Annotated in this window: 39 protein-coding genes and 1 tRNA gene; 27 read left to right on the top strand and 13 right to left on the bottom strand. The window is 61.0% G+C overall.

Translation table 11 applies throughout. The annotated features are described in order from the left end of the window. The first annotated feature begins 701 nt into the window (after positions 1 to 701). The 7 genes from ACZ3GY_RS22015 to modC all read left to right on the top strand — a co-directional run bounded on the left by ACZ3GY_RS22015 (position 702) and on the right by modC (position 7,835). Positions 702 to 1,898, top strand: coding sequence for a quaternary amine ABC transporter ATP-binding protein (locus ACZ3GY_RS22015; protein WP_463563216.1), 1,197 nt, complete (start codon positions 702 to 704; stop codon positions 1,896 to 1,898). Position 1,899: 1 nt separating this feature from the next. Further along, entirely contained in the window at positions 1,900 to 2,781 is an 882-nt protein-coding gene (locus ACZ3GY_RS22020) for an ABC transporter permease (RefSeq protein ID WP_225836256.1), read from the top strand. A gap of 45 nt (positions 2,782 to 2,826) precedes the next feature. Next, positions 2,827 to 3,771, top strand: a complete 945-nt coding sequence (locus ACZ3GY_RS22025) for a choline ABC transporter substrate-binding protein (RefSeq protein ID WP_463563215.1) — start codon at positions 2,827 to 2,829, stop codon at positions 3,769 to 3,771. Between the two features lie 213 nt (positions 3,772 to 3,984). After that, positions 3,985 to 4,845: a glycine betaine ABC transporter substrate-binding protein gene (locus ACZ3GY_RS22030; RefSeq protein ID WP_225836258.1), complete on the top strand. Its 861-nt coding sequence runs from the start codon at positions 3,985 to 3,987 to the stop codon at positions 4,843 to 4,845. Between the two features lie 197 nt (positions 4,846 to 5,042). After that, a complete protein-coding gene (gene modA / locus ACZ3GY_RS22035; protein ID WP_465911981.1) occupies positions 5,043 to 5,801 on the top strand; it encodes a molybdate ABC transporter substrate-binding protein in 759 nt (252 codons plus the stop codon). Positions 5,802 to 6,060: 259 nt separating this feature from the next. Continuing rightward, positions 6,061 to 6,744 (top strand): molybdate ABC transporter permease subunit, encoded by a 684-nt coding sequence (modB, locus tag ACZ3GY_RS22040; protein ID WP_465911982.1) that lies wholly within the window; start codon positions 6,061 to 6,063, stop codon positions 6,742 to 6,744. Next, entirely contained in the window at positions 6,741 to 7,835 is a 1,095-nt protein-coding gene (gene modC, locus ACZ3GY_RS22045; protein ID WP_465911983.1) for a molybdenum ABC transporter ATP-binding protein, read from the top strand. The genes modB and modC overlap by 4 nt, the downstream gene beginning before the upstream one ends. Positions 7,836 to 8,188: 353 nt before the next feature. On the opposite strand, the gene ACZ3GY_RS22050 is transcribed toward modC, so the two are convergent. Further along, positions 8,189 to 9,139 carry a sigma 54-interacting transcriptional regulator gene (locus ACZ3GY_RS22050; RefSeq protein WP_465911984.1) on the bottom strand — a complete coding sequence of 317 codons (951 nt, stop codon included), beginning with the start codon at positions 9,137 to 9,139 and terminating at the stop codon, positions 8,189 to 8,191. Positions 9,140 to 9,240: 101 nt separating this feature from the next. Further along, on the bottom strand, positions 9,241 to 9,822 hold the full coding sequence (locus tag ACZ3GY_RS22055; protein WP_225836264.1) for an alpha/beta hydrolase: 582 nt from the start codon (positions 9,820 to 9,822) through the stop codon (positions 9,241 to 9,243). Between the two features lie 317 nt (positions 9,823 to 10,139). Here ACZ3GY_RS22055 and oscA point away from each other — a divergent pair, with 317 nt between their 5' ends. From oscA to ACZ3GY_RS22085, 6 genes are all read left to right on the top strand, one after another. After that, positions 10,140 to 10,322: a sulfur starvation response protein OscA gene (gene oscA / locus ACZ3GY_RS22060; protein WP_225836266.1), complete on the top strand. Its 183-nt coding sequence runs from the start codon at positions 10,140 to 10,142 to the stop codon at positions 10,320 to 10,322. 157 nt (positions 10,323 to 10,479) lie between these two features. Further along, complete coding sequence (locus ACZ3GY_RS22065; RefSeq protein WP_465911985.1) at positions 10,480 to 11,481, top strand: sulfate ABC transporter substrate-binding protein; 1,002 nt, start codon at positions 10,480 to 10,482, stop codon at positions 11,479 to 11,481. 81 nt (positions 11,482 to 11,562) lie between these two features. Further along, positions 11,563 to 12,375, top strand: a complete 813-nt coding sequence (gene cysT / locus ACZ3GY_RS22070) for a sulfate ABC transporter permease subunit CysT (protein WP_225836269.1) — start codon at positions 11,563 to 11,565, stop codon at positions 12,373 to 12,375. A 10-nt stretch (positions 12,376 to 12,385) separates the two neighbouring features. After that, the gene (gene cysW / locus ACZ3GY_RS22075; protein ID WP_463563206.1) at positions 12,386 to 13,252 is read left to right on the top strand and encodes a sulfate ABC transporter permease subunit CysW; all 867 of its coding nucleotides are present in this window, start codon (positions 12,386 to 12,388) and stop codon (positions 13,250 to 13,252) included. A gap of 61 nt (positions 13,253 to 13,313) precedes the next feature. Then, the gene (locus ACZ3GY_RS22080) at positions 13,314 to 14,312 is read left to right on the top strand and encodes a sulfate/molybdate ABC transporter ATP-binding protein (protein WP_463563205.1); all 999 of its coding nucleotides are present in this window, start codon (positions 13,314 to 13,316) and stop codon (positions 14,310 to 14,312) included. A gap of 107 nt (positions 14,313 to 14,419) precedes the next feature. Then, positions 14,420 to 15,178, top strand: a complete 759-nt coding sequence (locus ACZ3GY_RS22085) for a sulfite exporter TauE/SafE family protein (protein WP_465911986.1) — start codon at positions 14,420 to 14,422, stop codon at positions 15,176 to 15,178. Between the two features lie 158 nt (positions 15,179 to 15,336). On the opposite strand, the gene ACZ3GY_RS22090 is transcribed toward ACZ3GY_RS22085, so the two are convergent. Further along, on the bottom strand, positions 15,337 to 15,858 hold the full coding sequence (locus ACZ3GY_RS22090) for an Mpo1 family 2-hydroxy fatty acid dioxygenase (protein ID WP_465911987.1): 522 nt from the start codon (positions 15,856 to 15,858) through the stop codon (positions 15,337 to 15,339). Positions 15,859 to 15,945: 87 nt separating this feature from the next. On the opposite strand from ACZ3GY_RS22090, the gene ACZ3GY_RS22095 reads away from it, so the two are divergent. Together ACZ3GY_RS22095 and ACZ3GY_RS22100 are read left to right on the top strand one after the other, a co-directional pair. Further along, positions 15,946 to 16,623, top strand: a complete 678-nt coding sequence (locus ACZ3GY_RS22095) for a Crp/Fnr family transcriptional regulator (RefSeq protein ID WP_465911988.1) — start codon at positions 15,946 to 15,948, stop codon at positions 16,621 to 16,623. A 111-nt stretch (positions 16,624 to 16,734) separates the two neighbouring features. Then, positions 16,735 to 18,690 carry a metallophosphoesterase family protein gene (locus ACZ3GY_RS22100; RefSeq protein ID WP_465911989.1) on the top strand — a complete coding sequence of 652 codons (1,956 nt, stop codon included), beginning with the start codon at positions 16,735 to 16,737 and terminating at the stop codon, positions 18,688 to 18,690. A 226-nt stretch (positions 18,691 to 18,916) separates the two neighbouring features. Here ACZ3GY_RS22100 and ACZ3GY_RS22105 read toward each other — a convergent pair whose 3' ends face one another. From ACZ3GY_RS22105 to gabD, 7 genes are all read right to left on the bottom strand, one after another. Further along, positions 18,917 to 20,218 (bottom strand): NAD(P)/FAD-dependent oxidoreductase, encoded by a 1,302-nt coding sequence (locus ACZ3GY_RS22105; RefSeq protein ID WP_465911990.1) that lies wholly within the window; start codon positions 20,216 to 20,218, stop codon positions 18,917 to 18,919. 54 nt (positions 20,219 to 20,272) lie between these two features. Next, positions 20,273 to 21,637 carry a glutamine synthetase family protein gene (locus tag ACZ3GY_RS22110; RefSeq protein ID WP_465911991.1) on the bottom strand — a complete coding sequence of 455 codons (1,365 nt, stop codon included), beginning with the start codon at positions 21,635 to 21,637 and terminating at the stop codon, positions 20,273 to 20,275. A gap of 326 nt (positions 21,638 to 21,963) precedes the next feature. Then, a complete protein-coding gene (locus ACZ3GY_RS22115) occupies positions 21,964 to 23,541 on the bottom strand; it encodes a methyl-accepting chemotaxis protein (protein WP_465911992.1) in 1,578 nt (525 codons plus the stop codon). Between the two features lie 189 nt (positions 23,542 to 23,730). Continuing rightward, positions 23,731 to 24,807: an FAD-dependent oxidoreductase gene (locus ACZ3GY_RS22120; RefSeq protein ID WP_465911993.1), complete on the bottom strand. Its 1,077-nt coding sequence runs from the start codon at positions 24,805 to 24,807 to the stop codon at positions 23,731 to 23,733. Positions 24,808 to 25,000: 193 nt separating this feature from the next. Then, positions 25,001 to 26,215: an HDOD domain-containing protein gene (locus tag ACZ3GY_RS22125; protein WP_225836292.1), complete on the bottom strand. Its 1,215-nt coding sequence runs from the start codon at positions 26,213 to 26,215 to the stop codon at positions 25,001 to 25,003. A 129-nt stretch (positions 26,216 to 26,344) separates the two neighbouring features. Then, positions 26,345 to 27,625, bottom strand: a complete 1,281-nt coding sequence (gabT, locus tag ACZ3GY_RS22130; RefSeq protein WP_225836294.1) for a 4-aminobutyrate--2-oxoglutarate transaminase — start codon at positions 27,623 to 27,625, stop codon at positions 26,345 to 26,347. A gap of 257 nt (positions 27,626 to 27,882) precedes the next feature. Further along, positions 27,883 to 29,331, bottom strand: a complete 1,449-nt coding sequence (gabD, locus tag ACZ3GY_RS22135) for an NADP-dependent succinate-semialdehyde dehydrogenase (RefSeq protein ID WP_465911994.1) — start codon at positions 29,329 to 29,331, stop codon at positions 27,883 to 27,885. 348 nt (positions 29,332 to 29,679) lie between these two features. Between gabD and ACZ3GY_RS22140 the strand changes: the two genes are divergently transcribed. Together ACZ3GY_RS22140 and ACZ3GY_RS22145 are read left to right on the top strand one after the other, a co-directional pair. Next, a tRNA-Arg gene (locus ACZ3GY_RS22140) sits at positions 29,680 to 29,756 on the top strand. Positions 29,757 to 30,711: 955 nt separating this feature from the next. After that, positions 30,712 to 31,839: a DNA cytosine methyltransferase gene (locus tag ACZ3GY_RS22145; RefSeq protein ID WP_465911995.1), complete on the top strand. Its 1,128-nt coding sequence runs from the start codon at positions 30,712 to 30,714 to the stop codon at positions 31,837 to 31,839. 48 nt (positions 31,840 to 31,887) lie between these two features. Here ACZ3GY_RS22145 and ACZ3GY_RS22150 read toward each other — a convergent pair whose 3' ends face one another. The 3 genes from ACZ3GY_RS22150 to ACZ3GY_RS22160 form a co-directional block, all read right to left on the bottom strand. Beyond that, positions 31,888 to 32,847, bottom strand: coding sequence for an O-methyltransferase (locus ACZ3GY_RS22150; protein ID WP_465911996.1), 960 nt, complete (start codon positions 32,845 to 32,847; stop codon positions 31,888 to 31,890). Between the two features lies 1 nt (position 32,848). Beyond that, positions 32,849 to 34,171, bottom strand: coding sequence for an ATP-binding protein (locus tag ACZ3GY_RS22155; protein ID WP_465911997.1), 1,323 nt, complete (start codon positions 34,169 to 34,171; stop codon positions 32,849 to 32,851). A gap of 345 nt (positions 34,172 to 34,516) precedes the next feature. Further along, the gene (locus ACZ3GY_RS22160) at positions 34,517 to 35,452 is read right to left on the bottom strand and encodes a LysR family transcriptional regulator (RefSeq protein ID WP_465911998.1); all 936 of its coding nucleotides are present in this window, start codon (positions 35,450 to 35,452) and stop codon (positions 34,517 to 34,519) included. 108 nt (positions 35,453 to 35,560) lie between these two features. On the opposite strand from ACZ3GY_RS22160, the gene ACZ3GY_RS22165 reads away from it, so the two are divergent. The 10 genes from ACZ3GY_RS22165 to ACZ3GY_RS22210 form a co-directional block, all read left to right on the top strand. Next, a complete protein-coding gene (locus ACZ3GY_RS22165; protein WP_463563192.1) occupies positions 35,561 to 36,232 on the top strand; it encodes an RraA family protein in 672 nt (223 codons plus the stop codon). Positions 36,233 to 36,364: 132 nt separating this feature from the next. Then, positions 36,365 to 37,420 (top strand): TRAP transporter substrate-binding protein, encoded by a 1,056-nt coding sequence (locus ACZ3GY_RS22170; protein WP_465911999.1) that lies wholly within the window; start codon positions 36,365 to 36,367, stop codon positions 37,418 to 37,420. Positions 37,421 to 37,490: 70 nt separating this feature from the next. Then, entirely contained in the window at positions 37,491 to 38,099 is a 609-nt protein-coding gene (locus ACZ3GY_RS22175) for a TRAP transporter small permease subunit (protein ID WP_465912000.1), read from the top strand. Then, entirely contained in the window at positions 38,100 to 39,380 is a 1,281-nt protein-coding gene (locus ACZ3GY_RS22180) for a TRAP transporter large permease (protein WP_465912001.1), read from the top strand. Between the two features lie 536 nt (positions 39,381 to 39,916). Then, positions 39,917 to 40,456: a TRAP transporter small permease gene (locus ACZ3GY_RS22185; RefSeq protein ID WP_465912002.1), complete on the top strand. Its 540-nt coding sequence runs from the start codon at positions 39,917 to 39,919 to the stop codon at positions 40,454 to 40,456. Continuing rightward, positions 40,456 to 41,739, top strand: coding sequence for a TRAP transporter large permease (locus ACZ3GY_RS22190; RefSeq protein WP_463570061.1), 1,284 nt, complete (start codon positions 40,456 to 40,458; stop codon positions 41,737 to 41,739). The genes ACZ3GY_RS22185 and ACZ3GY_RS22190 overlap by 1 nt, the downstream gene beginning before the upstream one ends. Before the next feature lie 26 nt (positions 41,740 to 41,765). Then, complete coding sequence (locus tag ACZ3GY_RS22195) at positions 41,766 to 42,764, top strand: TRAP transporter substrate-binding protein (protein WP_463563187.1); 999 nt, start codon at positions 41,766 to 41,768, stop codon at positions 42,762 to 42,764. 73 nt (positions 42,765 to 42,837) lie between these two features. Further along, positions 42,838 to 43,641, top strand: coding sequence for a carbon-nitrogen hydrolase family protein (locus ACZ3GY_RS22200; protein WP_463563186.1), 804 nt, complete (start codon positions 42,838 to 42,840; stop codon positions 43,639 to 43,641). Positions 43,642 to 43,650: 9 nt separating this feature from the next. Beyond that, on the top strand, positions 43,651 to 44,436 hold the full coding sequence (locus ACZ3GY_RS22205; RefSeq protein ID WP_465912003.1) for an HpcH/HpaI aldolase family protein: 786 nt from the start codon (positions 43,651 to 43,653) through the stop codon (positions 44,434 to 44,436). A 246-nt stretch (positions 44,437 to 44,682) separates the two neighbouring features. Then, positions 44,683 to 44,896: hypothetical protein (locus tag ACZ3GY_RS22210; protein ID WP_465912004.1), on the top strand; the 214-nt coding region annotated here is incomplete at its 3' end.

Raw genomic sequence — 44,896 nt, forward strand, 5'->3', positions numbered from 1 at the left:
CTTTCAACGTCCGTTTTGCAGCTACCGACAGGCTTACATACGTTTTTTTTCGAATTCGCTGCAGCCCCCGGCTCACCTAGCCTAAGGCCGACTGAAAAGCTGAGAACCGCGCCACACGTGGGCTCCAGCCTTGGCCAAGGGTAGAAAAAATCTGTTATGGTTTTTTAGGTGACACACCTTGGTGTCGTCGCCCAACACGTCAGGGTCGCAATTCGATAATTGCCGCGACCGCAAGACTATATCGTTGAGTCAGCCGATTTCGTCGCTGTCGCTCTTGACCAGAGTGGCAGACCGGAGCCCTCCGCTCCGGACCGAAGAACAGATAAGTGCTGGCTACCGCAACAGGGCGCCAGTCCAACAAGAAATTTCGGATGTACGCACACCTCGGATGAGGTGTGAATTCCCAAAGGACTGGGCTTCGTAACACTGCCAGAGGGTTTGGAAAGCAGTTTGCAGCACGGCAACGCATCATTCATTCGACAGGTAACCCAGGAATGCCGGGGGCTGCAAGCCGCCTGGGCAGGTCTTCGGGAGCGTGCGCGAGTGCCAGCAGAACGCCATGTAGCAGAACGCTGTCCAAACCTCGGAACCGTGTCCATACCCACAAGCGAGAACAGTCGACATTGCCTGACGTATGCCCGGTGGGCGTGCGGCAGGCTGCGTGTAGCTGCTCTGGATGTCTACTGAAGGGGAACCATCCCATGCAGTCTGGAAAAATCGTTGTCGAGAACCTCTACAAGGTATTCGGCGACAAACCGCAAGAAGCCATCGACCTGCTAAAGCAAGGTTGGAGCAAGGATAGAATTCTCGCCGAGAAAGGCGCCGTCATTGGCGTCAGCGACGTATCGTTCAGCGTCGAGGAAGGTGAAATTTTCGTCCTGATGGGCCTTTCCGGCTCCGGTAAATCCACCCTGATCCGCCTGATCAACCGGTTGGTCGAACCGACTGCCGGAGACGTCTTCATCGACGGGCAGAACGTCGCCAAGCTGCCCAAGGATCAACTGATCGAACTGCGCCGCCGCGACATGAGCATGGTCTTTCAGTCCTTTGCACTGATGCCCTCGCGCACCGTTCTGGACAACGCCGCCTTCGGTCTCGAAGTGGCCGGCAAGGGCCGCAAGGAGCGCGAAGAGCGCGCCATGCAGGTTCTGACCCAGGTTGGCCTGGACACCTTCGCCAGTAAATTCCCCCACGAGCTCTCGGGCGGCATGCAGCAGCGTGTCGGTCTGGCTCGCGCCCTGGCCGTCGACCCGTCGATGATCATCATGGATGAAGCCTTCTCAGCCCTCGACCCGCTCAAGCGCCGCGAGATGCAGGACATCCTCCTCGAGCTGCAGAAGACCGATCGCCGCACCATCATCTTCGTGTCTCACGATATCGAAGAGGCCATGCGTATCGGTAATCGCATCGGCATCATGGAAGGCGGCAAGCTGATTCAGGTCGGCACGCCGCAGGAACTTATCGACAGCCCTGCCAACGAATATGTGCGCAACTTCTTCGATACGGTCGACACCAGCCGTTATCTGACCGCTGGCCAGCTCAAGTCGGACAGCGTGCCGATCTACGTGCACAACGGTAAGGCGCCCGACGCGCAGACCGTTTGCCGTGAGTTGCAGGAACAGGACAAGCACTACGCCTTCATCGTCGACGAAGACAACAAGTTCCAGGGCTCCATCAGCCTGGAGAAGATCGCCCTGCTTGTCGAGGGCGGCGAATCCTGTTCGTTGAATCAGGCTGTTCTCAAGGAAATCAATCCGGTTCCCGAGGACATGCCACTGGATCAGGTGATCGGTCGCCTGGTGGACAACGAGGGGCCGATCCCGGTGGTCGACCAGGACGGCAATTACAGTGGCGCCATCAGCAAAGGCCGCCTTCTGACTCGTCTGCAGGGAGAATGACATGAGCGAGAAACTGGATCTGGGCAGCTGGGTCAACGACTCGGTACAACACCTGCTGGATAACTACAGCGGTGCCTTCGACAGTATCGGCAGCGTGGTCAGCGGCTTTTCCGAGGGCATCGAGGCAGTACTCATGCTGCCCCCGGCCTGGCTGCTGATCGCCATCTTCGTGGCCCTCGGCCTGTGGCGCATCGGCTTTCGCTTCGCCGTATTCACCGCCATCGCCTTCGTGCTGATCGTCATGACCGGCTTCTGGGAACAGACCGTCGTGACCCTCGGTCTGACCTTCTCGGCGACCCTGATCAGCTTGCTGATGGGTATTCCGCTGGGCATCTGGGCGGCCAAGAGCGAGCGCGTGTCGACCATCATCCGGCCGATTCTGGACTTCATGCAGACCATGCCGGCGTTCGTCTACCTGATCCCGGCAGCCATGCTGTTCGGCCTCGGCCGCGTGCCCGGCATCATCGCCACGGTGATCTTCGCCATGCCTCCAGCGGTACGCCTGACCAGCCTGGGCATTCGCCAGGTCAACAAGGAAATCGTCGAGGCCGGCCAGTCGTTCGGCTGCAACGGTCGCCAACTGCTGTTCAAGGTGCAACTGCCTAACGCGATGCCGTCGATCATGGCGGGCGTCAACCAGACCATCATGATGGCCCTGTCGATGGTGATCATTGCCTCGATGGTCGGCGCTGGCGGCCTGGGTAACGACGTACTGGCCAGTATCCAGCGTCTGGACATCGGCCTGGGATTCGAAAGCGGCATGGCCGTGGTTCTACTGGCGATCATCCTCGACCGTATCACCGAGAGCTTCGGCACCCCGCAAACTGCGGCGAACCGTGCCGGTTGGTTCAACTGGCTGAGCGCGCGTCTGCAGCGCCAGTAAAGCCGACCATACTCAGCGTTCTTTCAACTCTACAAGGATTCGCGGATGAACAACTTTTACAAGGCGGCGGGCGTAGGTGTGCTGTCCTGCATGTTGATGCAGGGCGCCTGGGCTCAAGAGCCGGCCAGCTGCAAACAGGTGCGTTTCGCCGAAATCGGCTGGGCCGATATCGCCGCCACCACCGGCGTGGCCATGACCCTGACCGAAGGCCTCGGCTACACGCCACGCAAGACCATGGCCTCGGTACCGATCGCCTTCACCGGCGTGAAGAACAAGCAGATCGACGTGTTCCTCGGTTATTGGGCGCCGTCGATGGACTCGGTGATCGAGCCGTTCACCAAGGACAACAGCGTCAAGGTACTGCCCAAGGCCAACCTCGAAGGCGCCAAGTACACCCTGGCCGTGCCGACCTATGCAGCCGAAGCGGGCCTGAAGAGCTTTCAGGACATCGCCAAGTTCAAGGATCAGCTGGGCGGCAAGATCTACGGCATCGAGCCGGGTAACGACGGCAACCTGCTGATCGACGGCATGATCAAGGGCAACACCTTCGATCTCGGCGACTTCAAGATGATCGAGTCCAGCGAAGCCGGCATGTTGGTGCAGGTGCAGCGCGCGATTCGCAAGAAAGAGCCGGTGGTCTTCCTAGGCTGGGCGCCGCACCCTATGAACACCCAACAGGACATCACCTACCTCTCCGGCGGTGACGACGTGTTCGGCCCGGATTATGGCGCCGCCAAGGTCTACACCGTGGTACCGCCAGATTACGAAGAGCGCTGCGCCAACGTTGGCAAACTGCTCAACAACCTGCAGTTCAACGTCGATATCGAAAGCCAGCTGATGGAAAAAGTGCTGGAGAAGAAAGACCCGGCCGACGTGGCCAAGGAGTGGATCAAGGCTAACCCGCAAGCGCTCGACGCCTGGCTGGAAGGCGTAACCACCTTCGATGGCAAGGACGGCGTTGCTGCCGTGAAGAAATTCGTCGGGCTTTAACAGCCCGCACTCACTGTGATCCGGCTTTTACAGGCCGGGTTCGGTACAGACAGGCGGCGCACACTGCGCGGCCTGTCAGCTGGGAGGCACGCCTCCCATGCGCCCGGTTTCACCAGGGCCATGCCCTGCTCTGCACAGCCGGTGCCGCAAGGCCCGCAATCAGAACGAGCCAGTAAACCAACTGAACTGCCACTCACTGACGGAGCAAGACCTATGCATAACTTTAAACGCCTCTGCCTGCAGAGCCTCGGCGTCGCCGCCCTGGCCATGGGCATGTCCAGCGCCATGGCGGCGGACAAACCCGCTTTAAAAATCGGCTACGTGAATGGCTGGGACGACAGCGTCGCCGTCACCCACGTCGCTGGCGAAATTCTCAAGACCAAACTCGGTTACGACGTCACCCTGCAGCCGGTCGAACCCGCCATCATGTGGCAGGGCGTGGCCCGCGGCGACCTCGATGCCACCCTCTCCGCCTGGCTGCCAGCCACACATGGCGAATATTTCGAGAAGCTCAAGGACAAGGTCACCGTCCTGGGCACCAACTACGACGGCGCCAAGATCGGTCTGATCGTGCCGGATTACGTAGAAGCCAAGACCATCGCTGACCTGGAGAAATACGCCAAGGACTTCGACGGCAAGATTACCGGTATCGACGCCGGCGCAGGTGTGATGCGCCGCGCCGAAGACGCGATCAAGGAGTACGACCTCAAGAGCATCAAGCTGATGCCGAGCTCGGGCCCAGGCATGGCCACCGCCCTGACCCGTGCTGAGAAAGATCAGAAGCCAATCGTGGTGACGGGCTGGATCCCGCACTGGATGTTCGCGCAATGGAAACTGCGCTTCCTGGAAGACCCGAAAAACGTCTTCGGCGAAGCCGAGCACGTCGACACCGTGGCCAACCCAGGCCTGGAAGCCAAGGCGCCAGAAGCCGCGGCCTTCCTCAAGAAGCTGTCGTGGAGCGCCGAGGAAGTGGGCGCGGTGATGCTGTCCATTCGTGATGGCGTGAAGCCTGAAGAAGCGGCCAAGCAGTGGATTGCCAAGAACCCGGATCGCGTCGCCGAATGGCTGAAGTGATCTGACACCCTGCTACAGGGTGGTCTCGAAAATGCCAGTCAGGTGATCTGACTGGCATTTTTCGTTCTGGCACTGAAAGAGATCGGCTCACTGTGATGAGCGAACTGACGGTTTCACTTCCCTATCGCCATATATTTTTGTATATAGCGTTACCGCAAGTGGCCGCCGTTGGTGGCCCACACCCTCAGGAGCCGTCCATGCGTAACCGCCTCGTTCGTCCGCTTTTCGTTGTTTGCGCCAGCCTGGCCATGGCGGGTAACGCCCTTGCCGATCAGGTGCAGGTAGCGGTCGCTGCCAACTTCACCGCGCCGATGCAGGCGATTGCCAGCGAGTTCGAGAAGGACACTGGGCACAGCGTGCAGGCGTCCTACGGGGCCACCGGGCAGTTCTACGCACAGATCAGCAACGGCGCGCCCTTCGAGGTCTTTCTCTCCGCCGATGACAGCACCCCAGCCAAGCTCGAGAAAGAAGGCCAGAGCGTGGACGGTTCGCGCTTCACCTATGCCATCGGCAAGCTGGTGCTGTGGTCGCCGAAAGCAGGCGTCGTCGATGACAGGGGCGCCGTGCTCGAGAAAGGCGACTTCAAGCACCTGTCCATCGCCAATCCGAAGGCTGCGCCCTATGGCTTGGCCGCAACCCAGACACTGGCCAAGCTGGGCCTGAGCGACGCCCTGAAGGGCAAGATCGTCGAAGGCCAGAACATCACCCAGGCGCTGCAGTTCGTCTCCACCGGCAATGCCGAACTGGGCTTCGTCGCCCTTTCCCAGGTCTACAAGGATGGCAAGATCACCAGCGGTTCGGCCTGGGTAGTGCCCGAAACGATGTACGAGCCGATCCGCCAGGACGCGCTCATCCTCAAGAAAGGCGCCACCAACCCGGCAGCCAAGGCGCTGGTCGATTACCTGAAAGGGCCGAAAGCCGCCGAAATCATCAAGGCCTACGGCTACCTGCTCTGAATGGCCTGTTAACGACCTTGCGAGCGGATGCAGCAAGGCAAAAGCGGACGTTCGCGTAACTTGTAGGAGGGGCTTTAGCCCCAAGCTCTTTGCACCCCAAAAAAGCTCGGGGCTAAAGCCCCTCCTACAAAATAAACTCTGCTCACCGGCCGCTTACGCCACTTTGCAGCCATCGATTTGAAATGCCAGCGCTCACGTCGGAAGATCAGCAGCCGGCTCCGGCACTTTTCCCCGTCCACCACAGCTAAAAGGCCATTGCATGCCCCTGGGGCCCAACGACTTCGCCGCCATTCTCCTTACCCTGGAGCTGGCCACTCTGACCACGGTGCTGTTGCTGCTGGTCGGCACGCCCATCGCCTGGTGGCTGTCGCGTACCGACTCCTGGCTGAAGCGACCGATCGGCGCCATCGTCGCCCTGCCGCTGGTGCTGCCGCCAACGGTGATCGGCTTCTACCTGCTGATCAGCATGGGCCCCAACGGATTCTTCGGCCAACTGACCCAGGCACTCGGCCTGGGTACCCTGACCTTCACCTTCGCCGGGTTGCTGATCGGCTCGGTGTTCTATTCCCTGCCGTTCGTTGTTCAACCGCTTCAGAACGCCTTCGAAGCCATGGGCCGTGCACCGCTGGAAGCAGCGGCAACGCTGCGCGCCGGCCCCTGGGACACGTTCTTCAGCGTGGTGCTGCCGCTGGCCAGACCGGGGTTTCTCACCGCGGCGATCCTCGGTTTCGCCCACACCGTCGGTGAGTTCGGCGTGGTGCTGATGATCGGCGGCAACATTCCCGGCAAGACCCAGGTGGCTTCGGTGCAGATCTACAATCACGTGGAAACCATGGAGTACGCCCAGGCCCACTGGCTGGCTGGCGGCATGGTGGCGTTCTCCTTCCTGGTGCTGCTGGCGCTCTACTCCAGCGGCCGGCGCAGCCAGAAGGCCTGGTCATGAGCGATTCCCGCATCCACGCCCGTTTCAGCCTGACGCATCCCGGCTTCACCCTGGATGTCGACTTGCAGTTGCCCGGTCGCGGCGTCAGCGCCCTGTTTGGCCACTCCGGCTCGGGCAAGACCACCCTGCTGCGCTGCGTCGCCGGCCTGGAGCGGCCAGGCAGCGGCTACCTGCAGATCAACGGCGAGACCTGGCAGGACAGCGCCAGCGGCATCTGGCTGCCGGCCCACAGGCGCCCGGTCGGCTACGTGTTTCAGGACGCCAACCTGTTTCCCCACCTGTCGGTGTTGCGCAACCTGCAATTCGGTTTCAAGCGCATCGCCAAGGCCGAGCGTCGTGTGCCTCTGGAGCAGGCGGTCGAACTGCTTGGCATCGAGCATTTGCTGGAGCGGCTGCCGGAGCGTCTCTCCGGCGGTGAGCGCCAGCGCGTCGGCATGGCCCGCGCCCTGCTCACCAGCCCGCGTCTGCTGCTGATGGACGAGCCACTGGCGGCGCTGGATCTCAAACGCAAGGGCGAAGTGCTGCCGTACCTGGAGCGCCTGCACGACGAGCTGGATATTCCGATCCTCTACGTCAGTCACGCACCGGACGAAGTGGCGCGTCTCGCCGATCATCTGGTGGTGCTCGACGAAGGCAGGGTCACGGCCAGCGGGCCGCTCAAGGAAACGCTGATCCGCAGCGACCTGCCATTCATCTTCGAGGACGATGCCGAGGCGGTGATCGAAGGCCAGGTCGAGCGGCACGACGCGCACTACGACCTGCTCGATATCAGGCTGCCTGGCAGCACGGCTTGCCTGCGGCTGGCCCACGCGACGTTGCCGGCAGGGCGTCAGGTGCGGATCAAGATCAAGGCCCGTGACGTCAGCCTGAGCCTGGAACAGGCCCGCGACAGCAGCGTGCTCAACCTGCTGCCGGCGACGGTCGAACGCTGGTTCGAGCTGCCCAATCCGGCGCACCGCCTGGTCGAACTGCAGCTCGGCGAGCAACGCATCATCGCGCGCATCACCCGCTACTCCTTCGATCAGCTGGATATCCGCGCCGGGCGACCGCTGTGGGCACAGGTCAAATCGGTGTCGCTGCTGGCGTCGTAAGGCGCAACGGGCCCAGTAATGCATATGGCTACAAGGGGGCGATAGCGGTCATCTGCTGCGGGGTTCAATCTGATCGTTCCTCACGCTCCGCGTGGGAATGCCTGCAGGGACGCTCTGCGTCCGATGTCGAGGCCTGACGGGCGCAGAGCGCCCTGGATTGGGCTCCCACGCTGGAGCGTGGGAGCCATCATCAAAGCGGACGGTCGCGATCTCGTGGGAGGGGCCGGGCGGCGATCCGCTTTAGCCGCGAGCTCTTTGTTTGCCTTGATAAAAAGCTCGAGGCTAAAGCCCCTCCTACACGTTACGCGACCGGCCGTTTTCGCCTTTTAACCACCCGCTCACACAGTGTCGTATCAGGAAGCCGCCAGCACCGGCGCCCTTGCCTCAGCACGCCGCAGCAGCTCGCGCAGGGCGGCGAGCTGGGCTGCATCGCCGTCATCGATCAACTGCTCGAGGGCGTTCTCGATGCGCTTCAACGGGGCTGCTGCCGGCAGATTGAGGTGTTGCGCGTCGATCTCGTCGGCGCCGGAGACGAGCAGCGCGAAGTGCACCACGTTCTCCAGCTCGCGGGTATTGCCCGGCCAGTCGTGCCGTTCGAGCACGGCCTGGGCGGCGAGGCTGATGCCTGGCAGCGGCAAGCGCAGACGCTGAGCGTAGATACCCAAGAAGTACTCGGCCAACGGCAGCACGTCGCCAACCCGCTCGCGCAGCGGCGGCAACTCGAGGCGGCCATCGCTCAGGTAATGGGCCAGGCGCTCGTCGAACTTGCCGGCCTTCACGGCCTGCCACAGGTCGATGCTGGTGGCTGCCACCAGGCGCACATCCAGCGGGGTCGGCTGTGCAGCGCCAACCCGCCAGGCTTCGCCGGTCTCCAGCACACTGAGCAACTGATCCTGCAGGGGCAGCGGCAGGTCGGCGATTTCGTCCAGATAGAGGGTGCCGCCGTTGGCGGAGCCCAGCCAGCCGGCGCGGCTGCTCGGCGCACCCTGATGGGCACCGGCCACGTAGCCGAACAACTCGGCCTCGGCGTGGTTGAGACTCAAACCGCTGCAGCTCAGGGCGACGAACAGGCCGGGGCGCTCACTGGCCCGGTGAATGTGCCGCGCCAGCAACTCTTTGCCAGTACCGGTTTCGCCCTGGATCAGGATCGGCACGGGCAGACCGGCCAGGCGTTCGACTTCTTCGCGCAATTGCCGGGTTCGGGGGTCGATGAACACCAGCGCCTTGGCACGAATACTCAGCGGACTCTTGTCCGCATCGGGAAAAATCAGCAGCGACTGGTCGCCAGCCGATGACAGGCTCATAAATCACTCTCTTTGACGTCAGCCGCGAACGGCCGATGGAATAATGGGCTTGGTAAAGCGCGGTCAAGCCGCACCCTGTATGGCGCGGCGGCAAGCAACCGTCAGGCGCGGCGACGCATCTGCTGCTCTATACGGCTCTGCAACCGGAACAGGTAAGCGAAGCCCTGCTCCCAGCGCTGGTGCCCGGACTTCACGTTGATATGCCCCGCGCCGCTGAGGATGGCGGTCTCGCTGCCCCATTCGCGGGCCAGTTCGATGGCGCGCGCGGCACTGGCCGCCGAGTCGTTGTCGGAGCCGACCAGCTGGCTGGGGAATGGCAGCAGGTGCCGAGGAATCGGCGCGAAATTGCGCAGTGCTTCGGGGCAATTGGGGCGCTGTACATCGGCCGGAGCGACCAGTAGCGCACCGCGCACCCGGCGCAGCGATGCCACTGGCGCCTGCGCCGCCCAGTGAGCGACGGTGACGCAACCCAGGCTGTGGGCGATGAGAATCGCCGGCCTCGGGTCGGCGAGGATCTGCCTCTCCAGAGCGGCAACCCAATCCTCGCGGCGCGGCGTCAGCCAGTCCAGCTGCTCGACCCGCGCACTATTGGGCAGGCTGCGCTGCCAGTGGCTCTGCCAATGGTCATCGCCCGAGCCCTGCCAGCCCGGCACTATCAGGTATCGAATCGCTTCACTGCGCATCGCGGCGCCTCCCGTATCTGCATGTCGTGCAGCTGTAAGTGCATCGTGTGCAGTTGCATCTGCACCCTGTGCATTCACCTCTGCATGCCGTGCAGTGTAGGAGGGCAAAACAGAAACCAAAAAGAATAAGAACTTATTTGCTTATTCCTCATAAGCAAATAGCGATCTGTGATGACCGTAAATCGGATATATACCCAGAAGAAATATAAATGTTCTTAAACAGTATTTTTAAGAATATTTCAGATTCCCTAGTATCCGCTCCACGCCCCGCAGCCGACAGCCGTCGCACCGAGAACGAGGGCAAGGAGCCTTTAGCCATGACCGCAACCCTTCGCAACCTGGAAGGCCAGGATGACGCCACCATCCTGCGTGAGATCCAAAGCGCCCTGAACGGCCTGAAGTTCGGCTCGGTAGAGATCACCGTGCACAACGGTCAGGTAGTACAGATCGAGCGCAAGGAAAAATTCCGCCTGCAGCCATCCGGTAGCAAGAACGCCTGATCGCTGTTTCGCCAACCCGACGACGGGCCGCACATGAGACTCACCATGAACCCCTATCGCTACTGCCGATGTAACCCACGAATGTCGGGCTGAGACCTGACATCGAAAAACAAAGCCCAACACGCCAACACCGTATTCAGTATCGAGGAGCTCCACCATGTCCATTCGCCGTTTCGCACTCGCTGCACTCGCCAGCGCCCTGGTAGCCGGCCCGGTTTCCGCCCAGACCCTGCTCAACGTGTCCTACGACCCGACCCGTGAGCTGTACGTCGAATTCAACAAGGCCTTCAACAAGCACTGGCAAGAACAAGGCAACGAAGCCCTGACCATCCAGCAGTCTCATGGTGGCTCGGGCAAACAGGCACGTGCCGTTATCGACGGCCTGCAAGCCGACGTGGTGACCCTCGCGCTGTCCGGCGACATCGACGCGATCAACCTGAACCAGCCGCTGATCGACAAGAACTGGCAGAAACGCCTGGCCGACAACAGCACCCCGTACACCTCGACCATCGTGTTCCTGGTTCGCAAGGGCAACCCGAAAGGCATCAAGGATTGGGATGACCTGGTCAAGGATGGCGTCGAAATCATCACCCCGAACCCGAAAACCTCCGGTGGTGCACGCTGGAACTTCCTCGCTGCCTGGGCTTACGCCAAGAAGAAATACGGCAGCGACGAAAAAGCCCTGGAATACGTGACCGAGCTGTACCGTCACGCGCCGGTTCTCGACACCGGTGCCCGCGGGGCGACCATCAGCTTCGTACAGCGTGGCCTGGGCGACGTGCTGCTGGCTTGGGAAAACGAAGCCTACCTGTCGCTGGCCGAAGAAGGCGGCGACCAACTGGAAATCGTCACCCCGTCGCTGTCCATCCTCGCCGAACCGCCGGTAGCAGTAGTCGACAAGAACGTCGACCGCAAAGGCACCCGCAAGGCCGCCGAAGCCTACCTGCAGTACCTGTACAGCGAAGAAGGCCAGCGCATCGCCGCGAAGAACTTCTACCGTCCGCGTAACGCCGAAGTGGCAGCCGAGTTCAAGGATCAGTTCAAGGATCTGGATCTGGTCACCATCGACAAGGACTTCGGTGGCTGGGCCTCCGCACAGCCTAAGTACTTCGACGACGGCGGCGTGTTCGACGACATCTTCAAGAAGATCAATCAGTAAGCCACGCCTTATCGACGAAGCCCGCCACTCCTGAAGGATTGGCGGGCTTTGCTCTGCGGACCTGATTAAAAAGGACTCTCCATGTCTCGTCGAACCTCCTCGGTCATACCCGGCTTCGGGCTGACTCTGGGCTACACCCTGACCTATCTCGCGCTGGTGGTGCTGATTCCGCTGGGTGCCATGTTCCTGTTCTCGCTGCAGCTGTCGCTGGAGCAATGGTGGAACCTGATCACCAACCGCCAGGTGCTGTTCTCCCTCAAACTTTCCTTCGGCACCGCCCTGGCGGCGGCGCTGCTCAACGGCATCCTCGGCACCATCATTGCCTGGGTACTAGTGCGCTACACCTTTCCCGGCCGACGCATCATCGATGCCATGGTCGACATGCCGTTCGCCCTGCCCACTGCGGTCGCGGGTATCGCACTGACCGCGCTGTACGCGCCCAACGGCATGATCGGCTCGCTGTTCCCCTTCAAGATCGCCTACACGCCGCTGGGCATCACCCTGGCACTGGTGTTCGTGACCCTGCCGTTCGTGGTGCGCACCCTGCAGCCGGTACTCGCCGATTTCCCCAAGGAAGTCGAAGAAGCGGCCTCCTGCCTGGGCGCCAAACCTCTTCAGGTGTTCTGGCACGTGCTGCTGCCAAGCCTGCTGCCCGCCTGGATCACCGGCTTCGCCCTGGCCTTCGCCCGTGGTGTCGGTGAGTACGGCTCCGTGGTGTTCATCGCCGGCAACATTCCGATGAAGACCGAGATTCTGCCGCTGTTGATCGTCTCCAAGCTGGATCAGTACGACTACCCGAGCGCCACCGCCATTGGCGTGCTGATGCTGGTGGTCTCGTTCGTCCTGCTGCTGCTGATCAACCTGCTGCAGCGCCGCATTCAGCCGCAAATCTGAGGAGCCCGTCATGAGCCTTGCAACCCTTAGCAAGAACGCGGCTGCGCGCCCGGTACGCCGCTCCCCCGGCGCCATCACCCTGATCGTCATCGCCTGGGCGGTGTTCGCGGTGATTCTCGTGCTGCCGCTGTACATCGTCGTCACCCAGGGCCTGAGCCGTGGCCTGGAGTTTTTCTGGGAGGCGATCCGCGAGCCGGACGCCATTTCCGCGCTCAAGCTGACCCTGCTGGCCACGGCCATTTCCGTACCGCTGAACCTGGTATTCGGTGTCGCGGCGGCCTGGTCGGTGACCAAGTTCGAGTTTCGCGGCAAGAGCGTGCTGGTGACTCTGATCGACATGCCGTTCTCGGTATCGCCGGTGGTCGCCGGTCTGATCTACGTGCTGCTGTTCGGCGCGCAGAGCAAGCTGGCGCCGTACCTGCAGGATCAGAACCTGCAGATCATCTACGCCGTACCGGGCATCGTCCTGGCGACCATCTTCGTGACCTTCCCCTTCGTCGCACGCGAACTGATCCCGCTGATGGAAGAACAGGGCACTACCGAAGAGGAAGCCGCACGCCTGCTCGGCGCCAATGGCTGGCAGATGTTCTGGCATGTCACGCTGCCTAACGTAAAATGGGCGCTGGTCTACGGCGTGGTGCTCTGCACGGCGCGGGCGATGGGCGAGTTTGGTGCGGTATCGGTGGTTTCCGGGCACATCCGCGGTTACACCAACACGCTGCCACTGCACATCGAGATTCTCTACAACGAATACAACATCGTCGCCGCGTTCAGCGTGGCCATCCTGTTGTTGGTCATGGCCCTGGTCGTGTTGCTGCTTCGCCAATGGAGCGAAGCGCGCTTGAGCCGGCAGCTCAAGACGAATCAGGACGATTGAATCATTCCGCCGGCGCCGCGCTCTTGCGCGAACCGGCCAGACAGAACGACAGGTGTAACCCATGAGTATTCAAGTTCAAGGCATCAACAAGCACTTTGGCCAGTTCAAGGCGCTCAACGACATCAACCTGAACATCAACAGCGGTGAGCTGGTGGCCCTGCTGGGCCCGTCCGGCTGTGGCAAGACCACCCTGCTGCGCATCATCGCCGGCCTGGAAGTCCCGGATACCGGCAGCATCGTGTTCCACGGTGAAGACGTTTCCGAGCACGACGTGCGTGATCGCAAGGTCGGCTTCGTGTTCCAGCACTACGCCCTGTTCCGCCACATGACCGTGTTCGACAACGTCGCCTTCGGCCTGCGCATGAAGCCCAAGGGCGAGCGCCCGAACGAGAACGTGATCAAGAAGAAGGTTCACGACCTGCTCGACCTGGTGCAGCTCGACTGGCTGGCCGACCGCTATCCGGAACAGCTCTCCGGTGGCCAGCGCCAGCGTATCGCCCTGGCCCGCGCCCTGGCGGTGGAACCCAAGGTGCTGCTGCTCGACGAACCCTTCGGCGCCCTCGACGCCAAGGTGCGTAAAGAGCTGCGTCGCTGGCTGGCGCGCCTGCACGAAGAAGTGCACCTGACCAGCGTGTTCGTGACCCACGACCAGGAAGAAGCCATGGAAGTGGCTGACCGCATCGTGGTGATGAACAAGGGCGTGGTCGAACAGATCGGCTCGCCGGCCGAGGTCTACGAGAAGCCGTCCAGCGACTTCGTCTACCACTTCCTCGGTGACGCCAACCGTCTGTATGTCGGCGACGATCACCACGTGCTGTTCCGCCCGCACGAAGTGAGCCTGTCGACCGAGGCACTGGAAGGTCATCAGGCTGGTGAAGTGCGTGACATCCGCCTGCTCGGCGCCATCACCCGCATCACTCTGAAGGTCGAAGGCCAGGACGAACTGATCGAAGCCGAAGTGGCCAAGGATCACCTCAGCCTGGATAACCTCAGCCGCGGCACCACGCTGTACTTCAAACCCAAGGGCGGCAAGCCGGTCAGCACGGGTGTTCAGCCATAAGCGCCACGCGATAAGCTTCAAGTCGAAACGCCCTGGCCAAACAGCCAGGGCGTTTTTGTTTGCGCCTTCGCCTACCATAAGGGCCTACCTGCAACGGACGCTCGCCCATGCTCACCTTCGACGGTCTCGTCACCTACCTGCCGCTGATTCTGCTCACCTTCCTGCTCGCCGGCATGGTCAAGGGTGTGGTCGGCCTCGGGCTGCCGACCATCGCGGTCGGCCTGCTGGGTCTGGTGATGACGCCGATGCAGGCAGCGGCGCTGCTGATCATCCCGTCGATGGTCACCAACATCTGGCAACTCTGTGATGGGCGCAGCCCGCTGCCGATGATGCGCCGCCTGTGGCCACTGCTGCTGGGCATCGTGGCCGGCACCTTGGTCATCGGCTTCTATCTGCAGAGCCAGAGCCTGCCAAATGCTACGCGCTGGCTGGGCCTGGCGCTGATCCTCTATGCGGTACTGGGGCTGGCATCGGTGCGCTTCACGGTGACGCCGGCTCATGAAAGCTGGCTCGCCCCGTTGATCGGCGCCATTACCGGAGCGATTACCTCCGTCACCGGCGTGTTCGTGATTCCGGCGGTGCCCTATCTGCAGGCCATTGGCCTGGAAAAAGACGATCTGGTGCAGGCCCTGGGGATTTCCTTCAGCGTGTCGACCCTGGCTCTGGCGCTGAGCCTCGGCCACAGTGGCGAGCTGCTGCAACCGGCAGTGCTCGGCATGTCCGCTCTGGCACTGCTGCCAGCCCTGCTGGGCATGGCCGGCGGCCAATGGCTGCGCCGCCGTATCAGCCCGGAGCGCTTCAAACGCTGGTTCTTTATCGGCCTGCTGTTACTCGGCGCAGACCTGGCGCTGCGCGGTGGTTTCTAGCGGCTGAGATGGGGCATAAGCAGCCGGTGAGCAGAGCTTTTGTGGGAGAGGCTTTAGCCTCGATTTTGCTTAGCTAGGTGTAAAGAGCTCGCGGCTAAAGCCCCTCCTACAAAAAGAAAGCTCTGCTCACCATCCGCTTTCGCCTTATAAAAGCCCGGTCAAACCACCCCACGCTCGCGAATCAGCGTCGGGCCAGCACGCTGGACAACTTCATGCTCAATCTCTTGGCGCAGGCCGAGCAAAAAAGCCGCTTCGGCGACCACGAACAATGGCCCGATCATCAGCCCCATAACGTCGTCGACGAATGCCGGCTTGCGGCCTTCGTAGAAGTGGCCGACGAACTGGATGATCCAGCCCACCACGAACAACCCCAACCCCGCACTCAGCCACAATGCCGCGCCGCCCATCGCCAGCCCGGCGCTGAACCACAGGCAGAGCGCCAGCAACGCGCCCATCACCACACCGAAGCGCAAATCCAGGCGCAGGTAGAACAGCGTAGTCAGCAACGCCACGGCCGCAGCCGGTGACAGCCATAAGCCTGAAACCGCCACGCCAGGGCGCGACAGCAGCACGGTGACCGCCAGGACGATCATCGGAATGCCGACGAAGTGGGTGACGATATTGCGCCGATCGCGGTGATAGGCCGCGTACTGGGCGAGGTGATCCACCAGGGTTTTCATTGTTGTTATCCTCTTGGGTGCGTGTCATCGCATAATGGCGCCGCCACCTCGCCAGCACTGTCAGCTAGCCGACAAACCGGAACATCCATGACCGATCTGCATGCCGTTCTGCTTCAGGGCCAATGGTTCGCCGCACTGCCGCAGGCGTTGCAGCAGACGCTGGTGAGCCAGGGGCGGCAATTGAACCTGGAGGCCGGGCAACGTCTGTTCAGCCGTGGCGACTCACCCAGCGGCCTGTATGCCGTGCTGTCCGGCGCCGTGCGCGTCGGCACGGTGGATGCCCAAGGCAAGGAAGCGCTGCTGATTCTGGTGGAAGCGCCGCACTGGTTCGGCGAAATCGCCCTGTTCGACGGTCAGCCGCGTACCCACGATGCCTTCGCCGAGGGCGCCAGCAGCCTGCTGCACGTGCCCCAGGCCGGCCTGTTGAGTCTGCTCGAGGCCAACCCCGCCTACTGGCGTGACATCGCCCTGCTGATGGCCCACAAGGTACGCCTGGCGTTCATCGCCCTGGAAGAGATGAGCCTGCTGCCCGCTGCGCAGCGTCTGGCCCGGCGCCTACTGCTGATCGCCGAAGACTATGGCGAAACCCAGGGGCCCCGGCGCATCATTCACCTGGCGCAGGAGCAACTGGCCGCGATGCTGGCCATCTCCCGACAGACCGCCAACGGTGTGCTCAAGGATCTGCAGGCCCGCGGTATCGTGCGACTGACCTACGGTGAGATCGAGATTCTCGACCTCGATGGCCTGCGACAGGCCGCCCAGTAACCACATGAAGCTTTTGTGACAGCCGAACCAATGGCTAAGCGCCATGTCCCTATTCATTGCCTGAAATAAAGGCCTGCCGGCTGACCCCGTGCTGGCCGGAAGCGATCCCGGATGCCGTTGCCAGAAACTCAAGACTCCACCGACCTGCCTGCCGTACTCGCTGGCCCGATCCTGCGGCGCCTGGAGCCTGGCCGCCTGGTGCTGTGGCTGGTAGGAAGCCGCGCGCTGCAACTGACCCTGCGCCTCGCGCCGGGTGAACAGGCCGCGCGCGATTACCCGCTGGGTGATGATGCTTGTCAGCGCCTGGTGATCGGCGAGCACGCGGTCATCCATCTGATCGACCTGCACCTCGACACCCCGCTGCCCCAGGACGAACGCATCGACTACGATCTGCTGGTCGACGGCCAACAGGGCATCGCCGACTGGGCCGCGCACCTGCTGTACGACGGCGCGCCGCAGCCCAACTTCGTGCTGCGCTCGCGTATCGATAACCTGCTGCACGGCTCCTGCCGCAAGCCTCATCACCCGTCCAAAGATGGCCTGCTCTGCGCTGATCGCCTGCTGGCCACCGCCCACGCACCGCACGAGCGCCCCGCTCTGCTGATGCACAGCGGCGATCAGGTGTACGCCGATGACGTCGCCGGGCCGATGTTGCGTGCCGTCCACACGCTGATCGAACGCCTGGGCCTGTATCACGAGAAACTCGAGGGCGCGGTGGTCGAAGACAGCGCCGATCTCTACGTGCACCCGGCCAGTTACTACCATCGTGCCGATCTGCTGCCCGCACTGAAGACCAACGAAACGCTGCGCGAGCGCTTCTTCGGTGGTACCGAAAAGCCCATCTTCACCAGCAGCAACGCCGACAACCACTTGGTGACCCTGGCCGAGGTGCTGGCCATGTACCTGCTGGTCTGGTCGCCGACGCCCTGGACACTGATCGACCTCGACCAGCCGGAACTGAGCGAAGAAGACGCCGAGCGCTACCGCACGGAACAGGCTTGCATTGAGGCCTTCGTCGCCAACCTGGGTCAGGTTGCCCGTGTTCTGGCGCACCTGCCGAACCTGATGATCTTCGACGATCACGACGTGACCGATGACTGGAACCTCTCCGCGCAATGGGAAGAAACCGCTTACGGCCATCCCTTCTCCAAGCGCATCATCGGCAACGCGCTGATTGGCTATCTGTTGTGTCAGGGCTGGGGTAACAATCCCGACGCCTTCGCCGAGCCAATGGCCAATATCAGCGCCCTGTGCGAGCAGGCCAGGGAACGAGGCTTCGGCAGCCCGGCGCAGGATCGCCTGATCGACGAGCTGATGGCATTCCAGCAATGGCACTACGTGCTGCCCAGCACACCGGCGCTGCTGGTACTCGACACACGCACCCGACGTTGGCGCAGCGAGCGCAATATCAAACGCCCCTCCGGGTTGCTCGACTGGGAAGCCCTGAGCGAATTCCAGCAGGATCTGCTCGACCACCCCTCGGCGATCATCGTCTCGCCGGCGCCGATGTTCGGCGTCAAGCTGATCGAAGCGGTGCAGCGGGTATTCAGCTGGGCCGGCCACCCGTTGATGGTCGATGCGGAAAACTGGATGGCCCATCGCGGCGCTGCCAGCGTGATGATGAACATCTTCCGTCACTCGCGTACGCCACGGGACTACGTGGTGCTCTCAGGCGACGTGCACTACTCGTTCTTTTACGAGGTCAAGGTACGCCAACGGCGCAATGGGCCGACCGTCTGGCAGATCACCAGCAGCGGCGTGAAGAACGAATTTCCACGACGCCTGCTGGATACGTTCGACCGCCTCAACCGCTGGCTGTATGCACCCTGGTCGCCCCTCAATTGGCTGACCAAACGCCGCCGCATGCAGGTGTTCCCGCACATTCCCAAGCAGAGCAAGGCAGGCGAGCGTTTGTGGAATTCCGCCGGCCTCGGTCAGGTGCTGTTCAACGCCGAAGGCCAGCCCAGCCGCGTGTTCCAACACAACGCCGACGGCTCGCCGCGCACCGAATTCATCGATGACCGCGACGAAGTACCGGAGCCGCACGAAGAGCCTAAACGCGCGTGAAGCCATCAATCCTGTAGGAGCCCCGACCTCGGGGCGAAGCGATAGCAGCCATCCAGAAAAATAGCGGCGTGACCACCATTCGCCGCGGGGGCGCGGCTCCTACAGGGTCGTGTGAATCCTCAGATCCGTAGGAGCCCCGACCTCGGGGCGAGCCGATTGCGGCCATCCTGCAAAAGCGGCGTCCATACCCACCATTCGCCGCGCGACGCGGCTCTTAGCGTATCGTCTAGCGCAGCTTCTCCAGCAGTTGGTAGTACCACATGCCCAGCGCCAGCATCGGGTTGCCGAACACGTCGCCCATCGGCACCTTGATGTGCGAACAGCCGGCAAAGGTCTCGAAACGCGCCAGCTCACCGCTCATGGCTTCGGCCATGATCTCGCCCATCACGTGGCTGGTGGCGATGCCGTGGCCGGAGTAGCCCTGGCAGTACCAGACATTGGGTGACAGCTTGCCCAACTGCGGGATGCGGTTGACCACGATGCCCATGGCGCAGCTCCACTGGAACTCGATGGGCACGCCTTTCAGGCTCGGAAAGGTACGTTCAATGCCGGGCCGCAACTCGGCCGCGATATCACGCGAGTCGCGCCCGGAGTAGTTGGCGCCGCCGCCGAATAGCAGGCGCCCATCGGCGGTCAGGCGGTAGTAATCGAGCACGAAGCGGCAGTCGTAGACGGCCAGATCCTGAGGATTGATCTGCGCAGCCAGTTCGCCCAGCGGCGCGGTGGTAACGATGCCGCCCATGGCCGGGAAGATCATGCCCTTGAGCTTTTCCGGCTCCAGCTTGTGGTACACGTCGCCGGCCAGCATTACCTGATTGGCGACCACCCGCCCCTCGGCCGTGACCAGCGTCGGCGTGGCGCCGTGGACGATCTCCAGCACCGGCGAGTGCTCGAAAATCAGCGCGCCCAGGCTGTGTGCCGCCCGCGCTTCGCCCAGACACAAGTTCAGCGGATGCAGGTGCAAGTTGCGGGTGTTCTTCAGCGCACCGAGGTACAGGTCGCTGGCCAGGTGGGCGCGTACGCCGCTGGTGTCCAGCAAGGTCAAGTCCGCCTCCATGCCACGGCGCAGCGCTTCGTCGTGGGAGGCACGCAGTTCATTGAGGTGGGCGGGTTTCATCGCCGCGTGCAGGTGGCCGTGCTTGAGGTCGCAGGCGATGCCGTAGCGACGCACCCGTTGCTCGATGATGTCATGGCCGCGCCAGCGCAGGTTCCAGATGAAGTCGTCGACCTCATCGCCCAGCCGCTTGCGCATCTGCTTGGTCATGGCGGTGTCGCCCGACAGGCTGCCGGTGACCTGCCCGCCATTGCGGCCGCTGGCGCCCCAGCCGATGCGGTTGGCTTCCACCACGGCGATCTTGAGGCCACGCTCGGCCAGTTCGACCGCAGTGGCTACGCCAGTGAACCCACCGCCGATGATCGCCACATCGACCCGCACCTCACCCTGCACGCTCGGGTAGTCGCTTTCCTGGTCGATGCTCGCGCTGTAATAGGATGGGCTGCGCTCGGCTGCCGTAGCCATGTCTTTCATGTCAGTTCCTTAGCGGCCCGCCTGAGCGCGCCACGATAATCATGTTGTGCACGTTCACGCCTGAGTCAGGTACCAGCGCCAATCCTGCTCGCCGACTTCACCCATGAAGCGGCGCTGCTCCTCGCGCTTGACCGCCAGGTACACGTGCAGAAACTCCGCACCCAGGACCTCTGGCGCCCAGGTCGAAGCTTGCAGCGCGGACAGCGAGGTGAGCCAGTCGGTGGGTAGCAGGGTCTTGGCCTGGGCATAGCCGTTGCCTTCGATGGGCTCGCCGGGGTCCAGCTCCTCGCGGATACCCCGGTGGATACCGGCAAGGATCGCCGCAGCGGCCAGATAAGGGTTGGCGTCGGCGCCGCAGATGCGGTGCTCGATATGCCGCGTGAACGCCGGGCCACCCGGCACGCGCAGGCTGACGGTGCGGTTATCCACACCCCAGGTCGGCGCCAGCGGTGCGTAGCTGTTGGCCTGGAAACGCCGGTAGGAGTTGGCGTTGGGGCAGAACAGCAGCAGCGAGTCGAGCAGGCTGGCGAGCATGCCACCCACCGCGTAACGCAGCAGCGGCGTACCCGCAGGCGCCTCGCTGGCAAACAGGTTGCGGCCCGAGGCGTCGTTCAGGCTGACATGCATGTGCATGCCGGTGCCTGCCAGGTGATCGAACGGTTTGGCCATGAAGCAGGCCTGCATGCCATGCCGGTGAGCCACGCCCTTGACCAGGCGCTTGTAACGCACCGCCTGATCCATGGCCTGCAACGCATCGCCATGCTCCAGGGTGATTTCCACCTGCCCCGGCGCGTACTCGGAAATCGCGGTGCGGGCGGGGATGCCCTGAGCCTTGCACGCGGCATACAAGTCAGCGAGAAACGGCTCGATCTGCTCCAGCTCGCGCAGGCCATAGACCTGGGTATTGCGCGGCCGCCCGCCATCGGCATCCAGGGCCGGCTGCGGGTGGCCGTGGGCGTCGCGCTCGGCATCGAGCAGGTAGAACTCCAGCTCGCAGGCCATCACCGGGTAAAATCCCTCGGCCTGCAGCCGCTCGATCACCTGCACCAACACATGGCGCGGGTCGGCGATGCTGGCCGGCATGCCCTCCTGCGGGTGCATGCTGACCTGCACCGCCGCGGTGGGGATCAGCCGCCAGGGCAGGCGCACCAGGCTACCGGCCAGAGGGTAGGCACGGCAATCAATGTCGCCGACGTCCCAGACCAGCCCGGAATCCTCCACGTCATCACCGTTGATGCTCAGGCCGAGGATGGTGCTCGGCAGTGGTCGCCCGCTGCGGTAAACGGCGAGCAGTTCGTCACGGTGCAACAGCTTGCCGCGTGGCACGCCGTTGGCGTCGATGATGAACAGTTCGAACAGTTCGATATCGGGGTTTTGCGCGAGGAAATCCTCGGCGTCTTGCAGCGGAGCGAATTGCATGATGACTTCTCATATAGCCATGGGCGACCGTCACGGGTGACCCGGATCGAATTATCGGCTGCATGGGCAGCCCGGCATCATAGCGAAGCGAGAAGAACATCCGGCGGGCGGGCGTGGCGGCAATGCCAGAGGGCCCAGAAGGTGAGCGTCTGTGGCAGCGCCGTGGGTTCGGGCGCCCGCCCCCGCGAGTGCAAGGCAGGCAGAACGATGACAGGGGCTGAACTGCAAAGCGGGCTAGACATGTCAACGAGGCTCGCACGCGGCAATAGTCGCGTTAAATCGTTATTACTGCACCTTCAGATAGCCACATGCTAAACAATCACCTTTCAAGGCTCCGGCTTGTAACCCAGCCGTAAACCGCCCCAGTGCTTGCCCTGCACATGGATCGGTACGGACAGGTCGTGCATCAGCTCGCCGGTGTCACGCATGTAAGTCTGTAGCAGCACGCGCTGCTTGTGGCTGCCGCAGCGGATGCCGGTACGGTCGTTGAACAGCCGCTTGCTGCGGCTCTTCACGGTATCCACGGCGCGATCACCGGTGGGCGGATGGTTGAACGCCTCGTTGTGGGTCGGCACATAGCCTTCCGGGGTGGTGGAAATGGCGAACACCAGGCCTTCGTGGCGCTTGAGCAGCGGCTCTTGGAGGATAGGCAAGACCTGATCCGCATAGCCGTCGAAACGGGTCTTGAACTTGGCCGGAAAGCTATTGGGGATCGGCTGGTACTGGCGGTCGAACAAATCCGCCAGGCTGATACGTCCGGCCTGAATATCGGCCTCGAACTGCCGACCAATCGCCGCAGCGCCTTCCAGCGCGAGGTCGTAAATGCGTTGGTGGTAACTGTCCAGGCCGACACTGGCGAGCCGCTCACTGACGGTTTCCGCCTGACCGACCAACTGCTCGGCCGCCTTGCCCAACTGGCGGGTCTGGTCTTCGCTGCTGCGCACATCACCGCGCAACTGCTCGACCGCCACCAGCAGCTCGGCCAGGTGTTCGTGGTTGCTCGCCGTACCGGCACTGATCTGCGCTACCTGGGTGTCCACATCGGCCGCTAGGTCGGCGATACCGCGCAATTGCTCGCCGGTGAATTCGATCTGCCGGGCGGCCGCTTCCAGCTCATCAGCCTGGCGCTGGATATGGCTGACCACCGCCGTGCTCTGCTGGCGGATATCGGCGACCATCTGCCCGACTTCACCGGTGGCGGTGGCGGTACGACCGGCCAAGTTGCGCACCTCATCGGCGACCACTGCAAAACCGCGGCCCTGCTCGCCGGCACGGGCGGCCTCGATGGCGGCGTTGAGCGCCAGCAAGTTGGTCTGGCTGGCGATGGACTGGATCACCTGGGTGACCTGCTCGATCTGCTCGGTACGGGCGCTGAGCCCGTCGATCAGCTCGCGGCTGGCAGCGGTCTGTGCACTCAGTTGCTGCATGCGGCTGATCGCCTGCTGTAGCTCGGCCTGGCCGCTGGCACTGCTGGTACGCACGGTTTGCGCGGCGCCCAGTGTCTGGCCGGCGAGTTCGGCATTGCTCTGCTCGGTGCGAGTCACGGCATGGGCACCTTCGCCGATCTGCTCGACCGCGGCCAACTGCGACTGCAGCTTGCCGGCCAGCTGCTGCACAGTGAAGGCCACCTGAGCTGCCGACAGGGCGTTATGACAAGTGTGTTGCGACAGGCTCCGGCTCAGTTCATCCAGCGAGGCTGCTGGCGCGGCGTCGGCGGGCGGCTCAGCAGCCTTGCGCCAGGGCCCGAACCACGGCCACAGCGCCAGCAACAGCAGCGCAATGGCGCCAAGATAGGGCGGCAGATGCACCTGCTGCCAGACCACCAGCAACGCGAGCAAGCCGAGCACGTGCAGGGCCAATGCCAGCCGGTCATGCGTAAAACCAGAACCCATGGCGAACCTCATTATTTTTATAGTGCCGGGATGTCGGGCGCAGCGGGCGCGCCGGCAAGGGCCGAGCCTTGTTTAAGCTCATCGGCAGCGCGGGGCGTATCTGTAGAGGCGCGGCAGCCGCCCAACCGAGTTGACCACCTCATCATGCGCCGGGCTATGGCACTTTGGTAGCAGAGGGTCGGCCGCTTGGGGGAATGCAGGTCAGCGCTTGAGGCTGTGGCGTTTGACGAAGGCGCGGTCGAAGTAGTCCTTGCAGCGCCCGTAGAACTGCCCGCCGGCGCTCCACTGGCGCCAGCCGAACAAGGCGCCGCCATCACCACTGGCCAGCAACAGCGGGCGCTGGCCGCTGGTTTTGAGGTCACGCAGCGGCCCGCCACGCAGCGCGGCGCTCAGGTTGGCGGCCAGCACCGGCACCTGGCGCATGGAATACAGGCCGCTCTTGCGCACGCCAGGCAGGTTGGCGCAATCGCCCACGGCGAATATCTGCGGGTGGGAATGGCTCTGCAGAGTCGGCGCGGTGTGCACGAAGCCATCGCCATCGCAGCTCAGGCCGCTGTCGGCGATCCATGGGAACGCCTGGGCGCCACTGGCCAGCAGCAGCCGGCCGCCGCGCCACACCGCCGCGTCGCCACTGATCAGGCAATCGCCGTCGATGCGGCTGATCGGGCAATGCTCGCGCACCTGCACCCGGCGCATGCGCAGATGGCCCCAGGCGCGCATCCGCAAACCGGCACAGTGGCCGGCCAGCAGCGGTTCGCCACAGAACAGCGCCAGCTGCGGTACCTGATCGGCCAGCGCCAGGGCCATTTCCACGCCCGCCACGCCGCCACCGAGAATCGCCAACGGCTGGGGATCACGCTGCCAGGCCTGCCAGCCGGCGATGAAGCTGTCCACCGGCTTGACCGCCAGCACGTCCATCGCGTCGCCCTCGCGGGGCGGACAGGCGACCCGGTCGCCGGTATTCAGCGACAGCCAGTTGCTCTGCAGCACGCGACCATCGCCCAGGCTCAATTGCCGCGTGGCGGCATCCAGCGTCGTCACCGGCGCGACGATCAGCTCGACCTGGGCGGCCTGGCACAACGCGGTCAGCTCGATCTGGCAGTCTCCGGCGCCATAACGCCCCGCCACCAAACCGGGCAACATACCGGCATGCCAGGTGTGCTCGGCGCTGGCCACCAGGCCGATGCGACCCGCCGGCCGCTCGATCAGCGCCCAGCGCCGCAGAACCCCGAGATGGGCCGGGCCTGCGCCTACCAGCAACAGATCGTAGTCAGTCATCTACACCGATATCCTTGTGAGCCTGAGCAGAGCGGCGCGGGCCGCCCAGCGGAAAGCAGAACGAGCTTTGACCGAAACACGCGCGGAATGATCCGCGTTCCCCGAGCATGGCGGCAGCAGGTCGTTTCGAGCAAGAGAAGAGACGCTTGAGGCAGGCTTTCGACACATTTTTGCGGCGTGATTTATGCCGAGATCACGCCACAGACGCCTGAGCAGGCAGGCGCTCGAGCACTCCGAGGTCGAGGCGCAGCAGGCGCACGCAGCGGGCCTCGCGCAGCTCGCTGGGGCTTTGCGAGGCACCGAGAGCGACCACCTGCCCAGCGAGGTTGAGCACCAGCGCTTCGCGGGAGAACACCCCGCTGTTGAGGCTGTAATAAGCCGCCACCAGCTCGCGCAGCCCGAAGGGCAGGCGCCAGCGGATACGAAGCGCCGAGCCGAAGCTGGCGGCGCGCAGGCGGATGGCCTGCTCGATTTCCTCATCACTGAGGCTGCCGCCGGCGTCCTGCCAGTCCTGCATGCAGCGCAGCAGCGCCAGCTCGCCGATGTTGTGCAGCAGGCCGGCGGTGTAGCAGAGCTCGGCGTCCAGCGACAGCTCGCAGGCCAGCCAATGAGCGACCTCGGCACTGCGCTGGGCGGCGGCCCAGGTGCGCACGCCCTGCTCGGCCAAGCGCGGGTCACTGAGCCGTGCGTTGCGCTGCACGGAAAGCCCCAGCACCAGATTCAGGGTACGTGCCACCCCCAGACGCGGCAGGGCCTGGGCCAGGGTCTGACAGGGTGAGCCGTTGTGGTGAGCGGCACTGTTGGCCGCAGCGATCAGGCAGGCGGTAATCTGCGGGTCACGGGTGAACACCTGCTCCAGCTCACGCAGGCTCGGCTCGCTGCTGTTCAGGTACTGGCTGACCGAGTCACGCACCGAGGCCAGCAGCGGCGCGCCCTGCCCCTCTTCGCGCATGGCATCCAGGTAATCCTCGAGGCGGTTCACCAGCAGCGGACGAATCGGGCACAGCAACTCCTCGCCCTCGCTGAGCAACAGCCCGGCCAGGCGCTGGCGCAGTGCTTCGGCGTTGAAGGGTTTGGCCAGGTAGGCGGTGGGCGCCAGCGGCTTGGCGGCGCGCACGCTGTTGGCATCCAGGCGACCGCTGATGAGAATGAACGGCAGCGCCGGAGTACGCGGGTGGCGGCGCAACTGGCGCAGCAACTCCAGACCATCGACACCCGGCAGCTCGCTGTCGGCGATCACCAGTTCCGGCAGACGCCGCTTGCAGCGTGCCATGGCCGCCTGGCCATCGCTGACACGGATCACCACGGCGTCGCAGCGCACGTCGAGCACCAGTTGCTCGAGCAGATCGGCCGTCCACGGATCGGTATCGGCGATGAGAACTTCCGGGGCGGTGGCCGCTGCAGACATCTACAAACCTCTTCACATAGGTGTAAGAGGCTCAGTATAGACAGGTCAGCAAGCGCTCTGCCGTAGCCCAACAGGGAAAACGCAGGCAAAAAAAGACCCGCCGAAGCGGGTCTTTTTCAACGGCGTGGCTTACGCCAGTTCGTCGAAGCACTCGGCAACGATGGCGATGCCTTTTTCCAGCTGGGCGTCCGGGATGGTGACCGGCATCAGGAAACGCACCACGTTGTAGTAGGTGCCGCACGACAGCAGGATCAGGCCCTTGTCGCGCGCCTTGGCGACGATTTTGCCAGTCAGCTCGGCAGCCGGTTTGCTGTGGTCGCCGCCTTCGAACAGCTCGATGGCGATCATCGAACCCAGGCCACGTACGTCACCGATCACCTTGTGCTTGGCGGCGATGTCGCGCAGGCCGGCCTTGAGCTTCTCGCCCACGGCGTTGGAGCGATCCAGCAGCTTCTCTTCGTCGAACACCTTCAGCACGGCCAGGGCCGCGGCGCAGGCGATCGGGCTACCGGCATAGGTGCCGCCCAGGCCACCGGGGGCGATGGTGTCCATGATCTCGGCCTTGCCGCTGACGCCGGAGATCGGGAAGCCGCCGCCGACGGATTTGGCGAAGGTGGTCAGATCCGGCACGACGCCCAGTTGCTCGGTGGCGAAGAAAGTACCGGTACGGCCAGCGCCGGTCTGCACTTCATCAGCGATCAGCAGGATGCCGTGCTGGTCGCACAGAGCGCGCAGACGCTGCATGAAGGCTGGCGAGTTGACGTAGAAGCCCCCTTCGCCCTGCACCGGCTCGATGATGATCGCGGCGATGTCCTGAGGCTGGGCATCGTTCTTGAAGATGCGCTCGATGCTGGCGATGGACTCGTCTTCGCTGACGCCATGCAGCTCGCACGGCGCAATGGCACGGTACACACCGGCAGGCATAAGGCCCATGCCCGCGGAGTACGGCGCCACCTTACCGGTCAGCGACAGGGTCATCATGGTGCGGCCGTGGTAGGCGCCGGTGAAGGCGATCACACCAGCACGGCCGGTAGCGGCACGGGCGATCTTCACGGCGTTCTCGACGGCTTCGGAGCCCGAGGTGACCAGCAGGGTCTTCTTGGCGAAGTCGCCCGGTACGCGCTTGGCGATTTCTTCGCACAGCTCGATGTAGGGCTCGTACGCCAGCACCTGGAAGCAGGTATGGGTCAGCTTGGTCAGCTGTTCCTGAACGGCGGCGACCACCTTCGGGTGCAGGTGGCCGGTGTTCAGTACGGCGATACCGCCGGCGAAGTCGATGTACTCACGGCCTTCGACGTCCCACACGGTGGCGTTTTCAGCACGCTCGGCGACGATCGGGTGGATCTGGCCGACGCCACGCGGTACAGCGGCTTGGCGGCGTTGCAGCAGGGATTCGTTGGTCTTGCTCATGGCTTCCTCATTCACCGCTCATCGTCGGTGTGGTTCAAGGATGAAATGACCGGGTCAGCGCCGTCGCAGCATACGATGATCGACTGCAACACTCGCCCCGATCACAGGGACTATTTTTGCTTTCACGCACTATCGGAGCGTAGCGAGCGAAGGTCAGGCAAGGCGGCGGGGTCGGGAAAAAGCGGAGTTGGCTGTTGCCAATGAGCATTTTTCCCGGCCCCGCCAACGCAGCATCACCGAAGCGCAGTAGCGACTACCTAGATGCTCAGGCAGAGGTACTTGATTTCCAGATAATCCTCGATGCCGTACTTGGAGCCTTCACGGCCCAGGCCCGAGGCCTTGATGCCGCCGAACGGCGCCACCTCGTTGGAGATCAGGCCGGTGTTGATGCCGACCATACCGTATTCCAGCGCCTCGGCCACACGGAACACGCGGCTCAGGTCACGGGCGTAGAAGTAGGAAGCCAGGCCGAACTCGGTGTCGTTGGCCATGGCGATCACTTCGGCTTCGTCCTTGAAGCGGAACAGCGGCGCCAGCGGGCCGAAGGTTTCATCCTTGGAGACCAGCGCGTTCTTCGGTACGTCGGCCAGAATGGTCGGCTCGAAGAAGGTACCGCCGAGGGCGTGCGTCTTGCCGCCGGAGAGGATCTTGGCGCCTTTGGAAACGGCGTCCTCGATGTGCTCCTTGACCTTGGCCACGGCCTTCTCGTCGATCAGCGGACCGGTGGTGGTGCCCTCTTCCAGACCGTTGCCGATCTTCAGCTTCTCGACCGCGACCTTGAGCTTCTCGGCGAAGGCATCGTAGACGCCGTCCTGCACGTAGATGCGGTTGGCGCACACGCAGGTCTGACCGTTGTTGCGGTACTTGGAGATGATCGCGCCTTCGATGGCCTTGTCCAGGTCAGCATCGTCGAACACGATGAAGGGCGCGTTGCCACCCAGCTCCAGCGACACCTTCTTGATGTCCTGGGCGCACTCGGCCATCAGCTGGCGACCGATTTCGGTGGAGCCGGTGAACGACAGCTTGCGCACGATCGGGTTGCCCGTCAGCTCGCTGCCGATATCGCCAGCGCTACCGGTCACCACGCTGAACACGCCAGCCGGGATACCGGCACGGGTAGCCAGCTCGGCCAGGGCCAGAGCGGAGTACGGCGTCTGCGAAGCCGGCTTGAGCACCATGGTGCAACCAGCAGCCAGCGCAGGGCCAGCCTTGCGGGTGATCATCGCGGCCGGGAAGTTCCACGGCGTGATGGCCGCGGTAACGCCGATCGGCTGCTTGATGACAATCAGGCGCTTGTCGGCCTGGTGACCCGGAATGGTGTCGCCATAGATGCGCTTGGCTTCTTCGGCGAACCACTCGATAAAGGACGCCGCGTAGGCGATTTCGCCCTTGGCCTCGGCCAGCGGCTTGCCCTGCTCGATGGTCATCAGGCGAGCCAGGTCTTCCTGGTTCTCCAGCATCAGCTCATACCAACGGCGCAGCTTGGCGGAACGCTCCTTGGCAGTCATTGCACGCCAGGCCGGCAGCGCCTTGTCGGCCGCTTCGATGGCACGGCGAGTCTCGGCCGCGCCCATCTTCGGCACAGTGCCGATCATGTCACCCGTGGCCGGGTTGGTCACCTTGATGGTCTGGCCGCTGTCGGCATCAGCCCAGGCGCCGTTGACGAAAGCCTGCTGGCGGAACAGTTGAGCGTCTTTCAGTTGCATGGCGGTCTCCTCTATCCTGGCACCACGGCGCCAGGAGATGACGAAAGAAGCTGGGAGCGAACCCAGGTAGGGGTGGAGCGACAGATTAGCCACTGCCTGGCCGTTCGAACGGCGTGCAACGCCCAGAGTTCAGCGTAACCACATGCACCGTTTGAAATATCAAACAGATCCTAAGATCAGCAGGGTTAAAGGGCAATAGGCCGTTCGAGAAAATTAACAGCCCAGCCGATCACCGGCATTCGCACAGCCCTTCTTTATAGCCCAAGCCCGCCTTTCCTACCCACCAAACGAGGCCCGCCAGCAGCATGGACGCACGCCAGCGACATGCGTATGATTGCGCCCCGCAACGCACCAGTAGCTCAGCTGGATAGAGTACTGCCCTCCGAAGGCAGGGGTCGTGGGTTCGAATCCCGCCTGGTGCGCCAGATCGCTGTTTCCATTCATCCAACACGGATGCTCAGGGAACACCTGCAAAAGCCCGCAAAGTGCGGGCTTTGTCGTTTCTGGTGTTCTCACTTCTCCTTACAGCCGCTCAAACCTGACGCCCCATTCATGGCCGAGGCAGGCTTCAACTAACAAATCGAGCTTGCCTATAGTCGGCGCGGCGCCGCAATTTAGCGGCCAAGCTTGGCAGCTCAACTATATATAGGCGGATCGCCAAGCATCCAACAGCAAGCGTTTTGTTGTCAGCAATGCCGTGTCATGACGACAGTGCGCGGGGCTTCTCGGGATTGCCGGGAGCCTGATTCACGGTTCGCTACCCCGTGTACAGCTGCCACCATAATCGTTTGGCGCCAGTTCGTAGCAGCGCCTCAAACCGAGGGGCTATATCCATGACGAATGCCCACATCGCCAATCCGTCCGTATCGGTAGGTAGCTAAATGAATCTGTCCCCTTTTCCCAGGCATGGCAGGCACTCGAGTCCATCAGCAAGCTGAGCATCGAGACGCTGCCAACGGAGTTGAATGGCCCTGTCAGCATCAACCGCCGCCGCAAATAGCTGGGCACCCAGCTGAGTGCTGCAGCAGCGGGCTAGCCTGGCATGCGCCATACCGCACCACCAAAGCTGCCGAGGGCGGCTTTCTTTTGCCTGAGCGCCGCGTACCCGCTCGACGGTCGAGGCGGTCCGGCACCATACTCCACCACCCGGCGCGCACAATTGTCCCCACCACACCTGGCCGCTAAACATGTCGCTTTTTCTGCAGACCTGCACACCTCGTCAGCCGCCGACCCAGTGACGCGCCCTTCACTAAGGCCATTTGAAAAAGCCTGCAAATTCCAGCAGCAACCATCCCTTTTTACTGACCACAAAACCCGTGGTACCGATCGCACAATCAGAACAGCTCCGGTAGAATCTCCACGTCGAATTTGGATTTCCTCATGCCTAACCTGAATGTGATTGACCTATTTGCTGGAGTGGGCGGGCTGAGCCTTGGCGCTGCTCGCGCCGGCTTCAACGTTGCTGCAGCTGTTGAAATCGATAGATACGCATATGCAGCACACTCCCTGAACTTCCCGAATACAACTCATATCCAGGCTGACATTAAGGAAATGAGTGATAAAACTCTTATTTCACTTTGCGGCATTGAGAGAGAAGACATACACGGCATAATTGGCGGCCCCCCATGCCAAGGATTTAGCACTATAGGAAAGCGAGACGCTGACGACCCGAGAAACAACTTATTTTCAAAATTCTTTTCCTTGGTAAGAAAAATCAAGCCCGCCTTTTATCTTGCAGAGAACGTTCCGGGTATACTTGCTGAGCGCAATGAGGAACTTAGGACATCTGCTCTAGCACAAGTTCCTAGGAACTATGTACAGCTTCCACCGTTTCTAGTTAAAGCAAGTGACTATGGATCACCAACTACACGTACTAGGGTTTTCTTTATTGGCTATGATCCTAAGCGCTGCAGCACTCTAGATGAATCCATGTTCAAGGCTGCTGCAGACACACCCAAAACGACTGTCCGGCAAGCACTTTCCGGCCTACCAGAATTAGGAGATTTTTGGGAAACAGATGACGGCATCCTACCGATCAAACAACAAGATAGAACAGCATTTTCCTTGAAATTAAATGGTGCTGTACCTAAAAACGTTGGTCACGCCGCATCCATTAGAGCGCTAGCTAATGACAACCTAGTTTCAGGTTTTCTTCCAACGCGCCATACACCCTCGACCATTGAGCGCTTTGGTGGTGTACAGCCAGGCAAAAGTGATCCGATCTCGAAGTGCCCTAGATTAGACTATGAAGGTTTTTGCCCTACGCTCCGGGCAGGCACTGGGTCGGACAAAGGCAGTTTTCAAGCAGTGCGACCTATACATCCATCCCAGTCAAGGGTTATCAACCCTAGGGAGGCCGCGCGGCTCCAAGGCTTTCCCGACTGGTTTCAGTTTACAAATACTAAATGGCAGTCATTTAGGCAAATCGGAAACAGTGTTAGTCCTATCGTTGCAGAAGAAATTCTGTTGCGGCTCTTCAAATCCATTACTACCCAAAAAAGATTATAATTTCAAGAATAAAGAGCTTAGGCTAGACTAATCTGGCCTAAGCGGCCTTCAGAAAACGTTCAGCTCACCATAAAGCGGAAAATACTTGTAAAGTGATTGGTAGGTATCCAAGTCTTTCTGTGTCATATTAAAATCAAGATCTTTTGACCTCAGGCCCTGAGGGCTTGGCATTTTGCTATCTAAATGCATTTTCTCTTTCAATGTCAGTATCGGGAGATCTAGATCTTTCTGGCTCGAATCTAGCGACATGAAAGGGTTTTTCTGAGCTATATTTAACTGTTCAAAATTTTGAAAATCTTCAGCATCAAGAAGTATCCCTCCTGCTGTAACCATTTTCACACCATCCGCATAGCAGATATTCCAAAGTGGGTAAAAGCGAACATCATTACGGCTATCTAGAGCCGTAGCTTTCATAGCGTTCAAAATCACTTCACCCACAAGCTTGGGAAATTGATTTTTTGTCAACTTAACATCAAAGTCTGCCGGCAGGTATTCTTCACAAAAGCTTTCTAAATATTCTGACGGAGCAAGCTCTTCTCCATTAAATTTCTTGTCTTTTAGCTGGAGATTATCTGCATTAACCGTCACCAACAAAAGCGACCCGCTCGGAACATCGCTAACCACGCGCTCAATATCACCGCCCTTGAGAGCGCTTTCAAGAATCCCGTCATAGTCCAACCAAAGAATGGTACGCCTGTCTCCACTAACTAATTTCGGAAGTACATCTTCGGACAACCCCATATGTACATTGATACAGCCTAGGGGCTTATTAAATCTGACTCTATTTTCGAAGTGCATCTCACTTTCAATGGAGTGCATATCAGTGACTCCGACATGCCTATGAAGGAGCACGAAATCGACAAACCACAGTGAGCCAAACCCGATATATCGATAATCAGCAAAATTAAAAGCTTCAGAAAGACAGCTCAGAGAATCCATCAAAATTTTCCTCTCCGCCGACTTATTAGGTCGCAGGGAGTAATTAATCTTTCCGAAAGATCCAGCCACTTTACACCTCGCGATCCATCACGTATTCGAAAGCCCTTTGGCCTACTTCTGAAGGAGAAGCACCTGAAAGATTAAGTGCCCGACCTAAAGCTTCTACTTCATTCCTAGGCTTCTTGAAATCGATTTTAACTAGTTCTTCTCCGATAAGCTCAGGAAGAATCAACTGGCGACTTACCGAGACCTCTGCCAGTTTCATCGGCTCCGCAACTCGCTCAACCTTTTTAGCTGCAGATATATTTTTCTTACGCTTATTTGTATATGAGGTGAATGTTTTTGTGATATTCCTCATAATTGTAAGAGCTTTAACGTAGGCAGGATGTGTAACATCCACACCTCGCTTGGTAGTTATCCAAGGCAGCTCTCCTGAACTGCCGACAAATTCAACAATACCAACAAAACCATAATATTGTGGGTGCCACGTTGGTACCTTTTGCGTACCCCAGCCCGTTAAAGAGCCTTTATCACCAGCAATAACAACTCTGTCATTACAAACGACATACCAACCATAAAAGTCAATATTGGGATATCGCCCCTCAGCTGAAGAGTCGTCTACCGGATTCTCACCGAGTCCAGCAGTAATTCTCACCAAAACACCGTCAACGCTAAACTCATCTCGGTAAGGTACTAGCTGTTCGCTGGACTTCAAGACCGGCAGCTTAGCTGGGACTGCTTGTCCGTTGACCTCTACCTCAAGCCCATGACTTAATATAAAAGCATAATCGCGCTCTAGCACCTTCCTAAACCCAGACTCAAAGGTGGGAGATTCAAACTGACGTGAGATATTGGCATGAAGCTCCTTAATATCTAGGCTAGTACCCACAGGTACATCCGTACCTTCAGTGACCACATCAGTTAGAGTGAAAGTCCAATCAGGACCTTTAATTTTCAACCACTCCGAGACATCGAGATCTAGAACGAAAGACTCTTCCCCAGTAGAAGACTTTAAAAGTATCTTGTTCCCCAACTTGAAAAATGCGCGCTTCATCCCAATACCATAATAACCAATAGTATTAGCATCCTCTTCGTGCCTTATAGTGTCATCATCCCTGCCGAAACGGAAAGCGTATTCCTTAGCGCTAAATATTGAGATACCTCCAGATTCATCAGATATAGAAAAAGAGTCTTTAGAGAAAGACACTTTAACTTTATACCCTAAATATTTGAGACCTTGAGGTGCGGGCATTCCATTCCGCTGCCGGTGGTTCTCGATTGCGTCAACAGAGTTATCTATGAGATCAAGGATACAGTCTGTTAGAGAGATATCCCTTGTGATCATGCTGGCGAAGAATGGTTTGGAGGCGCGGGCTGTTGCTGATACTTCCATGCGATCATTTCCCTAGTATCAATTTAGTTAGCTGTACAACTGATCTACCAATAAGAGACCTGCCGAGCTCCCATCAGAGCACTGCTGGCCCTACCTTTCGCTCAGACCTAAGATCCTTGCAGTCATTAATAAGCCACAAAGACCGCCTCGTTGCCAGAGGCGCACACGGACTAATTCCACACCTATTGCTATTAAACCGAAAGGCCTAGCCAGCATTCCTTGTATCCCTCCATGTATCTCCCACCTAAAAACCTGCCTCCCCCCTGCAAATTAGGCAGCTTGAGAGCTGGTTCGAATCCCGCCTAGCGCTCGGCTGGCACGACGACTGCACCTACTCAGCAAACTTCAAAACACCGCCAACTCATCAGCATCCATAACCTCCGCCCCCACCAAAAACTTCTGCCGCAATAACGTCTCCCGAGTAATCGCGACCAGCGCATCGATCTGCATATCGGGCATTTCCGTCATGTAGGAGAGGCAGAAGCGCGCCGGGGGAATCGGTGGGTCGCAGGGCAGGGTTTTCAGCAGGTTGAGGGCCAGCATTTCGCGGATCAGCGGTACGGGCAGAATGCCGATGGCGTGGCCGGCGGAGACCAGTTTGGCCATGAAGCTCAGGGAGTTGCTGGAGTGAAAGGCTTCCGACGGTGCGTTGCCGCCCTTCAGCCAGTTCTCGACCACCGAGTACAGGGTCGAGGGAGCGGAGTGGCTGACGATGGGGTGGCCAGCGGCGTGTTCCGGCAGAAAGGGGTCGGCGTCGATGCCCAGTTGCGGAGCGGCGACCCACTGGAAGGTCATCCAGCCGATGAAGATGTCGGTGACATCCTCACGGGTGGCGGGATTGGTGAGCAGCGCCAGGTCGAGCTCGTGGTCGTTGAGTTTGCGGTTGAGCACGGCGCCGACGTCGATGGTGATTTCCAGGGTGATCTCGGGAAAGTGCGCCTTGATCTCGGCGATCACGGCGGTCAGGCCGACCATCGCCGAGCATTCATCGGCGCCCAGACGCAGCCTGCGGTGCTGCTTCTGCTTGGCGGCGAACTGCTCGAGTTTCACGCTGTTGTTGAGCGCCAGCTCAGCGTGGCGCAGGGCGATATGGCCATCGGCGGTGAGGGTCATGCGCTGTTTGCTGCGGTCGAACAGCTTGACGCTGAGCAGCGATTCCATCTCCCGAATCCGCGAGGAAATGGCCGGCTGGGTGAGGTGAAGATGGCGTGATGCAGCATGTACACCGCCCAATCGGGCAGTCCAGTAGAAGGCCTCGATCTGCATCAGGGTAATACGCATGATAAAAATCTTCCCCTTCTCTGTTCGCTGATTTTTATTATCGCCAGAAAAACATGCTTGCTAGGATCGGGCTAACTTTCTTGCCCAAAACGAATAATTAAATAGCGCATGTATATTATCGAAGCACTTCCTGAAGCGATTGATCCAGAAGAACTTTCCGTTCTTTTGCGCGCCGAGCCCGCGACTATCGGGCACTTCATTACCACCGGCATATTGAGCCCACAAATACGGGCGCATTTCGAAAATCTGCGCACCGTGGGCACGGCCGTCACGGTGAAGATGCCCGGCGCCGACGGCGGGATCTTACATTACGCGATGGGGTGCGCGAGGCCTGGTGATTTTCTGGTGGTCGACCGCTGCGGCGAGAGCGTGACCGCTGCCATGGGCGGCGCCATGGCCTATGCCGCCAAGCAGGCGGGCATCGCCGGGATCGTCATCGACGGTTACGTCACCGACCTGGGTGAGATCCGCCAGCACGGCGTGCCGGTCTGGTCCTGGGGCGCCAGCGCCATCACCACGCGAGTGAAGGGCGAGGAAGGCGAATTCTGTACCGCGGTGCAATGTGGTGGCGTCGTAGTTCGGCCGGGTGATGCGGTGATCGCCGACGAGAACGGCATCGTCATTCTGCCACCCGCCCAGGCACTGGCCCTGGCCCGCCGTGCCATCGAGTTCCAGGAAAACGAGAAGCACACGCTGGCGCGCTTGGCCCAGGGCGAGAAGTTTCCCGACGTGGTGGGTTCACGCCCGCTGATCGACGCGGCCATCGGCAAAGCACGCTGATACCGCAGTTCCATCGATAGACCGGCATCACTGCGCGCAAGGTCAGGCGCCACGACAATACCAATACTGACCCGCTGCACTTTTCATCAGGTTTCTGCCCCGTAGCTCCCCCAAAAGAACAACAGGACTACCATGAAACTGTACTCGCTCCCCAGGGTGATCCTGGCTGCGCTGGGCTGCTCGATCGGCGCCAGCGCGCTCGCGGACGATGCGTCGTCCATCCATTTCAATGTGGTCGGTGGCGGTAGCCACAACTACACCTTTCGCGCCGTCGAGCGCCCGTTCTGGAATGAAACCCTGCCCGCTAGCTCGGGCGGCAAGGTCACTGCACGCCTGATGGGCCTGTCGGAAAGCGGCCTCAAGGGGCCGGAGATGGTTCGCGTGCTGCGCTCCGGCGCGGTCGAGATCGGCATGGGCGTGTTCGCTTTCGTAGCGGGCGACGATGCCGCCTTCGAGGGCATCGACCTGCCCGGCATGGCGGCCGACATCGACACCTCGCGCAAGATCGCCAATGCCTACAAGCCGGTGCTGGAGGCACGCATGGCCGAACGCCACGGCGTCAAGCTGCTGGCGACCGTGCCCTATACCGCGCAGGTGTTCTTCTGCCGCGATGCCGTGAATAGCCTGGACGATCTCAAGGGCCGCAAGGTTCGCGTACGAGGCCGCAACATGGCCGACCTGGTCGGCGCACTCGGTGGCTCACCGGTCACGCTGCCCTTCGCCGAGGTGGTCACGGCCATGCAGACCGGCGTCATCGACTGCGCGGTAACCGGCATGGGCTCGGGCAATGCCGCCAAGTGGTACGACGTGGCGAGCCATGTCTACGACCTGCCGGTGGACTGGTCGATCGGCTTCTACGCAATGGGCCTGCAGCGCTGGCAACAGCTTTCCCCTCATGTGCAGCAACTGCTGCACACCCAGGCGCAGGTGCTGGAGGATGCCCTTTGGACGGAAACCGCCAGGGAGAACCGCTATGCGCTGGCCTGCAACACCGGTGCAGCCGACTGCCAGATTCACCACCCTGCCGACATGCAGGCCAATGCGCCCAGTGACGAGGAGCGCGCCAAGCTGCGCGCCGTGGTACTGCGCATCGCCAATGACTGGGGAAAGCGTTGCGGCACCGACTGCGTGCAGCAGTGGAACTCCACGGCGGGCAAGGCGATAGGCGTCAGCCTGAAAGATCCCTGAGCACAGCGAAGGCCTCGCCCGATGCAGCGCTGCCGCGCTGACCTCCAACCGTTCGCGGAGAAACCTGCTCATGCAACATACCGATACCCCGAGCCTGCGGCTCATCAATCGCATCGCCAGACTCAGTGCCTGGGTGGGCGGCATCGCCCTGATGGGCTCGGCCCTGATGATCAGCATCGACCTGCTGCTGCGCCGCTTGTTCGGCTTTTCCATGGGCGGCGCCGACGAGATCGCCGGTTACGTACTGGCCATCGTCAGCGCCTGGGCGTTCCCCATCGCGCTGCTCAAACGTTCCCATCTGCGCGTGGACATCATCTACTCGCGCCTGTCGCTCAAGCCCAAGGTCGGCCTCGATCTGCTGGCACTGGCCGGCATGGCACTGTTCGTCGGCACGCTGCTGTTCCATGTCGGCGGGGTGCTGTGGGATTCCATCGCCTATCGCTCGATTTCCACCACGCCGCTGCAGGTGCCGCAGTGGATTCCCCAGTCACTGTGGTTCGCCGGGTACCTGTTCTTCGCCACGACCATTCTGGTGCTGGCCTACAACAGCGTGATTCAGCTGCGTCAGCAACGCTGGGCGGCGGCCAACGCACTGATCGGCATCAACTCCGTCGAGGAGGAGATCGAAGAAGAATCGCACTCCGCCCGTCCTCACGACATCACCCGGGAGGGCCGCTAGATGTTGGTTTTTACGCTTGTCGTACTGCTGGGCCTGCTCGGCCTGAGCGTGGCCGCAGCGGTCAGCGTGGGCCTGCTGGGCATGTCGCTGGCCGAGCTGTTCTCGGCGCTGCCACTGAGCAACGCCATGGGCGAAATCGCCTGGAGTACCGGTGCCGAATTCCTGCTGGTGGCCATTCCGCTGTACATCCTGATGGGTGAACTGCTGGTCTGCTCGGGCGTGGCCGGGCGCATGTACAGCGCTGCCGACAAGTGGCTGTCGTGGCTGCCAGGCGGCCTGATGAACTCGAACATCGGTGCCTCGGCGCTGTTCTCCGCCACCAGCGGCTCCAGCGTGGCCACGGCGGCGACCATCTCGACCATCGCCTTGCCGGAGCAGGAGCGCAAAGGCTACCCGGCGCCGCTGTTCCTCGGCTCCATCGCGGCGGGCGGCACCCTGGGCATTCTGATTCCGCCTTCGATCAACATGATCCTGTTCGCGTTGATCGCCAACATCTCGGTACCCAAGCTCTACCTGGCGGCGACCATTCCCGGCCTGCTGCTCTGCGTGATGTTCGTGGCGATGATCGTGATCACCTGCATGATCTGGCCGAAACTCGGCGGCACCCGGCAGCACGCCACCTGGGCCGAACGCCTGGCGAGCATCCCCGACCTGCTGCCGCCGCTGGCAATCTTCGTGCTGGTGGTCGGCGCCATCTACAGCGGTTTCGCCACCGCCAGTGAGTCGGCGGCACTCGGCGTGCTGGCAGCGTTCGGCCTCGGCCTGTGGCGCCGTACCTTCACCTGGCAGAACCTGGGCCAGGCGTTCGAATCCACCATGCGCACCAGCGGAATGATCATCTTCATCACGCTGGCGGCGTTCTTCCTCAACTTCGTGCTGTCGGCCATCGGCTTGACGCCCACGCTGGTCAGCTTCGTCACCGACCTGGATATGTCACCGATGGCCACGCTGCTGGCGATCATCCTGTTCTACATCATCCTCGGCTGCTTCATGGATACCCTGGCGATGCTGATCACCACCGCGCCGCTGGTGGTGCCGGTAATCATCGCGCTGGGCTTCGACCCACTGTGGTTCGGCGTAATTTTGATCATTCTTTGTGAGATGGGCCAGATTACACCGCCATTCGGGATGAATCTGTTCGTGGTACAGAGCATTCGCAATAAGGGCAACTTCATGGACGTCATCTATGGCGTACTGCCGTTCTGCTTAGTGCTGCTATTGCTTATCGCGCTATTGATCGTATTTCCACAACTGGCACTGTGGCTTCCACAATTCGCATAACGCTATTAATACGTGCGCGGCGCATGGGTAAAATTGGATAGTTTAAAATAACGCGTCAGATAAAACGCGCTGCAAAAGGATTTGCACTATTACCCACCTCATTTGGCGGCGCCGATCAGAAACCCTGCCGGCCGCCGCAGCGCATTCACCACAGCCCGCCCAACACGCGGCGACGCGCGGCTGCCTGACAACTTATAAGCTGCTGATATTTGCAAGATAATAACGCTATAAATCGCGTTATTTATTGGTGCGCGTGCGCTATTCAAGTGCAATAAGCATCAGTGTCTGCCGTTTTTATCAGCCTAATAAAAACATTGAATCCGACTCTTCGGGCAGTTCCGTTGACACTCGTGGGCAATCAGAAAAGAATCCATCACCGCGTATGACAACATACGACTAATAACAAAAAGGTGATACATGCCCGCCTATTCCATCACGGCCATCGCTGCCGTATCGGCAACTCTCACGAGTGCCGAAAACAATGATCAAGCAACTTCCTTACTTCGCTCATCTGCCCATTCGCTGGAGAGAGCACCGTGAAAAATATTCTGACTATCTACTTCGCCGCGCTGAAAGTGCTGATCGTTTCCAGCCTGGTATGTATCACCCTATTGATCTTCTTCAACGTCGTCCTGCGCTACGGCTTCAACTCCGGACTGTTCTTCAGCGAGGAAATCTCGCGGCTGGCATTCGTCTGGCTGGTCTTCGCCGGGGCACAGCTGATGCTCCATGAGAACGGCCATATCGGCGTCGACATCGTGACCAGTCGCGTGTCGCCGACCGTCGGCAAATACCTGCTGCTGCTCACCCAGTTACTGATGCTCTACGTCACCTGGCTGTTCCTGGAGGGCAGCTGGAAGCAGACGCTGATCAACCTGCATGTCGGTGCCCCCTCGACCGGCGTGTCTATGGCGCTGTTCTATGGCGCAGGCCTGGTGTTCTCGGTACTCAGCGCAGCGCTGATCACCCTGCAGATGATCGACAACCTGAGAAAACCTGCTGGCACTTACAGCCCTCAACGCGCCGATGAAGAGGCACACGTCATTTCCACCACCGAATCCGGGGTACTCAAGTAATGGCCCTCACCGTTTTCGTCGGCGTGCTGATGGCCGCCATCCTTATCGGCGCCCCTATCGCCTACGCCCTGATCCTCTGTGGTGTTGCCCTGATGTGGCTGCTGGGGCTATTCGATGGGCAGATCATCGCGCAGAACATTATCAATTCCGCTGGTAGCTTCCCTCTGCTGGCCATTCCGCTGTTCATTATCGCCGGTGAGGTAATGAACAGCGGCGGGCTATCCAAACGCATCATCAACCTGGCCATCGCCATGGTTGGTCACCTGCGTGGCGGCCTGGGTTACGTAGCAATCTTCGCCGGCGTGCTGCTGTCCAGCCTGTCCGGCTCGGCACTCGCCGATGCAGCTTCGCTGACCGCTCTGTTGCTACCGATGATGGTCATCGCCGGCTACAACAAGAACCGCTCCGGTGGCCTGATCGCCTCAGTTTCAGTGCTCGGTTCGATCATCCCGCCGAGCATCGGCTTCGTCGTACTCGGCGTGGCATCCGGGCTGTCGATCACCAAGCTTTTTTTGGCGGGCATCTTCCCGGGCCTGCTGATCGCGTCGGCCTTGTGCGTGGCCTGGTGGCTAGTATCGCGCCGCGACAACGACGTGCAGTTGAGCCCCAAAGCGAGCGGCAAGGAGCGCGCTAAAGCCTTCGTCGACAGTATCTGGGCATTGATGCTGCCGGTGATCATCGTCGTAGGCCTGCGCTTTGGTGTGGTCACGCCGACCGAAGCGGGCGCCGTCGCCAGTGTCTATGCGCTGCTGGTTTCCGCACTGGTGTACCGCGAGCTGAATCTGAAGGACCTCAACGCGCTGCTGCTGCGTGCCGGCAAGACCACCGCAGCGGTGATGTTCCTGGTAGCTGCCGCATCGATCCCTGCGTGGATGATCACCATCGCCGACATTCCCGGCCAGATCATCGATCTGATCACACCGGTGATGGACAACCCGAAACTGCTGATCCTGGTGCTGATGCTGCTGATCCTGGTGATCTCCATGGTCATGGATCTGACACCCACCATTCTGCTGCTCGCGCCGATCCTGGTGCCGGTGGTGACAGCAGCGGGCATCGACCCGATCTATTTCGGCGTGCTGTTCATGATCAATTGCTCCATCGGCCTGATTACCCCGCCCGTGGGCACGGTGCTCAACGTCGTCTGCGGTATCGGGCGAATGCGCTACGAAGCGCTGCTCAAGGGCACTTTCCCGTTCCTGATCGCCGAAGTCATCGTGCTGTTCCTGCTGGTGATCTTCCCCGAACTGGTCATCGTTCCCGCGCAATGGTTCGCCAAATAACAACAACCAACAACAAGGATTGCACCATGAAGATGAAATTGACCGCACTCGCTGCGCTGCTGCTAGCCAGCAGCCTGAGCTTCGCCGCCGAGTACAACTCGCACACCATCAAATTCGCCGCAACCAGCCCGAAAGGCACTCCGCCGGCCATCGGCATGGAGCTGTTCGCCAAGAAAGTCAGCGAGCGCAGTGGCGGCAAGATCAAGGTACGCACCTTCCCCAACGGCGTGCTGGGTGGCGACGTGCAGGTACTGTCGTCGCTCCAGGGCGGAGTGATCGAGATGATGACCTGGAATGCCGGGTTGATGCTCAACCACATCACCGACTTCGGAATCCTCGACTTCCCGTTCCTGTACACCGACACCGCCAAGGTCGACGCCATGCTAGATGGCGAAGTTGGCAAGATGCTCACCGACCAACTGCCGCAGCAGAACCTAGTCGGCCTGGCGTTCTGGGAGTTGGGGGTGCGCAACCTGACCAACAACAAACGCCCGGTGGCGAAATTGGAAGACATCGCCGGTCTGAAGATCCGCGCGCAGCAATCGCCGCTGTTCCTCGATGTGTGGTCGGCCCTCGGCGCCAACCCGACGCCACTGCCATTCACCGAGGTGCACACGGCACTGGAGACCGGCACGGTCGACGGTCAGGAGAACCCGGCAGCGCTGATCCTCGCGTCCAAGTTCAACGAGGTGCAGAAGTACCTGAGCCTCACCCATCACAACTACAACCCGCAGATCGTCCTGATCGGCAAAACCTTCTGGGACAAGCTCAACGACGACGAGAAGAAGCTGCTCAGTGAAGTGGCCATGGAAGTGCGCCTCGAGCAACGGCAGATCTCCCGTGAGGCGGACAGCAAGGCCATAGCCGAACTGGAAGCGTCGGGCATGACGGTCAACGCCGTGCCGGATGAAGAAATCGCCCGCATCCAGGAAAAGATCCGCCCGGTCGTCGACAAGTACGCCGCCAAGATCAACCCCGAGCTCGTGAAGAAAGTTTACGAGGCCATGGACGTCGCCCAGCCATAAGCACCGCAGCGTCGCTGCACGAACAAGCGCGCCCGATCACTCGGGCGCGCTCTGCCAGTCATAGAGGAAACCCATGAAAATTTCGGTCGCGCAGATCCACCCCGTTCCCGGCAACCCGACCCAGACCATCGAGAAAGTCGCCGAGCTGTCGCGCCAGACGGCACTAGAAGGCTCGCGCCTAATCGCCTTCCCAGAATGCCTGCTCACCGGCGGCTCGTTCGACAGCCGTGAAGATCTGGAGCGTGGCGCTATCGAGATCGAAGCGCTGGCGCCGTTGCTGGCCGTAAGTGCGGAGACGGGCATCTACATCATCGCCGGCTTCTACGAGCGTCGCCCGGACGCCATCTTCAACACGGCAGCGCTGATTGGCCCCGAAGGTATCGTGGGTCTGCACCGCAAGCGTCACCTGCCGTTCATGATCGGTGACCGCTTCACCGACACCCCGGATGAGTGGACGCCACCGGTCTTCGATACCAAGATCGGTCGTATCGGCATGGCCATCTGTTATGAAATCCGCTTCCCGGAAGTGGTACGCACGCTGGCCCTGGAAGGTGCCGACATCGTCGTACTGCCGGCCGCTTGGCCAGAGCAGGCGCGCATGCTGCCGGACATCTTCAGCACCGTCCGCGCAGCCGAGAACATCGTCTACTTCGTGGCGCCGAATCGTAACGATATGGACGGCGGCATGCAGTTCATCGGCATGAGCCACATCATCGAGCCGTCCGGCAAGACGCTGGTACGTGCTGGTGCGGAAGATGGTGTGTTCACCGTCGAAATCGACGTGGAGAAGGCCCGCAACAAGTCGCTGATCCGTGAACCCGGCGTGTTCGAAGTGCATCCTTTCCGCGATCGCCTGCCCGATACCTACCGCATCTGAGGTGACCTGATGACCAGCACGCTCAAACAGTTGATGGCCCGCTCGCACACCTACGGCATGAACATCTACGGCACTTCGTCGATGGCCATCGAGGTCGCGGGAAACTGGGGCCTGGATTTCGTATTCATCGATGCCGAGCACACCTCGCTGGGTGTCGACCGCGACATGGAAAAGCTCATCCTGGCGGCCAAGTGCTCCGGCATCCATAGCCTGGTGCGCGTACGCGGCACCCTTGAGTGGGACATTCGCAAGGCGCTGGAAATGGGCGCTTCGGGGGTGATCATTCCGCAGGTGCACAATGCCGAGCAGATGCGCACCATCATCCGCTACAGCAAGTTCCCGCCTATGGGCCGCCGTGGCGGTGACAGCTCGGTACGCTCGGCCAACTACGCAGGGCCGAACTTCGATTGGGGCAGTTATACACAGGCGGAGAACGATCGCAGCGTGATCGTACCGATGGCAGAGAGCTACGAGTTCTTCGACAACATCGACGAGATACTCGACGTCGAAGGTATCGACGCCGTGCACTTCGGCCCGGCCGACTACTCACTGTCGCGCCAATTGCCGGTCGACTATCGGCTGGGCAACCCTGAAGTGCTGCAACGCCTGGAGTTGCTGATCGAGAAGTGCCACGCCCGCTCGATCCAGGTCATGGTGCCCTGCTTCCCAGCCGACGGCGAAACCGCCAAACGCCTGCTCGAGATGGGCAGCGACATGCTGTTGATGGGCAGTGACCTGTCCTGGCTCAACCAGGCCGGGCGCAGCATCGCTGCGGTGAAAGAACAGTTGCAGTAACCGAGTAAAGCGCCAAACAACGAAGCCCGCTATATGCGGGCTTCGTTGTTTCTGTAAGGCGGATCTTTGGAAGAGCCAGATTGCTGGCGAGCCGGGCTAGAGAGCATCGCCGGCAAGCCGGCTCCTACGTGCGACCTGTAGGCTGCTCGATACATTCGTTGTGCGTAGGCAAGAAGCATGTGAGCGAACCAGTGAACCTCAGGTCGGCTAACCCAGGCAACAGAGGCACTTCAGGACATGCGTAGGGTGGAAGACGCTCCATCCTTCCACCACAAGCTCACCGCAATGCTCAGCACGTACCGCTGCCCCGTAGCCTGGGTCGAGCGCAGCGACACCCCGGGAAGGCCCATCAAAACCAAAGCCCCTCACGCGCAGGACGACCTTTGTAGGAGCCGGCTTGCCGGCGAAGCTCGTGCCCGTGGCTCGCCGACTCCTACGCTCGACCTGCTGCAGCGGTCTT

Source organism: Pseudomonas sp. PME37.24/006 (assembly GCF_055556635.1).

Coding starts and splice junctions, on each gene's coding strand:
- ACZ3GY_RS22200 (WP_463563186.1), top strand. CDS start 42,838: ATGAAAATTTCGGTCGCGCAGATCCACCCCGTTCCCGGCAACCCGACC.
- cysT (WP_225836269.1), top strand. CDS start 11,563: ATGTCTCGTCGAACCTCCTCGGTCATACCCGGCTTCGGGCTGACTCTG.
- ACZ3GY_RS22170 (WP_465911999.1), top strand. CDS start 36,365: ATGAAACTGTACTCGCTCCCCAGGGTGATCCTGGCTGCGCTGGGCTGC.
- ACZ3GY_RS22180 (WP_465912001.1), top strand. CDS start 38,100: ATGTTGGTTTTTACGCTTGTCGTACTGCTGGGCCTGCTCGGCCTGAGC.
- ACZ3GY_RS22165 (WP_463563192.1), top strand. CDS start 35,561: ATGTATATTATCGAAGCACTTCCTGAAGCGATTGATCCAGAAGAACTT.
- gabD (WP_465911994.1), bottom strand. CDS start 29,331: ATGCAACTGAAAGACGCTCAACTGTTCCGCCAGCAGGCTTTCGTCAAC.
- modC (WP_465911983.1), top strand. CDS start 6,741: ATGAGCGATTCCCGCATCCACGCCCGTTTCAGCCTGACGCATCCCGGC.
- ACZ3GY_RS22015 (WP_463563216.1), top strand. CDS start 702: ATGCAGTCTGGAAAAATCGTTGTCGAGAACCTCTACAAGGTATTCGGC.
- ACZ3GY_RS22065 (WP_465911985.1), top strand. CDS start 10,480: ATGTCCATTCGCCGTTTCGCACTCGCTGCACTCGCCAGCGCCCTGGTA.
- oscA (WP_225836266.1), top strand. CDS start 10,140: ATGACCGCAACCCTTCGCAACCTGGAAGGCCAGGATGACGCCACCATC.
- cysW (WP_463563206.1), top strand. CDS start 12,386: ATGAGCCTTGCAACCCTTAGCAAGAACGCGGCTGCGCGCCCGGTACGC.
- ACZ3GY_RS22145 (WP_465911995.1), top strand. CDS start 30,712: ATGCCTAACCTGAATGTGATTGACCTATTTGCTGGAGTGGGCGGGCTG.
- ACZ3GY_RS22160 (WP_465911998.1), bottom strand. CDS start 35,452: ATGCGTATTACCCTGATGCAGATCGAGGCCTTCTACTGGACTGCCCGA.
- ACZ3GY_RS22095 (WP_465911988.1), top strand. CDS start 15,946: ATGACCGATCTGCATGCCGTTCTGCTTCAGGGCCAATGGTTCGCCGCA.
- ACZ3GY_RS22155 (WP_465911997.1), bottom strand. CDS start 34,171: ATGGAAGTATCAGCAACAGCCCGCGCCTCCAAACCATTCTTCGCCAGC.
- ACZ3GY_RS22085 (WP_465911986.1), top strand. CDS start 14,420: ATGCTCACCTTCGACGGTCTCGTCACCTACCTGCCGCTGATTCTGCTC.
- ACZ3GY_RS22120 (WP_465911993.1), bottom strand. CDS start 24,807: ATGACTGACTACGATCTGTTGCTGGTAGGCGCAGGCCCGGCCCATCTC.
- ACZ3GY_RS22195 (WP_463563187.1), top strand. CDS start 41,766: ATGAAGATGAAATTGACCGCACTCGCTGCGCTGCTGCTAGCCAGCAGC.
- ACZ3GY_RS22020 (WP_225836256.1), top strand. CDS start 1,900: ATGAGCGAGAAACTGGATCTGGGCAGCTGGGTCAACGACTCGGTACAA.
- gabT (WP_225836294.1), bottom strand. CDS start 27,625: ATGAGCAAGACCAACGAATCCCTGCTGCAACGCCGCCAAGCCGCTGTA.
- ACZ3GY_RS22115 (WP_465911992.1), bottom strand. CDS start 23,541: ATGAGGTTCGCCATGGGTTCTGGTTTTACGCATGACCGGCTGGCATTG.
- ACZ3GY_RS22125 (WP_225836292.1), bottom strand. CDS start 26,215: ATGTCTGCAGCGGCCACCGCCCCGGAAGTTCTCATCGCCGATACCGAT.
- ACZ3GY_RS22030 (WP_225836258.1), top strand. CDS start 3,985: ATGCATAACTTTAAACGCCTCTGCCTGCAGAGCCTCGGCGTCGCCGCC.
- ACZ3GY_RS22105 (WP_465911990.1), bottom strand. CDS start 20,218: ATGAAAGACATGGCTACGGCAGCCGAGCGCAGCCCATCCTATTACAGC.
- ACZ3GY_RS22190 (WP_463570061.1), top strand. CDS start 40,456: ATGGCCCTCACCGTTTTCGTCGGCGTGCTGATGGCCGCCATCCTTATC.
- ACZ3GY_RS22205 (WP_465912003.1), top strand. CDS start 43,651: ATGACCAGCACGCTCAAACAGTTGATGGCCCGCTCGCACACCTACGGC.
- ACZ3GY_RS22090 (WP_465911987.1), bottom strand. CDS start 15,858: ATGAAAACCCTGGTGGATCACCTCGCCCAGTACGCGGCCTATCACCGC.
- ACZ3GY_RS22175 (WP_465912000.1), top strand. CDS start 37,491: ATGCAACATACCGATACCCCGAGCCTGCGGCTCATCAATCGCATCGCC.
- ACZ3GY_RS22110 (WP_465911991.1), bottom strand. CDS start 21,637: ATGCAATTCGCTCCGCTGCAAGACGCCGAGGATTTCCTCGCGCAAAAC.
- ACZ3GY_RS22050 (WP_465911984.1), bottom strand. CDS start 9,139: ATGAGCCTGTCATCGGCTGGCGACCAGTCGCTGCTGATTTTTCCCGAT.
- ACZ3GY_RS22025 (WP_463563215.1), top strand. CDS start 2,827: ATGAACAACTTTTACAAGGCGGCGGGCGTAGGTGTGCTGTCCTGCATG.
- ACZ3GY_RS22080 (WP_463563205.1), top strand. CDS start 13,314: ATGAGTATTCAAGTTCAAGGCATCAACAAGCACTTTGGCCAGTTCAAG.
- modB (WP_465911982.1), top strand. CDS start 6,061: ATGCCCCTGGGGCCCAACGACTTCGCCGCCATTCTCCTTACCCTGGAG.
- ACZ3GY_RS22055 (WP_225836264.1), bottom strand. CDS start 9,822: ATGCGCAGTGAAGCGATTCGATACCTGATAGTGCCGGGCTGGCAGGGC.
- modA (WP_465911981.1), top strand. CDS start 5,043: ATGCGTAACCGCCTCGTTCGTCCGCTTTTCGTTGTTTGCGCCAGCCTG.
- ACZ3GY_RS22100 (WP_465911989.1), top strand. CDS start 16,735: ATGCCGTTGCCAGAAACTCAAGACTCCACCGACCTGCCTGCCGTACTC.